General features: G+C 33.2%; 43 protein-coding genes, 1 pseudogene, 1 riboswitch and 1 other annotated feature (1 of these 46 running past the window's edge). Of the genes and pseudogenes, 1 reads left to right on the top strand and 43 read right to left on the bottom strand.

The window, feature by feature from the left end:
- The 11 genes from BLV37_RS09355 to pdxR form a co-directional block, all read right to left on the bottom strand.
- Window positions 1–779 carry the 5' portion of a hypothetical protein gene (locus tag BLV37_RS09355; RefSeq protein WP_091730434.1) on the bottom strand. It extends 358 nt beyond the left edge of the window, so the window shows 779 of its 1,137 coding nt (coding positions 1–779); it begins with the start codon at window positions 777–779; its stop codon lies off the left edge, out of view.
- Between the two features lie 671 nt (window positions 780–1,450).
- A complete protein-coding gene (locus BLV37_RS09350) occupies window positions 1,451–2,338 on the bottom strand; it encodes a hypothetical protein (protein ID WP_091730432.1) in 888 nt (295 codons plus the stop codon).
- A gap of 49 nt (window positions 2,339–2,387) precedes the next feature.
- On the bottom strand, window positions 2,388–2,573 hold the full coding sequence (locus tag BLV37_RS09345; protein ID WP_091730429.1) for a hypothetical protein: 186 nt from the start codon (window positions 2,571–2,573) through the stop codon (window positions 2,388–2,390).
- A gap of 271 nt (window positions 2,574–2,844) precedes the next feature.
- A complete protein-coding gene (ppdK, locus tag BLV37_RS09340) occupies window positions 2,845–5,472 on the bottom strand; it encodes a pyruvate, phosphate dikinase (protein WP_091730427.1) in 2,628 nt (875 codons plus the stop codon).
- A gap of 27 nt (window positions 5,473–5,499) precedes the next feature.
- Entirely contained in the window at window positions 5,500–6,324 is an 825-nt protein-coding gene (locus BLV37_RS09335; RefSeq protein WP_176967937.1) for a pyruvate, water dikinase regulatory protein, read from the bottom strand.
- A gap of 253 nt (window positions 6,325–6,577) precedes the next feature.
- On the bottom strand, window positions 6,578–7,351 hold the full coding sequence (locus tag BLV37_RS09330; protein WP_091730424.1) for an ABC transporter ATP-binding protein: 774 nt from the start codon (window positions 7,349–7,351) through the stop codon (window positions 6,578–6,580).
- Window positions 7,352–7,359: 8 nt separating this feature from the next.
- Window positions 7,360–8,373 (bottom strand): FecCD family ABC transporter permease, encoded by a 1,014-nt coding sequence (locus BLV37_RS09325; protein ID WP_091730421.1) that lies wholly within the window; start codon window positions 8,371–8,373, stop codon window positions 7,360–7,362.
- Window positions 8,373–9,425 carry an ABC transporter substrate-binding protein gene (locus BLV37_RS09320; RefSeq protein ID WP_091730419.1) on the bottom strand — a complete coding sequence of 351 codons (1,053 nt, stop codon included), beginning with the start codon at window positions 9,423–9,425 and terminating at the stop codon, window positions 8,373–8,375. The genes BLV37_RS09325 and BLV37_RS09320 overlap by 1 nt, the downstream gene beginning before the upstream one ends.
- Before the next feature lie 220 nt (window positions 9,426–9,645).
- Window positions 9,646–10,758, bottom strand: coding sequence for an ATP-NAD kinase family protein (locus BLV37_RS09315; protein ID WP_091730416.1), 1,113 nt, complete (start codon window positions 10,756–10,758; stop codon window positions 9,646–9,648).
- A 325-nt stretch (window positions 10,759–11,083) separates the two neighbouring features.
- The gene (locus BLV37_RS09310; RefSeq protein ID WP_091730413.1) at window positions 11,084–11,356 is read right to left on the bottom strand and encodes a hypothetical protein; all 273 of its coding nucleotides are present in this window, start codon (window positions 11,354–11,356) and stop codon (window positions 11,084–11,086) included.
- Window positions 11,357–11,440: 84 nt separating this feature from the next.
- Window positions 11,441–12,862 carry a MocR-like pyridoxine biosynthesis transcription factor PdxR gene (pdxR, locus tag BLV37_RS09305; RefSeq protein ID WP_091730411.1) on the bottom strand — a complete coding sequence of 474 codons (1,422 nt, stop codon included), beginning with the start codon at window positions 12,860–12,862 and terminating at the stop codon, window positions 11,441–11,443.
- A 134-nt stretch (window positions 12,863–12,996) separates the two neighbouring features.
- Between pdxR and pdxS the strand changes: the two genes are divergently transcribed.
- A complete protein-coding gene (pdxS, locus tag BLV37_RS09300) occupies window positions 12,997–13,863 on the top strand; it encodes a pyridoxal 5'-phosphate synthase lyase subunit PdxS (RefSeq protein WP_091730408.1) in 867 nt (288 codons plus the stop codon).
- A 78-nt stretch (window positions 13,864–13,941) separates the two neighbouring features.
- On the opposite strand, the gene BLV37_RS09295 is transcribed toward pdxS, so the two are convergent.
- The 32 genes and pseudogenes from BLV37_RS09295 to BLV37_RS09145 form a co-directional block, all read right to left on the bottom strand.
- Window positions 13,942–14,364, bottom strand: a complete 423-nt coding sequence (locus BLV37_RS09295) for a hypothetical protein (RefSeq protein WP_091730406.1) — start codon at window positions 14,362–14,364, stop codon at window positions 13,942–13,944.
- A gap of 231 nt (window positions 14,365–14,595) precedes the next feature.
- The gene (gene prxU / locus BLV37_RS15335) at window positions 14,596–15,315 is read right to left on the bottom strand and encodes a thioredoxin-dependent peroxiredoxin (RefSeq protein WP_244270514.1); all 720 of its coding nucleotides are present in this window, start codon (window positions 15,313–15,315) and stop codon (window positions 14,596–14,598) included.
- A gap of 304 nt (window positions 15,316–15,619) precedes the next feature.
- A complete protein-coding gene (locus BLV37_RS09280) occupies window positions 15,620–16,318 on the bottom strand; it encodes a zinc metallopeptidase (RefSeq protein ID WP_091730398.1) in 699 nt (232 codons plus the stop codon).
- 275 nt (window positions 16,319–16,593) lie between these two features.
- Complete coding sequence (locus BLV37_RS09275; RefSeq protein ID WP_091730395.1) at window positions 16,594–17,892, bottom strand: HAMP domain-containing sensor histidine kinase; 1,299 nt, start codon at window positions 17,890–17,892, stop codon at window positions 16,594–16,596.
- Window positions 17,889–18,563: a response regulator transcription factor gene (locus tag BLV37_RS09270; RefSeq protein WP_091730393.1), complete on the bottom strand. Its 675-nt coding sequence runs from the start codon at window positions 18,561–18,563 to the stop codon at window positions 17,889–17,891. The genes BLV37_RS09275 and BLV37_RS09270 overlap by 4 nt, the downstream gene beginning before the upstream one ends.
- Window positions 18,564–19,026: 463 nt before the next feature.
- Entirely contained in the window at window positions 19,027–20,178 is a 1,152-nt protein-coding gene (locus tag BLV37_RS09265) for a zinc ribbon domain-containing protein (RefSeq protein ID WP_091730385.1), read from the bottom strand.
- Window positions 20,179–20,187: 9 nt separating this feature from the next.
- Complete coding sequence (locus tag BLV37_RS09260; protein ID WP_091730382.1) at window positions 20,188–21,705, bottom strand: hypothetical protein; 1,518 nt, start codon at window positions 21,703–21,705, stop codon at window positions 20,188–20,190.
- A gap of 27 nt (window positions 21,706–21,732) precedes the next feature.
- The gene (locus tag BLV37_RS09255) at window positions 21,733–22,419 is read right to left on the bottom strand and encodes a hypothetical protein (protein WP_091730379.1); all 687 of its coding nucleotides are present in this window, start codon (window positions 22,417–22,419) and stop codon (window positions 21,733–21,735) included.
- A gap of 13 nt (window positions 22,420–22,432) precedes the next feature.
- Window positions 22,433–23,077 carry a zinc ribbon domain-containing protein gene (locus BLV37_RS09250; RefSeq protein WP_091730376.1) on the bottom strand — a complete coding sequence of 215 codons (645 nt, stop codon included), beginning with the start codon at window positions 23,075–23,077 and terminating at the stop codon, window positions 22,433–22,435.
- Window positions 23,078–23,424: 347 nt separating this feature from the next.
- Window positions 23,425–24,435, bottom strand: coding sequence for a spore photoproduct lyase (splB, locus tag BLV37_RS09245; RefSeq protein ID WP_091730374.1), 1,011 nt, complete (start codon window positions 24,433–24,435; stop codon window positions 23,425–23,427).
- A 136-nt stretch (window positions 24,436–24,571) separates the two neighbouring features.
- Complete coding sequence (locus tag BLV37_RS09240; protein WP_091730371.1) at window positions 24,572–25,234, bottom strand: FMN-dependent NADH-azoreductase; 663 nt, start codon at window positions 25,232–25,234, stop codon at window positions 24,572–24,574.
- Between the two features lie 116 nt (window positions 25,235–25,350).
- Window positions 25,351–26,565, bottom strand: coding sequence for a threonine ammonia-lyase (ilvA, locus tag BLV37_RS09235; protein WP_091730369.1), 1,215 nt, complete (start codon window positions 26,563–26,565; stop codon window positions 25,351–25,353).
- 26 nt (window positions 26,566–26,591) lie between these two features.
- Window positions 26,592–28,238, bottom strand: coding sequence for a biosynthetic-type acetolactate synthase large subunit (gene ilvB / locus BLV37_RS09230; RefSeq protein WP_091730366.1), 1,647 nt, complete (start codon window positions 28,236–28,238; stop codon window positions 26,592–26,594).
- Window positions 28,239–28,258: 20 nt separating this feature from the next.
- Window positions 28,259–29,914 carry a dihydroxy-acid dehydratase gene (gene ilvD / locus BLV37_RS09225; RefSeq protein ID WP_091730364.1) on the bottom strand — a complete coding sequence of 552 codons (1,656 nt, stop codon included), beginning with the start codon at window positions 29,912–29,914 and terminating at the stop codon, window positions 28,259–28,261.
- An 11-nt stretch (window positions 29,915–29,925) separates the two neighbouring features.
- Entirely contained in the window at window positions 29,926–30,918 is a 993-nt protein-coding gene (gene ilvC / locus BLV37_RS09220) for a ketol-acid reductoisomerase (protein ID WP_091730360.1), read from the bottom strand.
- A gap of 14 nt (window positions 30,919–30,932) precedes the next feature.
- Window positions 30,933–31,151 carry a hypothetical protein gene (locus tag BLV37_RS09215; RefSeq protein WP_091730357.1) on the bottom strand — a complete coding sequence of 73 codons (219 nt, stop codon included), beginning with the start codon at window positions 31,149–31,151 and terminating at the stop codon, window positions 30,933–30,935.
- Window positions 31,152–31,351: 200 nt separating this feature from the next.
- Window positions 31,352–31,624 (bottom strand) — a binding site (T-box leader).
- A 94-nt stretch (window positions 31,625–31,718) separates the two neighbouring features.
- Window positions 31,719–33,191, bottom strand: a complete 1,473-nt coding sequence (locus BLV37_RS09210; RefSeq protein ID WP_091730355.1) for a protein adenylyltransferase SelO — start codon at window positions 33,189–33,191, stop codon at window positions 31,719–31,721.
- 394 nt (window positions 33,192–33,585) lie between these two features.
- The gene (gene chrA / locus BLV37_RS09205) at window positions 33,586–34,785 is read right to left on the bottom strand and encodes a chromate efflux transporter (RefSeq protein WP_091730353.1); all 1,200 of its coding nucleotides are present in this window, start codon (window positions 34,783–34,785) and stop codon (window positions 33,586–33,588) included.
- A 427-nt stretch (window positions 34,786–35,212) separates the two neighbouring features.
- Window positions 35,213–35,977: an SDR family NAD(P)-dependent oxidoreductase gene (locus BLV37_RS09200; RefSeq protein ID WP_091730351.1), complete on the bottom strand. Its 765-nt coding sequence runs from the start codon at window positions 35,975–35,977 to the stop codon at window positions 35,213–35,215.
- A 63-nt stretch (window positions 35,978–36,040) separates the two neighbouring features.
- Window positions 36,041–36,283 carry an ATP-binding cassette domain-containing protein gene (locus BLV37_RS09195; RefSeq protein ID WP_091730348.1) on the bottom strand — a complete coding sequence of 81 codons (243 nt, stop codon included), beginning with the start codon at window positions 36,281–36,283 and terminating at the stop codon, window positions 36,041–36,043.
- Between the two features lie 55 nt (window positions 36,284–36,338).
- Window positions 36,339–44,597, bottom strand: a complete 8,259-nt coding sequence (locus tag BLV37_RS09190) for an S-layer homology domain-containing protein (RefSeq protein ID WP_091730345.1) — start codon at window positions 44,595–44,597, stop codon at window positions 36,339–36,341.
- 39 nt (window positions 44,598–44,636) lie between these two features.
- On the bottom strand, window positions 44,637–45,230 hold the full coding sequence (locus BLV37_RS09185; protein WP_091730343.1) for a TetR/AcrR family transcriptional regulator: 594 nt from the start codon (window positions 45,228–45,230) through the stop codon (window positions 44,637–44,639).
- 268 nt (window positions 45,231–45,498) lie between these two features.
- The gene (locus BLV37_RS09180) at window positions 45,499–46,677 is read right to left on the bottom strand and encodes a quaternary amine ABC transporter ATP-binding protein (protein ID WP_091730340.1); all 1,179 of its coding nucleotides are present in this window, start codon (window positions 46,675–46,677) and stop codon (window positions 45,499–45,501) included.
- Window positions 46,667–47,251: an ABC transporter permease gene (locus BLV37_RS15450; RefSeq protein WP_280140133.1), complete on the bottom strand. Its 585-nt coding sequence runs from the start codon at window positions 47,249–47,251 to the stop codon at window positions 46,667–46,669. Before BLV37_RS15450 ends, BLV37_RS09180 begins: the two co-directional genes overlap by 11 nt.
- Window positions 47,252–47,635: 384 nt before the next feature.
- Window positions 47,636–48,340: pseudogene (locus BLV37_RS15445) on the bottom strand (glycine betaine ABC transporter substrate-binding protein); the annotation flags it as partial.
- Between the two features lie 24 nt (window positions 48,341–48,364).
- Complete coding sequence (locus BLV37_RS15330) at window positions 48,365–48,541, bottom strand: hypothetical protein (RefSeq protein ID WP_244270512.1); 177 nt, start codon at window positions 48,539–48,541, stop codon at window positions 48,365–48,367.
- Window positions 48,542–48,740: 199 nt separating this feature from the next.
- Window positions 48,741–48,868: riboswitch (cyclic di-AMP (ydaO/yuaA leader) on the bottom strand.
- A 128-nt stretch (window positions 48,869–48,996) separates the two neighbouring features.
- Window positions 48,997–50,793: an ABC transporter ATP-binding protein gene (locus BLV37_RS09170; protein WP_091730338.1), complete on the bottom strand. Its 1,797-nt coding sequence runs from the start codon at window positions 50,791–50,793 to the stop codon at window positions 48,997–48,999.
- Window positions 50,783–52,621, bottom strand: a complete 1,839-nt coding sequence (locus BLV37_RS09165) for an ABC transporter ATP-binding protein (protein ID WP_091730335.1) — start codon at window positions 52,619–52,621, stop codon at window positions 50,783–50,785. The genes BLV37_RS09170 and BLV37_RS09165 overlap by 11 nt, the downstream gene beginning before the upstream one ends.
- A gap of 106 nt (window positions 52,622–52,727) precedes the next feature.
- On the bottom strand, window positions 52,728–54,290 hold the full coding sequence (locus BLV37_RS09160; RefSeq protein ID WP_342026605.1) for a hypothetical protein: 1,563 nt from the start codon (window positions 54,288–54,290) through the stop codon (window positions 52,728–52,730).
- Between the two features lie 282 nt (window positions 54,291–54,572).
- Window positions 54,573–54,905: a hypothetical protein gene (locus BLV37_RS09155; protein ID WP_091730332.1), complete on the bottom strand. Its 333-nt coding sequence runs from the start codon at window positions 54,903–54,905 to the stop codon at window positions 54,573–54,575.
- 203 nt (window positions 54,906–55,108) lie between these two features.
- The gene (locus BLV37_RS09150) at window positions 55,109–56,800 is read right to left on the bottom strand and encodes a DUF262 domain-containing protein (protein WP_091730329.1); all 1,692 of its coding nucleotides are present in this window, start codon (window positions 56,798–56,800) and stop codon (window positions 55,109–55,111) included.
- Window positions 56,793–57,320: a hypothetical protein gene (locus BLV37_RS09145; protein ID WP_091730326.1), complete on the bottom strand. Its 528-nt coding sequence runs from the start codon at window positions 57,318–57,320 to the stop codon at window positions 56,793–56,795. The genes BLV37_RS09150 and BLV37_RS09145 overlap by 8 nt, the downstream gene beginning before the upstream one ends.
- Window positions 57,321–57,671 lie beyond the last annotated feature (351 nt).

Raw genomic sequence — 57,671 nt, 5'->3', positions numbered from 1 at the left:
AATATATTCAAGTAATATTGATCTGTTGGTTCATAGTAACTTATTCTGCCAAATGCAATAATCATATCATCTTTATTTATACCTGCTTGATTACGTTTGGATGGGTAATTAAATGAAGTAGTGATAGTGTTACCTTCAGTTTCATAAGAATTGATGTATATCTTTCCGTTACTAACTCTGACGCTATCAACAACATAAATAACAAACCGTTCTTTGTAATGCAAATTTTTATTAAGCTCATCAACTGGGATTACAACTTCATTTATTCCCAACTCTTCATTGCCCATTTTATATTTAAATTTGATCTTTCCGAGGTCATCAATTGAATTTTTTTCAATAAGCATTTTCATTTGATATACTGTTCTAACTATATCTCTTAACACCTTTTTGTAGGTTTTGTATCTATTATATTTTTCCATATCATTATTTGTGGCATTATCTTCAGGTTCTTGAGTAATACTTATATTACTAAGACCCTTTCTCATTTTAGCTAGGCTATTTATATCAATTACTATTTCGATTTCGCCCTCATCACCCTTTACTGTTTCAATGAGCAGTCTACCTTCCCATTCAGCATTGAAATATTCAACTGCTCTACGGCCACAATTATGTCCACCTCTCTTTGGCAATGCTCTAAAAAACTTGTTTTCTACTCCAGTTACCTCTAAAGATGGGTTGCAAAATGGGCAAAATATTTCTCCGTTTTTATGTATAGTTTTATTATATTCCGTAATTTTTATATATCCATCTTTATATCTCGCAATTGTTAGAGTATTCAATTGTGTCTCCCCCCAATAAATTTGATTTCTTTCATCCATTCTAACTATAATAAATTATACTAACCGTAAATGATTTCTTACTTTGTTATATAAGAAAAGCAATTTACATAAATTATATCATGATAATCCACTTTCTGGAACGAGAACTTTAAGAAACCCGAATATCCGTTCTATAGTAGCAATTTATTTTTACCCAAGTTATATTATAAAATGCGCATCACCAAGTAAAAAGAGTATTATCCCTTATACCTATCCAGAGATAATACCCTTAGTTTATTTTTTTATTATACTTTAATATATAATGCTTTTTTCTATGACTAACCGATGTTAATCCCGATTTTGTAGTATATTTTTGTATTACACCTGAATTGGATCACACTCTGTTATCTTATACCACCGCTAGTCTAGCAATAGTTTTAGTTATACGTCTAGGTTTATGTGTATACCTCTCCAATTAAATCAGAGGACATTGTCAATTACTGAGGATGACGTAATACTGCCTGGGCGACTGCAATCAAAATAGACCAATCGTCATTTTTGCACATTATGGAACACTTCTTGTACTATAAATTATATAGCCATTCTAAGTTGCTACATAAAATATAAAAAATGTACAGCTAGTAAACTTACATAATAACTCTATATACTTTATATTACTTGATGCATTTATTTTAATAATGTTTTTGATATTCAGGTTGCCAAAGCAACTTACCATCAGGAGAATATATATGTTCATCCTCAAACCATGGTTCTCTTTGTCTATTAGAACCACCTATCCAAGTATCTATAGTATAATGATGTTCTAGCCCTATACTATCAGTTGCTATTACTATCATGGTAGATACTTCACCCTCACCTAAAGGTATCTTCTTACTTATTTCATAATCAGAATTAAATACATCATTTGGTATTATTTCTTCAGAGATTATGTCTTCATCAACTTTAATAACTAATCTAATTTTAGTAAACTTAATATATTCATTTGATTCTTTAATCTCCATACTTAGGTTTCCACTCCTAGAATAGGTGTCACCACTATAGCTTGCTTGTCCAAGGAGTCGTGGAAACATATTTGGAAAAATCTTATTTTTAATATCATGAATACCAATTTGTTCAGCATCCATAGTTTTCTTAACACCATTTTCATCAATTACAATTATAGGTAATGCATCAGAAAAAATACTTCGGTCTACCGTAGTTGTAAAACTAGTGCCCATCTTATCCATTGAGAACAACTCACCATTAAAATCAAGACTTACTGTTGTGTTTGCACTTACTTCTTTAGGAGTAAGTGTAAAAGTAATAGGCACCGTGAGATTATCGCTATTTACAGATCCTACCTCAGTAGTACTAATTTCGATAAGGCTTTCTTTTTTATTTAACATATCATCAACATTTGAGTAGATAGCATTCATATCATTTCTAATTTCATCACTTAAATTGTTCATTTGACTTTTTGTATATTCCGTTTGACTTTCCAGTCTATTAATCTTTAATAGTAAGATAAATTGAGATATTATAAGTGCCCCAATTAATACATATAATCCATTCTTCTTCAAATAAATACCTCCTCCTGATACTTAATATAAATAATGTTGAATAATTTAATTAGTTTGTATCTTTTTCAATTACAATATATGCCTGTCCTGAGATTATACTGTCCCCTACAGCACAAGCAGAAATATGTTTAACTTTCCAGCCTTCTTCCAAGTGCTTATTTACAATATCCAATCCATCATCTTCTTTTGAGCCTAACGCTTTAATGTTACTTCTAACCCATATTATCTTTTCCATTATTATACTCTCCTTTAACATTAATTAACTTCGTATAAATATACTAATGTTCATTATAACATATCTTTATATACTTTTGTTTTTTAGTATATTGCCCAAACTACTACCAACTTCCACTTGATTAACTAATAAAACAAGGGTATTACCTCTTAAACTACTAAGAGATAATACCCTTGTTTTATTTTACACCCACCGTTAGTCTAGCAATAGTTTTAGTTATACGTCTAGGTTTATGTGTATACGTCTCCAATTAAAAAATAGAACGTATTATTTAATGTGCAGAACGTAATGCCGCTTGTGCAGCGGCTAATTTTGCTATTGGTACTCTGAATGGTGAGCACGACACATAATCAAGACCAATCTCATGGCAAAATTCTACAGAATTTGGTTCTCCACCATGTTCTCCACAGATACCAAGCTTAATATGGGGTCTGGTGGCTTTTCCAAGTTCTACAGCAATCTTCATAAGTTTCCCTACTCCTGCTCTATCTATTACTTCAAAAGGACTATTTTTAAATATACCCTTTCTTTCGTAATCGTCTAAGAATTTCCCTGAATCGTCTCTTGAGAACCCAAAGCCCATTTGAGTAAGGTCATTTGTACCAAAGCTGAAAAATTCTGCTTCCTTAGCTATTTCATCAGCTGTAATAGCTGCCCTTGGTACCTCAATCATAGTACCTATCATATAGTTAACCTTATTATTTCTTTCATTGAATACTAGATTTATTTCTTCCAATATTTCATTCTTTACATATTTTAGCTCCTCGATATCACCAATTAATGGTATCATAATCTCAGGATATATGCCTTCATTTCCCTTTTCTTTAATATCAATGGCAGCCTCTATGATTGCTCTAACCTGCATTCTATAGATTTCAGGATAAGTCACTGCTAATCTACAGCCTCTATGACCTAGCATTGGGTTAAACTCTGCTAGTCCCTCCACTCTGTCCTTTAACTCTTCAAAGCCTATATTCAATACATCTGCAAGCTCTTTAATATCTTCGTCCTTGTTAGGCAAAAACTCATGAAGTGGTGGATCTAACAATCTTACAGTAACTGGTCTCTCACCCATTACCTCATATATATCAAAAAAGTCTTTTCTTTGTACAGGTAATAGTTCGTCTAAAGCAGTTTTTCTCTCCTCAAGAGTATTTGCTACTATCATTTTTCTAACAGATAAAATTCTACTTTCTTCAAAGAACATATGCTCAGTTCTACACAAGCCAATACCTTCTGCTCCAAATTTAAGAGCTTGAGCTGCATCCTTCGGAGCATCAGCATTTGTTCTAACCTTCAATGTTCTGATTTCATCTACCCAGCCCATAAATGTACCAAAGCTTCCACTTAAGGTTGGTTGAACCTTCTCTATCTCTCCAAGATATACTATTCCCGTACTTCCGTCTAATGATATATAGTCTCCCTCTTTTAATGTTAAATCCTTTATTCTAATAGTTTTACTTTCTTCATTTACTCTTATTTCACTACAGCCAGCAACACAGCATTTGCCCATGCCTCTCGCAACAACTGCCGCATGTGAAGTCATTCCTCCACGTGATGTTAGTATACCCTCTGCTGCAACCATGCCCTCGATATCTTCTGGAGATGTTTCCTGTCTAACTAATATGCTTTTTTCTCCTCTCTCTTTAGCTAAAACAACGTCTTCAGCATTAAAATATATCTTTCCAGAAGCCGCACCTGGAGATGCTGCAAGTCCTTTAGCTAAAACCTGTGTTGATTTCAAGCTTTTCGCCTCAAAAGTTGGGTGAAGCAGCTGATTAAGCTGATTTGGTTCTACCCTAAGTATAGCCTCTTCTTTAGTAATGACATTTTCATTCACAAGGTCAACAGCTATTTTTATTGCTGCTTGTGCAGTTCTTTTACCATTCCTAGTCTGGAGCATATATAGCTTCCCGTTTTCAATAGTGAATTCAATATCCTGCATATCCTTGTAATGCTTCTCTAGTATATGGGTAATTTTAACAAACTCTTCATAAACCTTTGGCATAGTATTCTTTAATTCAGATATTTCATTAGGAGTTCTAATTCCTGCAACAACATCCTCACCTTGTGCATTTATTAAGTATTCACCAAATAAATGATTTTCTCCTGTAGCAGGATTTCTAGTAAATGCAACTCCCGTTCCTGATGTCTCACCCATGTTTCCAAACACCATTGATTGAATATTTACTGCTGTTCCAAGGTCATGTGGTATATTGTTTAGTTTTCTATAAACAATAGCTCTAGGATTATTCCAGGATAGAAATACAGATTTTATAGCAAGTTCTAATTGCTTCATTGGCTCTTGTGGAAATTCTTCATTTTTCTCTTCAAAATATACAGATTTATATTTCTCTACTAACAGCTTTAAATCATCAGCATCTAGTTCAGTATCTAGTTCTACTCCTTTTTCTTCTTTCATTGCTTCAAGTAAAGATTCAAACCTTACCTTTGGGATTTCCATTGCCACATCCGAAAACATTTGAATAAATCTTCTATAGCTGTCATAAGCAAATCTTTCGTTTCCAGTAGACTTTGCTAAGCCCTTTACGGATATATCATTTAGTCCAAGATTAAGTATTGTATCCATCATGCCTGGCATGGAAAATACAGAACCCGATCGAACTGATACCAAAAGAGGGTTATTTTCATCTGAAAAGCGTTTACCAAGATTTTCTTCTAGCTCTTTTAAATGCTCATGTACCTCTGAAAGCAAATCTTCCCAAAGGTTTTTTCCCTCATCATAAAAACGAGTGCATGCAGCAGTTGTAATTGTAAATCCTGGAGGTACTGGCAGACCTATATTTGTCATCTCAGCTAAATTTGCACCCTTACCTCCTAATAAGCCCTTCATTTCTTTTGTACCTTCATTAAAACTATATACATATTTATTGTTCATCCGTATTTCCCTCCTAATATTTCACATTTATTGTTTGAATATTATTCCATTCTTCTTTAATAGTGATAAAACTATTTCTGCAGTTTCTTCAATAGCCTTATTAGCCACATTTATAACTGGACATCCTATTTTTTTCATAATTCGCTCTGCATAATCTAGCTCTTGGAGTATCCTTTCAAGGCTTGCATAATTTGAACCACTAGGTAAACCTAATGCTTTCAGTCTCTCTTCTCTAATTTCATTTAGCTTTTCAGGAGAATTTGTAAGCCCTATTATTTTTTTTGCTGGTATTTGGTATATTTCTTTTGGAGGCTCTACTTCTATAACTAATGGAATATTTGCTACCTTTATATTTTTATTTGCTAAATACATTGACAAGGGTGTTTTTGATGTTCTAGATATTCCTATCAATACAAGATCTGCATTTGCAAGACCTCTTGGATCTTTACCATCATCATATTTTACAGCAAATTCAATAGCAGCTACTCTTTTAAAGTATGCCTCATCTAGCCTTCTAATAATCCCTGGTTCTCGTGAAGGTTCGTTGTTTAATTTCATACTTAAAGCATCTATAATTGGGCTTATTAAATCATAAGCTAAAAGACCTGTTTGCATAGAATATTCTTTAATATATTCAGCTAATTCCTTATCTACCAAGGTGTAGATAAGTATTGAATTTTCTTGACTAGAAGCTTCATCAAGTATCTCTTTTAATCTTTCCTTCTCATGAATATATGGGTATCTTTTTATCTCATAATTTTCCGCCTTAAATTGCGATATTGCTGCTCTGGCAACTAATGCTCCTGTTTCTCCTAATGAATCAGATACAATATACATCTGCAATCCTTCCAAGCCTATGCCCCCTTCATTAATGTTATACTATATTTTATATAGTATGTCATACTTCTTTTCATGTCAATATAAAATTGTAATAAATACTCAAGAAAAATGTTTATTGCTTTCATTATATTATTCCAAACCTCTAAAATAGTTGTGCTATTTTGGGTTTTCTAACCACAAAAAAGCTAACAGAGATTTATATAAAAATCTAGTTAGCTTTATTAGGATACTAATCTATATTGAGGATTCCATATAGATTTATAGTTTATAGTCTCACAATTATATATTTATTCTTGTGCTTAATTACATCAATATTTCCATATATATTCATAAATACTTCACAAAGAAAGTCCTTATCTACTCCTTTTGTTTTAAATTGGGTAAAAAGCTTTCCTTGCTCCAAAATAATAATCCTATCACAATAGCTAAGTGCAAAATTAGGGTCATGCAAGGTAATTATTCCTCCTCGCTTTTCTTTTGTTACTACTTCTTTGATTTTGCTAAGAACCATATGCTTATTTTTAAAATCTAAAGCACTATCCGGTTCATCAAACAACATTATCTCTGCATTTTGCATTAAACTTCTAGATATGATTATCAATTGTTTTTGGCCTTCACTTAAATGTAAGAAATTTTCATTTAAATAATATTCCATTCCAACTAGCTTTAGCATTTCATAGGCTAGTGCTCTATGGGCTTTTGTAGGAGAATCAAATACTCCCAAGTATGGAGTTATGCCCATTAAAACCACATCTATTACTTGGGTATCGTATATAATACTATTTCTTTGAGGCATATAGCTAATATGTTTTGCTCTTTCTTTTTCCTGTAGTTCGTATATATCTCTTCCATTAACAATACATTTCCCATCTATTGGCTTTAACAGACCACTAATAACTTTTAATAATGTGGTCTTGCCTGCTCCATTTAGCCCTAAAAGAGCTGTTAATTCTCCTTCTCTCATGGAAAAGTTTATATCATTTATTATTACACTATTACCATAGCCCGCTTTTATATTCTCAACTTGTAATATATCCATATTTCCTCCTATTTTAAACGGCCCATTAAATAGGCTAAAAATGGAGCTCCAATAAATGTAGTGAGTATGCTAATTGGTAGCTCACTGCTAGCTAAGCTCCTTGCTAAACAATCAGCTATAAGCAAAATTGTAGCACCTATAATGCCACTTAAAACTGTAGTTTTAAAATCATTTCTCCTTGTCAGCATTCTTCCTATATGGGGACCTATAAGTCCAATAAAAGTAATAAGTCCAGTAACACAAACTATACTAGCCACCACTAGTGTAGCTGATATAACAACAATTACCCTTACAAGTCCTACTCTTACTCCTAAGCTTTTGCCCTCTTCGTCACTTAAAGACAGTACATTTATCTGCCATCTCATAAGTATAAGCCCCATGATTCCTATAATAAAAAAAGGAAGTATGGATATTAGCTTATGGCTGGTTATACCAGCAAAGCTGCCCATGGACCAAAAGTCTATTGCAGCTAATTGTCTCTCTGGATCAGCAAAAAACTTTAAGAGCATAATCATGCCTTGAGCCATAGAACCTATTACAATCCCAGCTAAAACAAAGGTAGTGATACCCTTGTCTTTAGAAACTCTTGTTAGGGCTAGTGCAATAAATACAGCACTAATGCCTCCTAAAAATGCAAATACTGCTATTGATAAGGTTCCTCCAGCAAAAAAAGAAATAGAAATAGCTGCTCCTAAATTTGCACCAGAAGATACCCCTATTATATCAGGAGTTGCTAAAGGGTTTTTAAATATTGTTTGGTAAACACTACCCGCTATACTTAACCCTATTCCAGCAATAAATACCATTATAGTTCTAGGAAGGCGTAGGGTAAAGAATATAGTTTTTGTCATAGAATCAACTTCTGCACCAGTTATTATATCTATGATTTCCCTTACTGAAATTGGATATCTTCCTACTCCAATAGATATGATAAAAGCAGCCCCCAATAGAATGGAGGCTACTAGGTATTGCAAGTAGTCATTATTATAAAATTTTTTTGTGTTAGTTTTTGATACGTTCATTATTTTGTTATATCATCCATATTAATTTCTACGTTGTAGAATTCTTTATAGAAATCAAAGGCCTCTTGCTTGAATTTTTCAAAAGGATAAACATCTTCGTTTAACACACTAGTCATCCACATAGCTCCAATAATTCCTGAAGGTATAGGAGAATCCCACATTTCAAAAGCATTTGGCATAAAATATACTTGCCCATTTTCTACAGCTTTTATGCTTTGTAGCTTTTCATCATTGACAACATCTTCCTTAGCATAAGATGCTCCTGGTATTCCAACGATTACATCTGGGTTATAAGCTATAAGCTGTTCATAAGAAATTTCTGCCCAATAAGTATCATCAATATCTCCTGCTACGTTATTACCACCAGCTACTTCTATTAGTGAATTTTGGTACATTTTTTTAGTTGCAGTTGAAAGAAGGTTGCTATTACCACCAAGATATACATTTTTCCTTTCTTTACCTTCGACTAATTTGCTTAGCTCTAGAACTTTATCATCATAATATTTCTTTAGCGCTTCAGCTCTATCCTCTGTGCCTGTAGCTTTACCAACCATATCTAAAGCTTCCTTTAATTCTTCCATGCTTTCAGGATTTACAGCTATTACTTTTAAGCCTAATTTTTCTAAGCTTTCCACTGCATCCTTTAAACGCACTGATAATATAATTAAATCTGGCTTTAATGCGGCAGCTCCCTCTAAATCAAATTCCTTCATAGTACCTACATTAGGTAATTCCAGAAACTGTGGTGCTGCTAATCCATAAATAGGTCTAGCATTTGCTTTAGCTTCTATTCCAACCACTTTATCCTCTAATCCTAAGGCTATAAGCATAGAAGATGTTATGTAATATCCACTTACTATTTTTTCAACTGGTTTATCAAATTTTACTTCTCTTCCTAAATGATCTGTTACAACTATCTCCCTAGCTTCCTCAGGTTGAGATTCTGCTGGTATTTGTTCTACTGGTGTTTTCCCACATGCTACTATAGAAAAAGACATTATCAATACTAGCATTAATGCTAAGACTACTTTAAAATGTTTGTTTTTTATCATTTTATATTACACCTCTGTTCGTTATGTATTGTATTGGATAACGTATTCATAATAGCATATAATAATCATATTTGCAAATATATTTTAGAAAATAAAATCTAAAAAGTAATTGAAGAGCTCTATCTTTTTACTAAAATATTATACTCCTTTCAAATGAGAGTTCTTCCCTTGCTTGAAAGGAGTACAATAGCTTTAATATTAAATTATTTAGCCCTGTTTATTATAGACCTTCTACTCTTTCTACAGTCTCCATATAAGACGAAATTAGTACCTTCATATATCCTTTAAACATACTATTTACCTCTTCGTTTCCTGTATCTACTAATAGAGGTCGCCCTTTTAAAGAGAGAAGTTTATTTTTGGTTGCAATAATTTGTATATTATCTTTGCCTACTTTTTTTATTACCTCCGCACTAATTTGCTGGTTTCCTCTGCCGAATATATAGCCCTGTCCGCCAATAACAGTAACTATTATCTTTGCCCTATTGTCTTCAATAATTTCTAGAATTTCTTTTTCATTTACATCAGATGCAACCAATGCTTTATTTTTTACTATATCTATTCCTAAAAGTGTATTAGGTAATCCCAGTCTCTCCATAATAGGTCTAGTAGATGTTCCTGAGCCTACTATGTAAAATACACCTTCTTCCATGTCATCAACTATTCTTTCTGCAATTCCTTCTAATGCATCCTCCTCAGAACCTAATCCGCCGGATTTAGTTGTTTGAATAAGCTCTGGCTCTATGGGTATTTGCATATATCCGTATAGCCTAGCTGTCACTATGCCTTCTCTAAATGATTTTTCGTCTATATCCATTACCTCTGCTTCTTTTGTGCCTATGCTCTTATCACGGAGATATTTTAAGGCTATTTCTCCTGCTGCTTTAGGATGACTTGCATATACTGCTGAATGTATTTTAACTCCTGCTGGTATCCCAATAACTGGTACTTCCGCTCCTATCGCATTATAAATATTTCTTGCAGTGCCGTCTCCTCCTGCAAAAAGTATTAAGTCAACTCCTATTTCTGCCATTCTTTTTGCTGCCTCTTCAGTGCTTTCAGGTCCAGAGCTATTATTTATATCCCCTAATATTATTGGATTGAATCCTAAGGAAACAGCTTCTTCTTCCCCCATACTTCCTCCATATGTGTATATCTGAAGCTTATCTATTAATGGTAATAATGATGTTAAAGCCTTTTTTGCTTTGTCTGGAGATTCAGGCACCGCTCCTAATTGCCGAGCTTTCTCTAGGATCTCTGGTCCATCTGTGCCCTTAAGCCCTACTCTACCTCCCATGCCTGCAATAGGGTTGACGATAAATCCAAGCTTCATAAAAAAACCTCCTATAATTCAAATTATATAAATATAATTTCAAAACCTAGAACTCTTCTTATTATTTACCCAATACAACTGTTATAAACCAAAAGACCTTGTTCCCTGTTAGATAGCATATGTTTAATAAATAGACAAGGCCCCATGTAGGAGTCCACTAAAAAAGTTCCTTTATGTCATCCTAAGCATCAGCGAAGGCTCTCTCATATATTGAAAAAATGAGATTCTTCGACTATGTTTCAGAATGACAAGCAAAAAACTAAAGTTTTTTAGTGGCCTCTATAGTATGGAAGCCTTTTTAGAGTTAAGCATATGCAAATATGTTTTAATGTCTTCTATATTCTGTATGTTCATTTCCCAGGTAATGAACATCTGCAAAAATTCTTACAATATTGTCCTTGTTATTAGGTTGAATACGTACATCTAATGCCTTACCATCGTCCCCTCTATTTTCCAAATGATTATTAACAATTTCATAAGCAATATCCTTATTAAACTCATCATATACTCTTTTATAATCATCTGCAGATATTTCAAGCATTAAGCTATGAAAACCATTGTTGACGGTTCTTTTTTCAATAATATTATCATATATCATATACCTTCTCCTTCACCTATTAATAATAATTAGCTTAAGAGTTAAAAAACTTTCTCATTTTATTTTGTCTTAAATACATGATTTTTATGTAGTTATAGTTATTTTTTTAAACCAGGCTTTGTAAAGAATTTCAATAGCTTTCACTATATCTTCTTCTGTCATGGATGCATAGCCAAGTAATATTGTTGGCTTTTCTCCAATATAGCTTTTATCAACATAGTACTTTGATAATCCATATACTTTAACTCCTACCTTTAAAGCTGTTTCTACTAATTCTTTTTCCGTCATTCCATTATTTATCCTTAATAGCAAATGCAACCCAGCATCTGCACCCATTATTTCAATATCCTTATCTAATTCTGTAATTTTTCCCACCAAAATCTCTCTTTTTTTCTTATATACATTTCTCATTTTATTTAAATGTCTTTCAAAATATCCATCATGAATAAATCTATGAAGTACCTTTTGCTCTATGGATGGGACAGGGCAAATAATAAAAGAAAGCTTTTCTAAATATTTTTTCAATAATTTTTCAGGCAATACCATATAGCTAATTCTAATAGAGGGAGAAAGGGATTTGGAAAAAGCCCCCATGTATATTACCTTTCCATTTCGGTCTAAGCCTTGTAAAGCCGGTATAGGTCTGCCATTATATTTAAATTCGCTATCATAATCATCCTCGATTATATAACGTTCATCCTTTTCATTTGCCCAATTTAGCAATTGAATCCTTCTATTAATGGGCATAATACTACCTGATGGAAATTGATGTGATGGAGTTATACACAATATATTTCCATTACTTTTTATTATTTCCTCTAGTATCATCCCCATGCTATCGATTTTTATTGCTTTAAAATTAGCACGATTACTATTAAATAACAAATTAAGCTTTTCATAGCCTGGATTCTCTATTCCATAGACACTATCTTTATCAAATAGCTGAATTAATATTTGAAATAAATATTCTGTACCGGCACTTATTATTATTTGTTCCCCTGAACAGTTGACACCCCTTGATTGTCGTAGATACTCTGCAATGCTATTGCGCAGGCTCATGCTACCCTGTGAATCTCCAAGCTTTACAAGCTCCTTATCATATTCATTGATTGCATCTCTAGTTAGCCTTCTCCATATAGAAAATGGAAAGGTTTCCATGTCCACTCCATGATAGGAAAAATCATATTTTACAGTATCTATGCTATTTTTGTTTTCATTTTTATTATTTTCCTTTGGAACCTTTATCCTTACAATATTATCTAACTTGCATACATAAAAGCCTTTTCTTTCTATAGAGGCCACATAGCCCTCTTCTATTAATTGGTCATAAGCAGCTTGTATAGTATTTTGACTAATTTTTAAATGTGCTGACAGCTTTCTCTTTGAAGGAAGCTTTGTATTATAGGTGATTTTTCCTGATTGAATCTCAGACTTTATATAATCATAAAGCTGATGATAAATAGGTATACTACTGTCTAAATCAATTGTAAATGTGAGCATATTCATAAATAGTCCACCCTCCAATAACTGATACTATTAACTTATGACAAATTGATACTTTTAGAAGTATCAGTTCAAGAATATAATAATATTAACATGTTACATAAATTTGTCAAGTTTATATTAAGGAGGTTGTTAATATGAGAAAATCTTATGAATTAGGCAAAGAATTAGCACAAAGGCTTAAGGGTGGGGTTATTATGGACGTTACCACTCCTGAGCAAGCTAAAATAGCAGAAGAGGCTGGTGCTTGTGCTGTTATGGCTCTAGAAAGAATTCCAGCTGATATTCGTGCCGCAGGTGGAGTTTCTAGAATGAGTGATCCTAAAATGATTAAAAGCATACAAGAGGCAGTATCTATTCCAGTAATGGCAAAGGTACGTATTGGGCATTTTGTTGAAGCACAAATACTACAAGCAATAGGTATCGATTTTATTGACGAAAGCGAAGTGCTTTCACCAGCAGATGACAAATATCATATTGATAAAACTCAATTTGATTCTCCTTTTGTATGTGGAGCTAAAGATCTAGGAGAAGCATTAAGAAGAATTAGCGAAGGTGCTTCAATGATAAGAACAAAGGGTGAGCCTGGTACTGGCGATATTGTTCAAGCAGTACGACATATGAGAATGATTAATCAACAAATAAGAAGTCTTCAAAGCATGAGAGAAGATGAACTATTTCATGAGGCTAAAGAATTGCAGGTACCTTATGCTCTAGTAAAATATGTACACGAAAACGGTAAGCTTCCTGTTGTTAATTTTGCTGCTGGAGGAGTTGCTACTCCTGCTGATGCGGCTTTGATGATGCAGCTTGGTGCTGAGGGCGTATTTGTAGGTTCTGGTATTTTCAAGTCTGGTAATCCTGCAAAAAGAGCACAGGCAATTGTAAAGGCTGTTGCAAACTATAAAGACTCTAAGCTTATTGCTACTCTGTCTGAGGATTTGGGCGAGGCTATGGTTGGAATTAATGAACAAGAAATTGAGCTGTTAATGTCTCAAAGGTAGAATAGTCCTTTTCGTTATAAAAAAGTGTGTAAGGTAACATTAATTTCCTTACACACTTTTTTCTTTAATATTTAACAATTAGTTTAACATATATTCAATAAACACTAGCTTCTCTGATTCTTTATATGCAAAATTTAAAGTATTTCCACTGATTGATGATAAAAATTGCATATTTCCATCATACATTACTGGCTCGTCCCAAAACTCTATATTCTTTTCTCTTAGTAGCTCTATATAGTCTTCAACGATTTCAGTTCCTTCCACTTTAATAGTAAGATAAGAGCTGTTTTCCTCCTTGAAAAAGCTTTCTATATTCCCTTTTAATTCAGGCAATCCAGGTAAATCCTCTGTAGGCCAAAGTTGTCTCTTGCTTCCAATTTCTGATTCTGTATTGCTGTTATCATTACTAATACTAGGTCCATTCTTTCCACCTCCACAGGCAGAAAGTAACAATACTAATGATGTATTTAAGAGGATAAATAAATATTTTGATTTTTTCATATTTCACATTCTCCTTCTTAATCTTAATATTTATAAGGCAATTACCATGCCTTTAGATTATCATTCATAATGTGCTGCTTGTTTTCTAAATCTGCTATAATAATTTTATAAAACTACCTTTTCCTAAACAAAATATCAAAAATTAAAAAGAGTGTAGGAGATATGAATCCCCCACACCCTGATTTATGTAAAATTACAGCTTAAAAGAAAGGTTTTATAATATTATTAACACTAATCTTCAAAAGCCTCGCTAACCTTCCAAGCCTTCCATACATTACCTACAAGATCTGGACCTGGTTTTAAAGTTGTTTTTCCTGGTTTCCAGCCTGATGGAGTAACCTCCCCACCTTTTGTTTCCCTTACTAATTGAAATGCTTTGACCTGTCTTATAGATTCTTCTACATTTCTACCTACTGGAGGTGTAAGTACTTCAAAGCCTTGCACGATTCCATCCGGATCTATAATGAATCTTCCTCTTGTTTCAACTCCGCTATCTTCATCATATATGCCATACATTTTCCCTATGCTTCCATCTTGATCTGATAGCATTGGGAATGGAATATCTTTGCCTATCATCTTTGATAATTCATGTTCATTCCACATTTTATGAACAAATACAGAATCTACGCTCACTGAAAGAACTTGTACATCTAATTTTTGTAGCTCAGAATATTTTTCAGCAACTGCTGAAACTTCCGTAGCTCAGACAAAAGTAAAGTCTCCTGGGTAAAAGCACAATAGTACCCATTTGCCTCTGTAATCTTCTAGATTAACATTTATAAACTTACCTTCGTGAAAAGCTGGTGCAGTAAATGATGGTGCTAATTTTCCTACTCTTAACATCTTTTGTCCCTCCTCCTTTTTTATAGATTTTGGCGTTTCATGAATTTCCTCTACTGGTGATTTTTTAAGCTCTGGTCTTGCACAACCAACTTTAATTTCCTCAGGCATAAACCCACCTCCTATAGATTATTTTTATTGCTATAACAAATGTTATAGATATTTTCTATAAATATACCCTAAAATATAGCATTTAACCTTATAGAACTTTATAAAAGTAGAACTTTACTATCAGAAACCTCCTACTGCTATTAAAACAGTCTAAGCATCTATCAATATAATTAGAATAAAGATAAGCGCTACTATAAAGAAAACAAAAAGACGTTTCAATATCAATTTTTCAGTGATATTGAAACATCCCTTATTAGTTTATAAGTAATATTAAATGATGTTATTCAGTTCTTATATGCTAATCTTAATCTCTACTATTTCTAATTAAAATAAGCCTTATTAGCTGTGCAACTCCACTAGCCATAGCTGCCACATAAGTTAAAGCAGCTGCTCTCAATACTTTTTGTGCTCCCTTTGATTCTTCACCCATAACAAATCCATTAGCATCAAGTAGCTTTAAGGCTCTACTGCTTGCATTAAATTCTACTGGAAGCGTCACTACTTGAAACAGTACAGCTGCTCCAAAGAGCAAAATGCCAATATTCATTAAGCCTCCAAGAGAAGGAATAAGTAGCCCTACCATTATAAAAATCCAAGCAGCCGAAGAACCAAATCTAGCCACAGGAAACACTATATTTCTAATGGACAATGGAGCATATCCATTTGCATGCTGAATAGCATGACCTACTTCATGAGCAGCTACGCTTACTGAAGCTATAGAATTACCTTGATGTACCTCTCTAGATAATCTTAGCACACGTTTAGTAGGGTCATAGTGATCGCTTAATTGCCCACTTGCAACTTCAATTGGAATCTGATGTAATCCATTTTGGTCTAATAAGTATCTTGCCACCTGTGCGCCAGTATACCCTCTTCTTGTCGGTACCCTTAAATATTTATTAAAATTTGATTTAACTTTGCTTTGAGCATATAGAGTCAAAACTATTGCTGGAATTAATATAATCATAGTCGGATCAAATCGATAAAATCCATATGGATACATTTGTACCACTCTCCTTCAACATATTTAATATTTTGTTATTAAAGTAAGATTGCTATTTACCTATACTATATAATATATCCTATAATATACCCTATTTTACTAAATCTAATTTCTATTATTAATGCTTTATAAGCTTTAATTATTAGTCTTGTTTATTCTAATTCTCATATTTACTTTATAAGTATAGTATAATAATATATCATTAATGTGAACTAAGTATGAACTAATTTATATTTTTTCATAATGCAACATAATACACCTTAATTATTTGGTTATTAGAAATATTCTAATGGTAGTTTAATAATAAATGTTGTTCCTTTATTTAGTGTGCTTTCTACTTGGATGTTACCATGGTATAAATCTATTATTCTCTTTACAAGTGGTAATCCTAATCCATTACCTTCAGAGGAATGGGCTTCATCCCCTTGATAAAACTTTTCAAAAATACGCGTTTTTGTCTTTTCATTCATGCCTATGCCTTGATCTTTAATTTTAACTATTACATTTTCTTCTCTTGTCTCAAGTCTTACATTAATTATGCTATTATTGTTAGAAAATTTAATTGCATTGCCCAAAAGATTGATCCAAACCTGTTGAAGTAACTCTTCATCTCCCAAATACTTGATTTTATCAAGCTCTATATCAAATTCAATATTCTTTTGTCTCCATTCATATTCAAGAAGCAGAATACTTCTTCTTATTTGCTCATCTAAATAAAATATAGATTTCTTATTTCCTATTTCTTGATTTTCAAGCTTTGAAAGCTTTAGCATATTAGATGAAAGATTAGATAATCTAGTCGTTTCCTCAACTATAATATTTGCATATTCTTTTTTATCTTCCTCTGATATATTGTCTTTCTGTATTAACTTTGCAAATCCATGAATAGATGCAATTGGTGTCTTAAACTCATGAGAGACATTAGTTATGAAATCTTTGCGAAGATATTCTATGTTTTTTAATTCTCTTGTCATTTTATTGAAATTTTCTGTAAGCTGGCCAATTTCATCATTACTTTTATACTCGACTTGTATATCAAAGTTTCCTTTAGCTACTTCTTGAGTAGCATCAGTTAGTCTTAATATTGGCTTGACCACACTTTTTGCAAGCAATACAATTAGCAAAGTTCCTATAACTACATAGAATAATAATGTAATCCATACACGAGATGCGACAATTTTAAATATATTGTTATGTGAATGAAGACTTATTTGAACAAAAGAGTCATTTATTATAAGTAGTATAGTAGGTCTGTATAATCTACTATGATTTAAAAAAACAATTTCTTTGTTATATATTCTATCTATTTCTTCCTCTGTAATTTCTATTAGATCAATATTTTCAACTATGTTAACATCATACATGGGAGTAGAGGTAATATTAATAATTTCTTCTATGCTTAAATCTGTTTTTTGATTTAATTCAAGTATAGAGGATGCTATTAATTCTTGGCTTAGCTTTATTTCATTTTCAATATTGTCTATAAAAAAAGTCGATATAAAAAAGGATAAAATTGAAGAAATGCATATAAGGAGAATAAAAAATAAAGCTAGTTTTACTGTTATCTTCTTCATATTTTTATCTCCGCTTTATATCCTAGACCTCTAACTGTAACAATTTCAAATTCATCACAGCTTAAGAACTTTTCTCTTAATCTTTTAATATGTACATCCACTGTTCGTTCGTCAGCTTCTGAATCCATACCCCATATTTCATCCATCAATTGCTGTCTTGTGAATATTTGCTTAGGATAACTGAGAAGTTTAAATAATAGATAAAACTCCTTTTTAGGTATAACATTAGAATCGCCTTTTATACTTACAGTCAATGTATCGTAATCAAGTTGTACATCTCCTACAACTAAGCGATGTTCAGTTGCAATACGAGATCTGCGCAATAATGCTGCTACCCTTAAAATCAACTCATCCATGTCTATAGGTTTAACCATGTAGTCATCAGTTCCTACAATAAAACCTTTCTTTTTATCCTCTAAAGTTTCTTTTGCCGTTATCATTAAAATTGGTAAATTGTAATTAGATTCTCTAAGGGACTTAGTTAATGCGTACCCATCCATATTGGGCATCATAATATCGCTAATAATTAGATCTACATGATTTCTGTCTAGTATCTTCAATGCTTGTAAACCATCTTTAGCATTTAATACATTATATCCATGTTGCTTTAATATAGCTGTAATCAATTTTTGAAGGTTTTTATCATCTTCAGCTACTAAAATAGTAACCATATTCACCACCTCTTTCTTACAACGAATAGGAAAGTTCTGCTTTTTTATTTTTTTCGTTTCATTAACTTGATTAGTGCAAGTAGCTCAAGAAAAGCTACCTTTTATGCACTAATAAAAGCTTTTCTTATATTATCTCAAATTAAATATTAAAGTCCAAGTAAGTTCATTAAAAAACTCTACTTTTATCATTCTAAACCCAAGGTGAAGAATAAGATATAATATTTATTTTATTAAAACAATATGAACTATATATGAACTAATACTGTTCTATCTAATTATTTTTATTTTCTTTAAAGAAAGGTATTGTCAATAAAAAAGCAATTATAAATGCAAATAAGCACTTAAGCTACTACCCTCTTGGAGCAGTAAAGTTAATAAATAATTAAATACAGAAGGACTGTTTTTCTATGCTATTGTGCACAAAAGAACAGTCCCCTTATGTTCCAAATAGGTTTCCTTTACTTTAAGGTATCAAAGCATCAATTTTGACTTTAGCACCACAATTGCCGCAGAACTGAGCATCTTCTCTAAGTTCAGTGCCGCAGTTCATGCAAAATTTGCTCCTTGCCTTTTGCTGACTTCCTTCTGATTTTGATTTTCCGCATACCCCACAGAAATTACTTATATTCTCTTTGCCACACTGACAAACCCACTTTCTAGAATCGGTTGTTTTAATTTCTTTATTAATTTCATGCTTATTAAGAGTATAGTTTTGCCTATCTTCCTGTGGAACATCGTCACCTGACATAAGCTCTTTTTTTATTATGTCTTTTGCTTCATCATGACCAACACTTGATAATATACTGTTTTCTCCACACTGAAAGTACCAAATCTGGTCGGATGTTCTGAGTATTACTATAGTATTTTTCAAAGGTTTATTTTCTTTAAAATAATAGCTCCCCATCCCAATGATTCCCTGTCTATCGGAAAGATCCTTCAAAAATGCCAGTCCAGATTCTGTCGGATAAACAACTCCTTCCTGCGCCTCTATTATTTTCATCTCTAAAAGAGGCATAAGACCATCATTAACATTCACTTTACGATTTAATCCATAAATATAGGAGATAAAAGGTGTCAACCACCATCTAGGGTCCATTTTTTCTTCTGAGTCTTCTATAATCTTTTGAATTTCATTTATTCTAGGTGGAAGCATCTCATAAGATGGATCCAACATGTTTTTTAGCTTTTGCTTTTTTATTATATCAGAAATAGCAGAAAGTGTCATAAGTCCATCTAATGTCATAGGTAGAGATATATCTCTAACTGTTGCTTGATTTCCTATTAGTAAGCTCAACTTATTTTCAAGCTTCGATCTTTCTTCAATCTGTATTAGAGTATCCCCTTCCTCCGTACTATTGTAGAGCAATATTTTATCTTCATTACAGGCAAGATTCATGCTTTCTAAGGTATTGTCTTTTCCTGCTGTTATCAGTCTTATAAATTTTCTAGGCACCAAAAGTGTATGAAGTGCATCTTTCCATTCTTCTTTTACAGAAACATTAATATTTTCATCTGGAAATCCAGATAACTTTGAAAGAGTATTTTGAACAATTCCCATGCTTTTACCTGCTGCTAATACCTGATTTGATGGTATTATAATTATATTCTCCCTCATATTATTCCCTCACTTTCTAATAGATTTTTCTAAATCCCATACAAGAGACTTTGCTTCATTGGTAGTAAATCCAGTTGCAGATTTTTCAGCAAAGCCAGTGACTGCTTTATTTACTTCTCTTGTGCTTTCACTTAAAAATTTCCCAGTCCCCTTATTTACTGTTGTTTTAATAGCTTTATCAGTAACTTTTCCAATACCATAATTTGTAACTGCTTTACCTATTGCTTCCACACCATCTCTGCCTTCTTCAATAATAGCATCTTTGGTTGTATAATAAGCTTCAGCTCCTCCAAACATTGCCTCTGAAGCTCCTCCTGTTAAATAATCTATTCCTGCACGTACGATTACTGCTTTGGCAGAATCTCCTCTGGCTACTTCTTCAAAAGTTTTTTCCGTACCATCCTTATTAGTTTGCTTCCAGTTTTCCCTGTTTCTCTTGAATCTTTCCATACTAGTTTCGGATTCCAATTTTCCTAGTTCATCAGGAGCTGCATTTTCTCCAATATCTCCATTCATGAATTTTGTGTACATTCTGCTGAGTCTTCTTATTCTATGTTCATCACCAAACCGAACTCCATCGTTCCATTCAATGCCTTCAATAACATCATCATAGGCTTCTGCCATCTTTCCTGCGTATTCGTTACCTTCTTTTGCTTTTTTTCTTAGCTTGTTTCTTTTATCCCTGAGCTGATCTATATTTGGCCCATTCTTTTTCCTTTTTCTAATTCTAGATGCTCCATAACCTCCACCACCAATAAGAACACCAGCAGGTATTGCCCATTTTAGTGTATCTTTTATTTTATTTCCACTATCTACTCCTTTATTATCAGTGGATTTTGGAGCTTTTCCTTCTACATGCCAAACATACACATATTCAGTTCTGCATCTTAGATTTCCCATTCCCGCTTGTGTATAGATTGATATTTTTTCTCCTTCTTCTCTTCCATAGGGTGCCTCTGCAGATGCTACAACCGATTGCTTTGGTTGATTCCCATATTCCTTAAACCTCCAATTAGTAGGACCATAAAGCCATACTGCGAAGTCAAAATTATCTCCATTTTCATCCTTTACTGTAAAGTTGATTGCACCGCCTGTAACATGACCAATTGGAACTCCTGGTTCATCAAACCTAGCACTAGCGTCTCCTCTAAAATCAAAGAAATGTTGATTGGAAGATGAAATTTCTAAGTTGATGTTTAGATTTAATTTTTCTCCACCATTAAAATATTGTGGTGGAACACTTATGGTGCTAGTAACTGTTGCACTTTCACCATTTTTAGGTCTTGGTGCATAATCATCTTCTTCATTTGGCCCTACATAAGTAGTGGTAAATTCTGAATTTCCATTGAAACCACCAAAATTCGCTGACCAATAGTTTTTATCCACTAGTTCTTCATTGAAATACTTCTTTTCATCTATGGTGTTCACTCTTTCCCAGTAGCCAGAATGAGCTTCGTCAGCATTTGCAATTGATATAGTAAAAATCAGTAGTACAGTTAAAAAAAACATTAAGCTATGTCTCTTCATAACCTTCACCCTCCTTATCTATGAACATTAAGCATTCCTACCCTTCCCACAATACATACAAAAGTTCCCATCATTCCAATGCCTGCAAGTACACTGCCATGAAGGATCACTTTTATCCCAGCCTTGCTCATAATATATTTGGATTAATTCATCATAATTATCATGATCTTCCTCAATAAGCTTGGCCATTGTAAGAGGTTTATTAGTCCTTGATTTGTTTTGAAGTATTAAGTCTTCAGTCAGCTCTTTACTTCTCTTTTTTCTCTTTCTTCCCAGAACTCCTATAACAATTAAAAATATAATTATTAAGAATATAATAGATACTATACGATAAAATAAATTGAAAGGATTTTCAAAGGATACTAGCTTTTCTAAATTGTTTATTCTAGGCCAAATCTTCAAATATCGGATATGTATAGTCCTTATTTCATCTCCTTGTCCTACAATTGTTGTCTCTCTCATTCCACTATTATAAAAAACTGTATTGTGATATTCCTTTCCATCTACAGTAAAATGATATGCTATTGAATATCTTGTAGTTAAATTTTGATATTCCTTTCTATTTTCAATACGCTGACTTGTCCCATCTATAATAGCCGTTGTCCTTTCCCCAAATATATACAGTACAATTGTGCTATTCATGTAAAATAATCCCATGAGCAGTATAATGCTTATAAATACACTAGATATGATTTTTGATTTCTTTTTCTTCATTTTATTCACCTATCTACAGTTTTAAATAAGTTCTAGTTGCCTTAAAGTACCTAATTCTTTCTCCAATTTTTAATTGAATATGATCTGCAGCAGTATTCTCGAGAGTTTTTACATCTTCTGTTCCATCATCATATTTTATTACAGTACAATATAGGGTATAAGGTATTTCAATATAAAGCTGTTTACCCATTAAGTTTTTCTTGTCTCCATCTTTTTCCCTTTTAGTTCTTTCCTCTGAATAATGCTTTACTACAGTCCCATCTATGAATTCTCCTCTTTCCCACCTAACTATAACAAGTAGCCAAATTAAAGCAGAAAAAATAGCTGCACCAATTAAGGAATACTTAAGCTGAATAGATTCTTCAACAATAGAAAGAATAATGGCAACAGCAATTGCCACAACTGTAAAAAACAGTGACCCTTTTATAATGCCTTTATTATGTTTGCCTTTATTTTCTTTAGTAGTTGGATCATATCTTCCAAACTTAAAGCCGCAATTAGGACAAAAATTAGACCATCTTGGTAGATTAGCATCACAACGCCCACATTCTTCCTCTGTGAAATAAACATCTCTTGGTGGTGATGTATCAGTACCACAGGTAATACAATACTTATTTTTTTCTGTTGGTGTACCACAACGATAACAATATTTAGCCATTTTCCCCCTCCTAATAATTAGTTAGCTAGATTAAAGCTCTTATAACCCCAGTTTTTTATAGCTCTAGTCCAGAAACAAAATTTTTAACTTTCTCTTATAAATGCTCTAACTCTTAAACTGGTTTTAATTCTTATCTTATAATTTAATATAGATTAAATAGTAGATTGTGTAATCATCATAATGGATGATTTTGGGCAAAAGTACACCTCACCCGAAAAGGGTGAGGTGTACAAATGGCATATTTAGAGGCTCTTCAGAAATATAATATAATGCTTTTCTGTATTGCCCATATTTTTAGATCGAAGGTTGGTATTGATAAATATAATATGAAAAGTAAAAACCAGCTATTATGTGAAATATTCAATTAAGGCATTATTAAAATTTTCTTTGATAATTCCTATAATATATCCTTTGATTTCATTGCTTTTTTCTTTTGGATAAACATATTTGAACTTTCCATAAGGTCCCCATTTCAGTTGTCTAGCTTCTTCATCAAGATCTAGTTTTGTTTTAGGAAACCTAGTAAGTATCAATTCTTTAGCAGTAGCAGTAAATCTATGCTGTATTAATTCAAATGTAATTTCTCTTTTGTAATCACCTAGTTGATATTTTAGCCTGTCTAGTAGTTCTTTATAGTCAACTTTCCAGTTATCATATATCATAATGGGAGCAATAATAAATCCTATAGGATAGCCAGCGTTTGCTATCTTTCTTGCTGCTTCTATTCTTTCATTAAAAGATGATGTATTGTGTTCAAATTTATCTATAATATATTTAGTATTAATACTAAATCTGAATTTTGTATGATTATTATGATTTAAATCTAAAAAAGAATCTACATTATCAAACTTAGTTATTACTCTAAGTCTCCCTTTTTCACTCTCCCCAAAGAATTCTATGCATCTTTTAAGGTTTCCTGTTAAATGCTCAAGAGCAACTGGATCTGTAATGCTTCCACATTCAAAGGTTGTAATATTAGGTAGATTAATATCTATATGCTCCTGAATTACCTTGAGTATTTCATCTATGTTTACAAATACTCTCATAAAAGGTTTTTCTCCCTGTGTTGTTTGTAAATAGCAGTATTCACAATGCCCTGGGCATGAACTAGATAATGCAAACTGATAATCTGCTGATGGGCTACAAGGTCTCAGCTTTTTTTCTCTACTTACTGTTAGATAAATTGTTTTTTTTGCTTTCGCATAATTTTCAGTCGGTGTCTTACCCTCAATTGAAACTTTTCTTGATTGTACTATAGGTACATTTAGTTTAATTAAATTTTCTTTAGCAGCTCTACCAACTTCATATTCCAAGCTCTTAGGATCAATATACGCAATGTTAGGCACAAACAAGTTCATTTTATTCACCTCAAATAATATTGTGTCCTTTATATTCAGTAGGTATATGATTAAAATTTGGTAATTTCTGTTCTGCTGAACATATTAAAGACCTAGGGCATGATTGTATCATACTCTAGGTCTTCGTAGGCTTATACTATACTAGCAATGGTTTCTTTGAAATTTTTTTTATTATAGAATCTATTTCATCGTATGCTTTCTCTATTGCTATTTCTCTCCCTATTTTAGGCATATCCACACCTTCAACTAAGAGCTTCTCAAATTTTTTAACTCCTAGGAATTTAAATATTTCCCTACAATATTCTACTCCAGGAATAATCCTGCTAAGAAATATTGGTGGATAGTCTCCGCCAGAGGATTGGATATAAACCATGCTCCTATCCTTATCATTTAATAGCCCTTCTACTTTTTTAGGAGATACCTTAATTAATTTATTGTTTAGTATAATACAATCTAAGTAGCTCTTAAGCTTTGCTGGAAAGGACAAGCTCCACATAGGTGCGGCAATAACATAAGTGTCTGCCATTAAAAATTGTTCACTTAGCTCGTTCATCCTGTCAACAGCTTTTTTATCTTCTTCAGATAAAGCTTCATAGTCTAAACCTGCTACAAGTTCTGCTCTTCCTGTAAAATACTTATAATTCATTTCTGGTATATATTCATTATAAAGGTCTAATTCTATAAGCTCATAATCCGGATTATGAATTAAAAAGCTATTTACAAATTTTCTTCCCACAGTTTTACTCGTAGACAACTCTTCAGGCTTTGAATTTACTGTAATATATAATAATTTTTTCAAGCTGTCACCTCCTCGTAAACTTATTTTTGCCTTGAATAATCTTTTTATGTATTTGTTTGCTAAGAAAAACCAAGGAGACGTTTTATTATAGCAAACAAAACGCCTCCTTGGTTTTTCTAGTAAACTTTATCAACATTATAACCTTCCCTATTCAATTCTTGGGTTATTTCATCTATGTGTTCACGACCATTTGTTTCTACGGTTATTTCCAGCACAGCATGCTTTAATCTATCTATAGCCTTGAATTGATCATGCTCCAGTCTAATAACATTTGCACCGAGTCTTGCCAGTATTTCTGATATTTTTAAGAGTTGCCCAGGAGTATCCTTCAGTTTTACTGAAAAACAGAAAATCCTTCCTCTTAAAAGAAGTCCACGATTTAACATGGATGCCATAGTAACGACATCTATATTCCCACCACTTACTAAAGATACCACCTTTTTACCCTTAAATTTTAAATTCTTTAAAGCCGCTATAGTCAGTGCTCCAGTTGCCTCAACAACAAGCTTATGCTTCTCCAACAAAATAAATACTGCTTCCATAAGTTCAAAGTCATCCACTGTTATAATTTCGTCTACATATTCCCTTATTATATCAAAGGCTATATGACCAGGTTTTTTAACTGCACCCCCATCTGCTATGGTATCAACAGCAGGTAGATTAACTAACTTGTCTTCACCAATAGATATTTTCATAGCCTTTGCTCCTTCAGGTTCAACTCCTATTACCTTTATGTTCGGATTAACAGACTTGGCCGCAACAGCAATTCCGCTTATTAATCCACCCCCGCCAATTGGGACTAAAATAGCATCTGCATCCTTAAGTTCTTCAAGTATTTCCAGGGCTATTGTGCCTTGTCCAGCCATTATTTCAATATCATCAAAAGGATGGATGAATATATAACCTTTTTCTTTTTCCAGTCTTTTTGCCTCTAAATAAGCTTCATCATAATATTCTCCTTTCAAAATCACATTTGATCCGTATTCCCTTGTGGCCTGGACTTTTATCAATGGTGTTGTTTTAGGCATAACTATAGTTGCTTTAATTCCAAGTCTATTTGCTGAATATGCAACTCCTTGAGCATGATTTCCAGCAGACGAAGCAATAAGCCCTCTTTTTCTCTGTTCCTCTGTTAATTTGCTTATCTTATTTAATGCTCCTCTAAGTTTAAAGGCTCCTGTAATCTGAAGGTTTTCTGGCTTTATATAGACCTCATTTCCACATTCCTTACTAAAATCAGAACTATATATCAGCTTTGTGTTTACACATATATCTCTGATTCTTTCCTTAGCTTCCAATATATCGTTCAAGGTTAATGCTTTTAAATTCATTAAATACAACCTCCATCTTCTGCTTTCTATCCTTCAAGTAATATTGTGTCAATCGGCTGCCCAGGTGGAACTATTGGATACACGCTTTCATCCTTTAAAATTTTACATTCAATGAAAACCGGTTTTTTGCCGAATTCAACCTTACTCAGTACATTATTTAGTCCTTCAAGTGAATTTACGCTGTGGCCTTCTATTCCATATGCATTTACTAGTCTTACATAATCAAAACAATCATCAACATCAGTTTCTGAATACCTTCCTTCACAAAACATCCTCTGCCACTGTCTGACCATTCCCAGAGCCGAATTATTCATTAATAATATAATCAAAGGAACATTGTATTTCGCCACTGTAAACAGCTCGTTACTATTCATCCTAAAACTTCCGTCACCTGTAACCAGTAGAACGGGTTTGTCAGTATTTCCAACCTTTGCGCCAATTGCAGCACCAAGACCAAATCCCATTGTTCCAAGACCCCCAGAAGTAATAAACCTATTAGTTTCATTGAACCTCCAATATTGCGCAGTCCACATTTGATGTTGACCCACATCTGTAGCTACGAAAGCTTCTTTCCCTATTTTCTCATAAAGGCTTTCCAATATATTCTTAGGGTTAAAGTCGTCTTCATTGTTTATTTCTCTTTTCCAACTAGCAATCTTTTTTTTCCAATCACCATTATCTTTCACATTTATACTTTCGGTAATAGCTTTCAGCATGTTCTTAATATCTCCGATTACTGCCAAATCTGCATTAACATTTTTATGAATTTCACTGGAGTCAATATCTAAATGAACTATCTTAGCTTTTGAAGCAAACTTAGCTGCATCCCCTATTACCCTGTCACTAAACCTTGCACCTATGGCCAAAAGTAAGTCACAGTTTACAACTGCCAGGTTGCTCTCCTTAAAGCCGTGCATTCCAACTAGGCCTAGGGACAATTCATGATTCCTTGGAGTTGTGCCTAGAGACATAAGAGTATTAACAACTGGAATATCAGCTTTTTCTGCTAATTCTAAAAGTTCATTTTCAGCATGGGAGGTCTTTACACCTCCGCCAGCATAAATAATCGGTCTTCTAGATTCATTTATTAACTGAGCTATATTATCTATATCACTATTCTTAAAGCTTAGTTCCGAATACTTTTCTTTAACAGTTTCATTTTTTTCATAATAGCACTGTTTAAGAAAGATATCCTTTGGTATATCTATTAATACTGGACCAGGTCTTCCGCTCTTAGCTATTTCAAAAGCCTTTTTCACAATAATAGGAATTTTTTCTACATCTCTTACAAGGTAATTATGTTTTGTAACCGATAATGTAATACCTACTATATCTACCTCCTGAAAGGAATCCTTGCCTAACAATGTGGTAGCCACTTGACCTGATATAACAACTAACGGAACAGAATCCATATATGCGGTTGCCAAACCTGTTACAGTGTTAGTAGCTCCCGGTCCCGAGGTTACAAAGCAAACTCCTACTTTTCCTGTGCTTCTAGCATAGCCGTCAGCTGCGTGAACAGCGCCTTGCTCATGTGCTGTTCTTATATGTTTAAAATGTTCATCTCCATATAAAGCATCATACAGAGGGATTACAGCTCCTCCCGGATAACCAAATATGGTGTCAACTCCACATTCTTTTAAAGATTCTAGCAATGCTTTTGCTCCGTTCATTATAACACCTCCTCATTTAGCTAATCACATATTGCTCCTGTTGATGCAGAAGAAACCAGCTTTGCATATTTTTTTAAATATCCTGAAAGATTTTTTTCTTTTAGTTTCAGATTTCTTCTTCTTCTCATTAGTTCCTCTTCATTTACCATCAGCTGAAGAATACCATTTATAATATCTATTTTTATTAAGTCACCATTCTGAACTAAAGCAATTGTTCCAGCTTCTGAGGCTTCTGGGGAAACATGTCCTATTGCAGCACCTCTAGTTCCACCAGAAAAACGTCCATCAGTTATAAGAGATACGCTTTTATCTAATCCCATACCAGCAAGGATTGAGGTTGGTGTAAGCATCTCTTTCATTCCAGGACCACCTTTAGGTCCCTCATAACGAATGACAACCGTATCCCCAGGGAAAATCTTTCCTCCAGCTATTGCCTCTACTGCTTCTTCTTCCGAATCAAATACTCTGGCCTTTGCGGTTACCTGCATCATATCTTTGTCTACCGCGGACTGTTTAACTACAGCTCCATCTTCTGCAAGATTTCCTTTTAAGATTTTGATTCCACCTGTGCTGCTGTGCGGATTATCAATATCTGCAATTACTTCAGCATTTATCTTTTCTGCTTTTGATATCCATTCTCCTATAGATTGAAGACTAACTGTATTTAAATCTAAATCAAGCAATTCCTTCTTTGATAGCTCTTTCATTACAGCTGGAATTCCTCCGGCTTCGTACAAATCTTCCATATGGTGATCTCCTGCAGGGCTAAGCTTGCATAAATTTGGAGTCTTATTGCTAATATGATTTATCTTATCCAAATCAAGGATAATGCCTGCTTCATGAGCAATTGCAGTTAAATGCAAAATGGTGTTTGATGAACAGCCTAGAGCCATGTCAACGGTTAGTGCGTTTTCAAAGGCTTTTTCATTCATAATATCTCTAGGAAGCACATTTTCTTTAAAAAGTTTCATGATCTGCATTCCTGTTTTTTTAGCTAATCTCTTTCTTTCAGAATAGACAGCAGGTATAGTTGCATTTCCCCATAATGCCATTCCAATTGCCTCTGTCATACAATTCATTGAATTTGCAGTGAACATGCCTGCACAAGAGCCACAGGTGGGGCAGGCACATTCTTCTAGAGAACTTAATTCCTCATTGCTCAATGTGCCGCTTAAAACCTTTCCCACTCCTTCAAAAACAGTTATCAAATCTGCCTTTTTTCTATTAAACTTGCCAGCAAGCATTGGACCACCACTTACTATGATTGCAGGTATATTTACCCTAGCCGCTGCCATCAACATTCCTGGTACAACTTTGTCACAGCTCGGTATAAGAACAATTCCATCCAAGCAATGTGCCTTTACCATTATTTCAATACTATCTGCAATTATTTCTCTGCTTACTAGAGAATACTTCATTCCTTCATGATTCATAGCTATTCCATCACATACTGCTATAGCTGGAAATTCCAATGGAGTTCCCCCTTCAATTAAAATTCCTTTTTTAACGGCTTCTGCTATTTGCCTAAGTTCAATATGCCCAGGTACTATTTCATTGAAGGAGTTGACAATACCAATCAGAGGTCTATTGATTTCATCATCTGTAAGACCTGATGCTTTTAAAAGTGCTCTATGTGGTGCTTTGTTTACACCATGTTTCATCTCGTTGCTTCTCACAATAAACCTCCTTACTTTTTAATCCAGCTCATCATTTCTCTCAATTTTTTACCAACCTCAACCAGCGGATGCTCTAACTCTTTATTCTTTAGAGCATTAAATACTGGCCTATTTATTTGGTTTTCCAATATCCATTCTCTAGCGAACTTACCGGTTTGTATTTCTTCCAAAACAACTTCCATTTCTTTTCTGGTGTCTTCATTTATAATTCTTTTCCCTACTACATAATCTCCATATTCTGCTGTATCACTAATGCTGTATCTCATATTTTCAAATCCGCCTTCATAAAACAAATCAACTATAAGCTTCATTTCATGCAGGCACTCAAAATAAGCTACTTCTTTTTGATAGCCTGCTTTCACAAGTGTGTCAAAGCCAGCTTTTATAAGTTCTGTAACACCACCACATAATACAGCCTGTTCTCCAAACAAATCCGTCTCAGTCTCTTCCCTAAAACTAGTTTCCAACACCCCTGCCCTTGTTGATCCGATTCCTTTAGCATAAGCCAGAGCCAACTCCCTAGCTTTTCCTGTAAAATCTTGATGAATAGCGAATAACGCAGGTACACCTTTTCCTTCAACAAATACTCTTCTTACAAGATGACCTGGTCCCTTTGGTGCTACCATAAACACATCTACATTGACTGGAGGCACTATTTGACCATAGTGAATATTAAAACCATGTGCAAAAGCAATTGCCTGACCTTCTCTCAAATGTGGTTTAACAGATTTATCATATACTTCCTTTTGCTTTGTATCAGGGCATAGTAACATAAGAACATCACATTCTTTTGCTACTTCTTCTACTTTTTTTACTTCAAAACCATCTCTCATAGCTTTTTCCCATGATTTACTTCCCTCATGAAGTCCCACAACTACCTCTACACCATTATCCTTTAGATTTAGTGCATGTGAATGCCCTTGACTGCCATATCCAATTATCCCAACTTTCTTCCCAACAAAAACCTCAAGATTTCCATTTTCCTCATAATACATTTTTGCCATAATAAAGTCCCTCCTTAAATTACTTCTATGTTTTCTACATCTTCAAGTTTTGATATGTTATTTATAATATACTTTGCTGAATATTCATCACTAAAAACCATATTTAAGTAAATAATTGAACCCTCTAAGGACTTCATATTTACTGATTTTATTTCAATTTCTTTTCTTCTCAGATAGTTTATTAATCTGAGAAAGCTGTCTATGCCTTCATTTAATCTAGCACGTACCTGCATATTAACCTCCTCCTTTTAGACTTTATGGGCATTTAAAACAATAGCTGTTTTAAATGCTAATATCTGAACATTGGGAATGTTCAGTATTTTAGTTGTCTGGAATTCCATTGTGTCATTTTTAACTTCCACTAAGAAATATCCTGCGCATGATATTTCAAAAATAAAAAAAGTCTTTCATCCTTACAAATATCAAATATATTTATAAGGACGAAAGACTACACTCCCGTGGTACCACCTTAATTGCAATCAAATAACTGATTGCCTCTCATCAGGTCGAGAAAAAATTCGTAAAACAAATATTATCTGTAACCCTAACCATTTATCGCTGGTATACGCCCTTGTTTACTTGGAAGACCTTTCAACTTGGGAAGCTCTGGAGTGATCATTATACTCACATTAACACCAACTCTCACCAAACGTTGGTTCTCTGTAGTTAATTAAACGAATATTTTTGTCTCCGTCATAGCATTTAATTTATTAAATTATTTTTTAAATCTTGTTAATAAGTATATTACCTACCAAGTTATTTGTCAATATAATTTTTGTTTCTTTTTTCACATTTATTTATCAAGTACCACAAAAGGTTCGATAGGGATGAGCTGATAACTGTGGAAATGTAGAGTACCCCTCTTGTTCAGGACTGTAGGCAAAAGGATTTGAAAGAACATCAAGAAGTCTCTTCATCACACTATAGTCACCTTGCTTCACTGCTGCATCTATTGCCTCTTCTACTCTGTGATTACGAGGAATCACAGCAGGATTACTTTTTTGCATTAGTTGGTATGACGAGTTTTCTCCCTGTTGCCTGTTTAATCTCTCTTGCCATATTTTATACCATTGCTTAAATTCTTCAGTATCAAACAAAACCATATCAGATAGTTTATTTAAGGTTAATGCTCGGAAGGTATTTGTATAGTCAGCGCTATATTTTTGCATGAGATTAAGAAGATTTTCAATAAGTGATTCATCCTCTGATTCTTCGTTATATATTCCTAGTTTTGCTCTCATTCCTGCAAGCCAATTACACTGGTATACTTCATAAAAACTAGAAATCGCATCCTGAGCAAGCTTGACAGCCTCCTCCTGATTTGGATGCAGCAATGGTAGCATAGTCTCAGCAAATCTTGCCAAATTCCAAGCAGCCATATCAGGCTGGTTATCATAAGCATAACGACCATAAACATCAATGGAACTAAATACAGTTGCTGGATTATATATATCTATAAATGCACAAGGTCCATAGTCGATAGTTTCTCCGCTGATAGTCATATTGTCTGTATTCATTACTCCGTGAATAAATCCAACAAGCTGCCATTGTGCAACAAGTGAAGCTTGGCTTTTAATAACTTCTTGAAGTAATGAAAGATATTGATTATAATTAGCTTCAACTTCTGGATAATGACGTTTTATCGTATAATCAGCTAGTATCTTTAATTCTTCTACCGAACCTCTTTCTGCAATGTATTCAAAAGTACCTACACGTATGTGACTAGCAGCTACACGTGTTAAAATTGCTCCTGGTAGTGCTGTCTCACGCATGACCAATTCACCCGTTTCCACTACAGCCAAGCTACGAGTAGTTGGGATTCCAAATGAATTCATTGCTTCACTTATGATATATTCACGTAACATGGGTCCTAGTGCTGCTCTTCCATCTCCTCCCCTAGAATAGGGTGTTCTGCCTGGACCCTTAAGTTGAATATCAAATCTTTCACCATAATGAGTTATTTGCTCGCCAATGAGTATTGCTCTTCCATCTCCTAATATTGTAAAATGACCAAACTGGTGCCCTGCATAAGCTTGAGCTATAGGAAAAGCTCCTTCAGGAATCTCATTCCCAGCAAGCATTGCTGCACCCTCGTTACTTTGCAATTTTTGTGGATTCAGCCCCAGTAATGATGCTAATGAATGATTAAGAACTGCTAATTTTGGTGCGCTCACAGGGATTGGATTTATCCTAGTATAAAATTTTTCTGGTAAACGAGCATAGCTATTATCAAAATTCCATCCAATTTTATTTATTGTTTTGTTCTCTATCATCTATATCTCATTCCCTTTTATCATTTTAAATTTTTTAAAACCTCTATACCAATACAGCTCTATAATTTTTATTTTCTGTTTATATTAATTATTGTACCCTTTCTTGCAAGAATGACTCTTACTTGAACTTTTACCTATAATTCAAAATTTACCCTCTTTAACTCTCATATCTTTTAATTTTTACTATAATGCTTTATAGAATTAAAAATTAAGAAAGCTTTTCTTGAACCACTGCATAAGCGACTTGGTGGTTTTTAAAGATAGCCTATCTTGATATAAAAAAGGTTGCTGTTTGAACCTTTTTAAAAACTATTCCGGCAGATAAATTGTTATTTTTTCATCTAAATACTCCTATGAAGGGTTTTGAATACATCTACATAAATTATTCGGCATATTACAAAATAAACCCTATAATTAAAACAATTAATACAATAACTGGTGCTGGGATTTTTTTTGTTAACAATAGGGCTACCGTGAGAAGCATGACGATTATATTATCAAATACAAACCCACTATTTTGCATCAGGATTATTGCAGCAACTGTAATTAGTCCACCGGCAACAGCAGTAATACCCTTTAGAGAAACCTTTATTCCTTTTATCTTCTTTAAGTTTTCCCACATTGGATAGATGAAGTAAATTAAAAGAAGTCCAGGCAAAAATATACCAATTCCACCCACAAGGGCACCTAAGACTTGAGTTAAAACACTCCCTCCTCTAGCCGCCATGCCTCCCGCATATGCGCTAAAGCTAAACATTGGTCCTGGTAATCCTTGTACAAGTCCAAATCCAGTCAAAAACTCTTGGTTGGTCATGTACTGATTCACTTCTACTAACTCACTATACATAAGTGGTACTACTACCTGTCCACCACCAATAACCAAATAACCATAGCGGTAAAAGCTTTCAAATAGATGGAGAATTCTGTTATCCCATATAAGAGTAAGAAGGAGGCTTCCTATTGCAAAGATTCCAAATGCAATCAGGTATTTCCAAGGAGGACTTATTTTTACACGGTTCCAAAGATTCTTCTCTTTTGAAGTAGCAATACTCACAGCTCCGCCTAAAATAAGAACTAATGGATATATCCAGGGCTCTCGAATAAAGTAAGTAGTTATGCCTCCTAGTAGTAATAGCAATAAAGTAATCTTGTCAGTTACTACTTTGCGCCCTATGCGATATGCAGCTACAATAATAAATCCTACAGCCATTGGACCAATATAGCGAAGTCCCTCCTGGGATATATTAATACTACCTAAAAATTGACTCAAAAATGAAAGTAAAGTCATTAATATGAGTACCGGTAAAGCCCATACTAGCATAGTCAGAAATGCCAGCAGCGGCCCTCCAATTTTATGCCCAATGGCTACGATTGTTTGTGTACTACTTGGACCAGGTAAGATGCCTGTTAAAGCGATAAGTTCAACTAGTTCTTCTTCTGTTAAATAGTTTTTCTTTACAACCATTTGGTCTGTAAAAACACCATAATGAGCTTCGGGACCTCCATAAGAACCCAAAGAACAAATAAATACATCTTTTAAAAAGGTTCTCCAGTGTACCCTTTTTGAATTTCCTAAGTTTTTTTCTGTTTTCAAAATTAAATCATCCTTTTACTTTTTAGTTAACATATTATAAAGTATTACCATTTGGATTATACTTGTGCTTTTGCTCATTCAATATCCTTGAACGATTCTAGGTTTGCCATAAATATCCTCCTAGTTTTTGACCTAATTTGCCTTAAAATTGCTTAAGTATAATATTATAAATTATTTATACCCATAACTAGAGAAATCTTTGCATGAAAATATATCTACCTACGTTATAAGTAGTTTTACAGCCTCTGTATATCTTGGGTGTACAATAATGATTTCCTAAGTATATAGTGTTTAAATTTACGCAAAAAAACAAATAACTGTACCGTATTTATTAGTTTTAAATAATAATCTTTAGAACATAATTTAAGGGATAGCTTATATGCCATCCCTTAAATATTATCAATTCTCTCTCTATTAAATTTACAAGCTAAAATGCTGTCCATCCACTGTCTGCCACTATACATTGACCATTAACAAAGCTTGAATCCTCTGAAGCTAGGAATAATGCTATAGTAGCAATCTCCATTCCTGTTCCATTTCTAGGATTCCCGCCTACATTTGCCATAATAATTCCTATGCCTTCTTGATTTACATTCTTCATAAAATCTCCAGTTCCTATTTCAGTCTCTACACCACCAGGGCAAATTGCGTTGCATCTAATGTTCTTTTTAGCATACATATAGCCAGTGTTTTTAGTTAATCCTATTAAAGCATGTTTTGAAGCAGTATAAGCAGCACCAGCTCTAGCACCATATAGGCCCCCTATAGATGATACATTTATTATATTACCTTCTCCTGCCTCTAAGAATATTTTGATTGCTTTTCTCATACTATAAAAAGGTGCATATACATTTAAATTAAATACTTTTTCTAGCATATCATCTTGTACATCTCCGATTGGACTAAAATCATCCATTATGCCTGCATTATTCACTAATATGTCTAGTCTACCAGAATTTTCATAGGCAAAGTCAATAATTTTTTCTGCTTCTTCTTTGTTCATTAAATCTGCCCCAAAAGGAATAACCTTCCCTTCAAAACCTGCAACACTTTTTGCTAATTCCTCAAGTCTTTCTACTCTACGTGCAATTGCATAAACAGTGGCTCCCTCTTTAGCAAAAAGATATGCAATATCTCTACCCATTCCAGCACTTGCTCCAGTAACTATAGCAACTTTATCCTTTAACTTCATTTTTTCTCCCCCTTATTTGTTAATTAATTAACATGTACTTTGTAGTATATATTTTAAACTATTTTATGAATATAAACAAGACCTAGCAAGAGTAACCCTTCTTTTTTCTCCTCCCGAAAGATTAGTACCTCCCTCAAGAATTAACATGTCTAAACTATCATGATTAGCATAGCTATCTAGGCCTACTTTAGATAATATACTAATTACCTTTTCATCAGGAACATCTTGATACATTGTAATATTATTCCTAAGTGTATCTTCAAATAATATTGCATCTTGTCTCATTACAACTGTGATATTACTCACAGTTGATAATTGTTTTTATTAATTGCTTCACTCTATAGAGCATGAATCATATTATCTATTCTTCCAAAAAAAGGTGATTATAAGCTAGTATAAATCTTTGTAGTATCATTGCCATTTCTGCTCTACTAGTGCTTTTAAGTGGAGCAAGTGTTGATCCTCCCACGCCTCTTATTAACCCATTCTGAACAGCCCACCTCATTGCAGGAACAGCATATTCGGAAATAGAGACCATATCTACATATTCAGATAATTCTATAGGAGAGCTTACATCATAACCTTTAAAAGAAGCATATCTATAAAGTATAGTAACAAATTGCTCTCGAGTTATTTCCTTATTTGCTCCAAAGAAGGATTCACTTATTCCATATACTATGCCCTTCTCTTTTGCCCATGCCACAGCATTATAATAATACTCATCCGGTAGTACATCTTCAAAACTATTCAACCCAGCAGCTGGCTCCCCTTCTAATCTGTGAAGTATAGTAACCAGCATTCCTCTAGTAGTTGCAAGCTGAGGTGCGAACCTATCTTCTCCAATACCAATCATTAATCCATTTTCAAATACAAATTTTACAGCTTCATAAAACCAATCTGTTTCTTTAACATCTTTAAATGGATTCACGTATTCTGCAGGAGTTACTTCTTTTCCACTATCTTTGTCTCCAGAATTATCCCCAATACCTCCATTACCATTATCATCTTCGTCATTTGGTTCATCTCCTTCATTAGGGTCTGTTATAATATCCCTGTAGATAACCTCAAATGAATCTCCAGAATATGCAAAGTTAAATACAACAGTATTGGATTCTTCTCCTCCTATACTTAATGGAGTTTTAATACTTTGAGCCTCATTATAATATTCTTTAGTTTGTATAATATTTCCTTTTTCGTCCTTAAGATGAACTACAATATTGCCATTTGTTATTTCATTCATAGAATTGTTAAATGCCTCTACCTTAATAAGGGTCTTATTTGAATCAGAATTCATAGAACTCCCTAGAGATAATTTTTTCCCGTTCTTTACAATTAAACTTTCAATTTTGATATAATCATAATCATTGGATATATCTGCATCCTGAATTTCTATATTGTTTTCCAGCAATTTAACCTTAAAGAATATTCTTACACCCTCTTCAGGAATTTCTCCATTTTCATTTAATATCCTTTGTAAATCATCTTCACCAAGTATCATATTCTTTTTCAAAATTCCCTGATTCATCAGTTCTAAGCTATCTAAATCTGATATAGTCTCAGATAGGATTGGTGGATTGTCAAAATTAGAAGTATGGTAAACTTCTAATAATACCTTGTGAACTCCTGATCTTAGCTTGGCATACATGCTATTATATAATTCTATATCAAATATACGCTGACGATTAGATTCTCTTACTAAACTAATCCCATGTATACCTACATCTGGAATATTCATATCTAATTCCCCAGTAAGTACATCTAGACTATCCGTATATTCTGCCCTTATGGTATATATAGGATTTTCTATAACATCTGGGACCCTATAAAGTAGAACAAATTCTTTATACTGACCAGGTTCAATGAGATTATTTTCTTCAAAAGTACGAGAAGATTCTCCAATCTCTATGTTTATCTTTTTAACTGTATCTACACCTTCATTGTATATTCTAAACATCACAGGTACATCTAGTCCTGATATCAATTCATCCCTAGAATAATATGTTTCATCAAGGATAAGATTATTTTTATAGCTTGCTTTGGCAGTGATTAGTTGACTAATTTTTCCCATTCCATATTCTGTAGTCTGCATTACAAAATTAATTCCCTTCGTATCTTTATCTATATAGGAATCAAAGAAATCCACAACTGTATTATAATTCAGCTCTAATAGCCTTACTTCAGGAGATGCCTTAAATTCATCATTGTTCCTAGAAATAAATTTTCTGCCCCATACTGAATAAACTCCATCCTCCTTAAAGTCTGGTTGGTACCATACTATAGACAAATCATCTATGCTTTCAGCACCCTTAGTGAACTTAAAGCTAGTATAATCTAAAAGCTCTCCACTTTCTATATCTTGTTCAAATTCCGTAAATACATTTCCTACTCTATCCACAGCAGAGACTCTAATTAAGTTAACATTTTCAACATCATAGGTCATTTTTGAATTCCATCCAATAACAAAGCGCTCAGTCTTATCTGGAAAAACAACTGATGTAATCCTAGGATTTTTATCTGTTACTTCATTATTTGTCAAACGGATATTCCTTATAATATGACCATGGATGTCTACTATAGCACAGTATATTTCTGTATTTTCTGTAGCATCCATTTGAACTTCATAGGTAATTGCTGATGTACCATCTGAAAGCATTTCTGCATTAACGGAAATTACTTGATCCACGCTGCCATCGAATAAGCATTTTTCATCGCTCCAACTACCTTCATTATATACTTTATACATAATATTGTTTCTACCATCAAAAGTAAGAGGCTTTTCTATGTCTCCAGCATAAAGACTTCTCCAAGCAACTATTGCTTTTCCTTCCCTAGAAGCAACAACAGGAGACATATCTGGTGTATAATTATTTGTCAGTCTTGTTGCAACGAACTCTTCTCCATCATATATACTTGCCATAATTTCAGTAGAATTCATCATTCTTTGAATATCCCAAAGCTCAGCTTCTTCACCTTCGCTAGACTCTATATCCTCTATTAGACGTATCCAAGCAGCTACAGCCCATTCAGATGTGCCATCTACTACAGCATCTGTATCTGCATAGTTCGATTCATCTACTTCTGTGCCTTCAGAAAAATATCCCTCCTCTTTTGTAGAGAAGTTTACTGCTGTATCATTTATGTCATAGCTATCCATATCTGATATATAAAGCATTATTTCTCCATCCTCAGTTACTACAGGATTTGAATAAGGGTATGCATTAGTTTGAATAACACTCAAAGCTTCCGTACTAGCTCCATGGAAAAATCCTCTAGACATTATAGGTGGATACCATTCCCTATGATTCTCTAAATATTCTCTTCCTTCATAGGTAACCGTAATATCCGTAGGTATCAGCACTTCATCCTCTAAATACATATGGTTTTTTATCCTTATTAAATCAGCTTTATCTATTTGATATACAGAATCATATTTTTCCTTTATATTGTTGTAGTCATTATATGTCCAAGACTTACTAGCTTCCCCTATGGTATAGCTTCCCTCTAATCCAAGAAAAAGCAGTTTTATTTTATATTCAATTCCTGTTTGGCCTGATAAAGTTAGCCTTTGTCCATTGCTATCTTCAAATTTATTATTCAGCCACAAATATCTCTGTTCAAAATTTATCCTTCCGTATGGGCCTGCTTTAAGGCTCACTACATCATAATCTAGACCAATCCCACCAAATCCTCTAATAAAGAAATATGGATACAATTCGGTGATATAGGTTCTATAAAACTCATACTCTTCTTTACTGATTTCTTTCTTTTCTAACAATGTCTTTAAGCTTATTTGAGCCGTACCGCCTATCATAAATTCTGCCGTAACTGGTATGAAAGATACCCATGTATTATATGTTTTTTTATAATTATATCCTCCAGCTACATAAACATCCGAATTTATTACAGAAATTCTCCACTCCTCACTATTTGCATCATAAAAGATTTCACAATCGATATATATGCCACCACCATATTGCTTTGTCTTCTTTGAAACAGATCCTGTCTTATACTGCTCCATAGTTTTTATACTTTTACTTATATAATCACCTTTCTTCATCTCTTTGGCTTCACCAATTTTAGGTAAAAAATTAAATTTAGTACTGGAATCTAAATCTGAAGCATAGACTCCTGCAGGATTACTTTCGCTTAAATCCCCTATGGAAATCTTCATAATCCCTCTAAAAACCATTGGATCATCAGTAGGTGAAACCACTAATCTTATAGCTTCTTTATCAATTTTAAACTGACTTAAAGTATTTAAAACATCTCTTACATAATCCGGCTTATCTCCCCAAGGAACTGTATTAGAACCTAAAACAGAATCAAGGATATTCTCACTAATATCTTCCATATCACCTTTCACCAGCGTGCCCATTGAAGGAATATCCTGTATATTTATAACCTTAAAGGTAGTAGGCATATTGATTATTTTTAGATTAGAATTATTCTTAATCACAATCTGTCTAGATAATCTACTTTCTTCTCCAGGTTTAAAATAAAATATATATTTTTTTAGGTCAAATGTATTGTTTAGAATAACATAATCAGAAAACTCATAGGATTCTACACTAGTACTAGAGAACAGACTCCAATCCCTACCCCTTTCATCTGAATATTTAACCTCATAAGCATCTGTAAACTTTCCATCTAGAACAATCTGTGTGTTTAATAAACTTTCTTTTTCAGTATCTTCAATAATAATGAGATCTAAAAATTGATAGTCAACACCATCAATACTTAAACTATTCCAGAACACCTTGGCATCATTTTGAAGATTTGAGCTGTCAACCATACTTAATATAGGTGCTTCAACATAGGTAATCCCATTCTTAATTCGTTTATATAATCCTATAGTTTCATTGTCTACCTTTATGAATTCATGGTAATGTGTATTTCCTGGAATACTTACTTCTATAATATATTCAATTTTATCCTCTGGTTTAAGATAAAAACCCTCTTCTCCTTTAGGAAAATTGAAATTCAACTCATAAAAATCGTATGCTTTAGGATTTATGCTTTGATATTCTTTGCCACTTAATCCATTGATTAATATTTCAGGTCTATATACACCATTAATATATACCCCACCCTTTACTTCTATGGCCCCCTTATATGAGGTAATTCCTTTCTCATACTCTGCAAATACAGCAAAATTAAGCCCGTAGTTAGATTGATTAAATATAATATTTTTCTGTGGATAAAGTCCTGTATAATCTATAGATACCTGATTTACGCTTCGTTCATTTTCACTTAATATGTAAGGTTCGTATAGAGCATCATTTGGTATACTAAATTTCATATCTCCAGTTATACCAGATTTCTCGTAAATGGCTAGACTCCCTTTTTCATCTGTATAGACTTCTTTTGAGATTCCATCACCATTAATATATTGGACAAGACTTTTCTTACCAGGATAACACTGAAAAATAAACAGCTTGTCTTTCACACTATCTACTGTAATCTCTAGAGATTCCTCCATTCCTGTTAGAACATGAATAGCTGAAATTGATGTTTCTCCACTGGATACACCCTTCAGCATTAAATCACCATTAGGTAAAATAAGCTCCTCTTCATCAATATCACGATATATCCCATTGTCATTATACTTTAAAGATACCTTACTACCATCCTCAACAGTCCACAATATTTTATCGTAGATTTTACTCCAATTATATTCATCCTTATTGATAGTTAGCCTTTCTTCTAAATTAATCTCTCTTTTTAGATCTAATATATCTTTACTAGTCATACCAGACATATGGTCTAAGCTCAATGTATAATTTTCACCAGAATTTATATTATTGATTAGTATTTTTAATGCCTCAGAGTTATACACGTAAAAGATATATGAATCATATGAATATGCTTCGTCATATTGATTTTTTGCTTTTAAAGTAACTGTATATGCGTCATATAGTCTACTCCTATCAACTTCCCTAATATTAATTCTTGTCTCAAATTTTTCTACTGCATCATCAATATGGATTGGCTCTCCGTTTCTAAATAGCTGTAAAGACACTGCTGTAGCCTCATTTTTATTTTCAATATTAAAGCTTACTGTAAATCCTTCAACCTGATCAGTCATATAATAGCTATCAGGCTTAATCAAAACTGCCTTTGCGGGACGGCTCTTCACTCGAATATTAGCCCTTGCAGAAAATAATTCCCCAGTTAAAATATCTTTTGTAGATATTTCTAAAATATAACTATATCTTCCTAGGGGGGCTGTATTAACTAAATATTCGGAATTCAAGATATAAGATGTAATTAGGTTATCTATTGTTGCATCTACATAGTCCTTGTATATCAGTCCTCCCTTTTCAGGCTCAGAGGATCCATCATGCACTGCTTCGTACAGTTCAAAGGTGTAAGTAGTAGGTGTTTCAGGTCCACCATTAGAAGCATTGATTTCAGTAATATTAGTTGAATAGTATATCCTTGCACTATTTCCTTCGACTAGCTCTATATTTTTAACTCCATTTGGCACCAGTAAAAAACCTTCTGAGCTGTTGATTACCGTCAAAGGCTTACTATGGATTTGATATGATTTTCCTTCAACACCACCGTTCAATGCAGTAAGTGTAAACCTTACCTCACCAAGCTTACCAGTTAGGATAATAGTGCCATCTCCTTTTATTGATGCAACGGTTTCATCACTACTTGACCAGGAAAAATCCTTTGAGTCCTGCCATGTAGCATTAGTATCCACCCTATATCCTAATACAAGGGACATTTCACTGTTTGCTGTAATTTTTCCACTGGAAGGCCATTCTTCATAAATTATTTCAAAATCCCCATCATCATCAATATAAACCAAAGAAGCCACAGTGTATTTTTTGGCTAAAGAATATATTAACTCATCTGAGAAATACACTTCAGCTATACAATATTTATCCATATCCGTAGTGTTTATAGGAGATTGAAAGGTCCCTTTTAATTCAGTAATAATATGACCTTCATTAGCATAAAGAGATACATCTACAGGTTCACCCAGATTTCCAATTACCTTAACCCCTATATTCTCCACTACTCCGTCTGCTCCTATATAACTTTCAAGATACTGAGTAAGGATGTGACTTTCCTCCAGTGATATTACTACTTCACCGTTTATTGCTGTGTTCCCATCTCGAGTAAGGCTAATTACTGTATCTGCAGCATATGAAAATATAGACTTTATGTCATCATATTCTTCAATACTCTTATCTACCATATCTCTAGAATAGGTTATTGAATAATCATTGTCCTGAGATTGTTTTGATAGATCTACTGCTCCAATTATATTGCTTACCTCTATTTTTGCTTTTACTCTATTGGATTCCAGAAAAAAATCATCTAAACTAAGGTCATACAAAAAGCTTACAGTTTCACTTATAGTTTCATTAGACTCCATTGGATAAAGAATCTCATCATTTACTGTTATACTGATACTATCTATATACACTGGTTCATTATATGTAACTATAATAGGCACACTATGACCAACAGAAAAACAACCCTCTTGAACTTCTATTTCCGTAGGATAAGGTTTTATCTTATCAACAAAATTTATCTGATTTTCAAACCCCTCTCCTTCTAGACTTTCAAAAATAGTATAAATATTCTCATCTACAGAATATCTATAGCTAACATTTAGCGATTGAATAATGCCGTTGCCTTCCATATTAGGACCTAGACCTATTTCAGAAAGTTGTATTTCTCCAATATTAAAATCAATTTCATCACTGCCATCAATTGGTATAGTTCTTTCAAAATAATTAATCCCCCAAGTATGGTTGCTTTCTATATTAAAGTATACTGCTCCTGTAACCGTGCTTTCATTTAAAAAATATCCTCTTGGGGAGGTTAAATGAGTAAACACATTATTATCAATCATTGTCCTTACATCTTTTGAAATAGTTGATTCTATTGCTAAGCCCACAGTCTCTAATAAATTACGATATTTCCCTGGAGTATCCTGGAAAACTTCTACTGAGCCTAAATCTAACTGTGTCAAGTCTACTATATATGTGTTTTTTGCGCGTTCATAGGACTTTTCAAAATCAAATTCATTTTTTATTACTACAGGAATTGTTGTACTATTTTTCTCATTTTCAAACAAAGCATTTTCTAGACTAAAGCAATTTATATAAAAAATCCTATCTTTAGTCCAAAACTCACCGACTTTTGAAGGTAAACTAGGTGTATGTACTAATTTAGGTATTTCTATTTCTATAGATTTTTCTGTACTACCTGGTTCAAAAATTATTGTTCCACTTAATTCTCCATTGAAATGATCTATCAAAAATGCACTACCAGGGTAGATTTCATATTCAAATGAGACAGGGATTTCCTTTAGGGTATTTAAATAAAATGTAATAAAAGCAGTTTGATCATTATCATAATTAGAGTATATAGGATTTATTTCATAACTTACCCTGGTACTAAAATCATCTCCAGATGGTGATATTGTATCTCCATCTTTCCAAAGCTCAGTATATGCCGTAGCACCTACTTCTTCAGTGAAGGCTCCATAATTATTGTGATTTGCATCTGAATAAATAGGAAATGGGATAATTAAAATATAAAAAGTAATGATACTACTAATGATTCTTTTAAGCAAGCACTTGTGATGTTGTTTCATTTGAACACCTCCTGCAAATACTTCATAACAAAAATATACCTACAATTTAAATTGATTTAATACAATACCGATTACCTTCATTCCATATGACCTAAGCTGAAAGGCGCCTTCCTGCAAACACCAATCATAAATAACCCCACGAGCACAAGTGGTTAAAATAGCCACCATTTCACTGGAAGGTAATTCAGTACTTAATTCTCCATTTTTTTGCCCTTCCTTCGTTAGCATTTCAAGTCTCCGATAATATTCTCTTTCCGGTGAAATTAAAAATCTATTAGTCGTTTGGGCTTTGATTTGAGAGGAATATATTACAGACATAAAATCTAATCCTATCTCTTTTTCCATAAACTCAAATACATATTCCATCAATAAGTATATTTTTTCTATAGTATTTTTGTACCTCCTTTCACTCTCTGAAAATTTCAAATATGCTTCATCTACTAATCCAACCATACTGAAAATTAATTGTTCCTTTGTTTTAAAATGAGTATAAAATCCGCCCTTAGATGATCCTGCTTCACGTATTATTTCATCAACGCTTACATTGCTATATCCTTTTTCAAGAAATAACTTCCTTGCACAATCAATTATTCTTTTTTTAGTTTTATTGGCCTGCTGTGTTCTCTTATTCATAATTTTTTCCCTTCACATTTAAAATATTATATTTCACAGACTGCGGTCTGTAAATTTAGATTACTATTTGTGTGGATATATGTCAAGAAAAATATGGCTAAGTGGGAAAATATGTGACTTCGATTCTAGGCAAAAAAAAGTGCAAATACTCAACATCATTTATTAGATGTTTTGCATTTACACTTTATTACCTTCATACTGACAAAGGGACGTTTCACTCGTCTCTTTTTGCTTTAATCAGCAGAAGTGTCTCCTTGTATCTTACTTATTACAACATGGATGACAATACATCCGCCTTGGATAAAATGCCCTTTAGACTTCCATCACTATCTATTACAGCTATAGGATATCTAGTTTCTGCAGCCATTGGGATTATATCGTGTAATAATGTATCTGGAGCTGTGGTCATTATGTTTTCTATAACTATATCTGATAATGATAATTTTTCATTTCTAGCTCGTACAGCATCATCAATTGTAGCTATTCCTAGTAATTTCATCTTATCTCCAACAACATATGCACTAGAAACCCTATTGCTTCTCATGATTTTTATAGCATAACTTGGGCTATCTGTTCTGCGAACAATACTATTTGGAGTAGCCATTACGCTTCTAACGCTAATTACCTGAGTTTTATCTGCATCATTTATAAATTGTTTTACATAATCATTTGCTGGATGCTCAAATATCATCTCTGGAGTATCCAATTGAATCAATTCCCCATCACGCATTATAGCTACCCTATTCCCTAATTTAAAGGCTTCATTTATATCATGAGTTATAAATATTATGGTCTTATCTAATTTTTTTTGAATGGATAGAAGTTCAAATTGCATGTCCTTTCTAACTAAAGGGTCTAATGCAGAAAATGGTTCATCCATTAAAAGTATGTCCGGATCATTAGCTAGAGCTCTTGCTAATCCTACTCTTTGCTTCATACCTCCAGAAAGACTTGATATAGGTTCATTCTCTAAGCCTTCTAAACCTACCATAGAAATCATTTCCCTTGCCTTAGCTTGACGTTCCTCTTTGGATACTCCCTTGACTTCAAGACCATATTCCACATTACCTAATACATCTCTGTGAGACATAAGCCCAAAATTTTGAAACACCATGGCGATATTATTTCTTCTATATTCTTTTAATTCCTTTTTATTAAACTTACTTATATTCTTATCATTAAATAGAATTTCTCCGGAACTAGGTTTATTAAGCATATTAAAACATCTAACCAATGTTGATTTACCAGAGCCTGATAAACCTATTATAACAAAGATCTCTCCTTTTTTTATATCCAAGGTTACATCCCAAAGTGCCACAGTTGTTCCAGTTTTTTTATAAACTTCATCCTTAGATGCTCCTAAGCTTTTCATTTTAAACGCTCTACTTTTTTCTACACCATATAACTTGCTTAAGTTTTTTATGCTTAAAATAATGTTATTCTTCATCTAAGATTACCTCCCTACCATTGACAAAGCCTTGGGTTATTCTATCTAATAAGACTGCAATAATTACAACTGCAGTACCAGATACTAATCCTCTGCCTATTTCTACTCGGTTTACACTTATTAGGACTTCCATCCCTAAACCAGTAGCTCCAATCATGGAGGTTGTAACCACCATGGACATTGCCATCATAAGAGTTTGATTTACTCCAGTCATTATTGTAGGCAAGGCCTGTGGTATTTGTACTTTTATTAAGGATTGTAATCTAGTGGAACCAAAGGATAAGGATGCTTCTACTACTTCTTTGTCAATTTGTCTAATTCCGTGACTTGTAAGCCTAATAATTGGTACTATAGCATAAATTGTTGTTGCTATTACTGCAGGTGGTTTACCTAAGCCAAAGAATAATAGAGCTGGAATTAGATATACAAATACTGGCATTGTCTGCATTGTGTCTAATACTGGTCGAATTATTCGATTTGCCCTTTCACTGGTTGAGATGATTATTCCCAATGGAAAGCCCAGTGCTAATGAAATTATAACTGATGCTATGACTATAGATAATGTTTCATTCATAGAATCCCATAGTCCTAAAGCTCCTATAAGGGACAGTAACCCCGCATATAGTATCCCTTTCCCAATCTTTCTGCTTATTTTCCAACTCACTAAGAATACTAATATTAAGCTTATAAACCAAGGTATGAAATCTAATACCTTATAGATTGCATTTACTAAACTACCTAAAAAGAATCTTATATTACTAAAAAACGAATCATATTTTACACTAAGATTTCTAACTGAAGTATCTATATCATTAACATTTAAAGGAATCTTAAATGGAAAATCCTTTAGCCAATTTGATTTTTTAGTCTTTTCATCTGTACCTAAATAAGCTTTAATTTTTTGTGCATTGTCCGGATTTAGCCACTGATCTAATAATTCATCATGTTCCTTTAGGAACCATTTTGCTGTTTCTATATAATTAGACTCAGTTTCTTGCATGTATGCTAAAGCCTCAGAGGTTAAAGCACTTGAAGTCTTATATTTGGTAAGGAATTCAACCATTTCAGGATTTTGCTCGTAGAATTTATTACTTACTCCTATATTAACTTTTACAGAAGGTAGCTCAGTTTTCCCTTCTAGATATGTTTTAGCATCAAAAGGTTGATCTTTCAACAATACAAAGTCATATTTACCCATGAGCCAAGTTGGCTCCCAATAATATGCAACTATTGGTTCACCCTTTTCATATGCTGAAGTTAAAGCTGATGATAGAGCCGCATCTGATCCTGGTCTAAAATATACAAAGTTTTCGTCTAGATTATAGTGTAGATACTTATTATACATGATCTCATCAACTTCCCAGCCAGGGATTGCACCATAAACTCTACTCATACCCTTTGTTTCTGCATCAGGAAATACATCTGGATATTTCTTTAAATCCCATACATATTTTAAATCAGAAGCCATTGCCTTAATTCCTCTTTCATCATCCCCTTCAATTACATATCTCGGAACATAAAACCCTTGATTATTATCATCAAAATTTACTCCTAAATCTTTAAATTTACCTTCATTTAAATCCTTCTCGTAAGTAGCTAGATTATCTGTCCACTCTTCCATATGAACATCAATTTCACCTTTAAGCAAGCCTTCGTGTAATACAGTAGTTGATCCGGGAACTTCTCTTCATTTATACCCAAAAATTTGTTCTGCTATTAATCCTGCTACTGCATTGTGGAACTTCACACTATCCCAACCGGCATCTGCAAAGGCTATTTCTTTTGTTTTTACTTCTTCTGAATAAACAGAAGTAGATGTAATTACTAATATTAATATTAAAATTACGCTAAAAAACTTTTTCATAATTAACATCCTCCCTTTTTTATAATTGAAAAAAATCCAGTAAGGGAATTATTAAGCCTACAAATATTGTGAAACAACAAAATTCCAGAACCCCTTAGCAATCATTGGTTTTATCTAATGGGTAGGGCTCTTGTTATGTAAACTTAATTTTGGGTACAAAAAAGAACCATGGAGTTCCATAGTTCTAATATGCAGAACATTACTCCCCTTTATACGCTTACGAGGTTAGCTGTCGGGTTAGGGCTAAAGGGTTCTGCCCCTCCAAAATGGATACACCCCCGAAGATTGGGTCCCCCGCTTCATTTAAGAATTCAGCGATATGGTTTGCTTTTTCAATTGTAAATATCAGCCTTTATTATAGCACATGCTAATAATTTATGCAAATCACGTTAGGATAAAGTGACGTTTCGAGACCACTGAAAAAGTAGTATCGAAGCGCCCCTCGTCTTTTTCGATTAAACATAATACTGCGATTGAGACTTAAACATTTTAGCATACTGCATATTATCATCCTTAATCAACTCATCGTGATTTCCATATTGGATTATCTCCCCTCTATGAAACACTGCAATTTTGTCACAGATTTTACAGCTTGACATCCTATGTGAAATATATATAGCAATTTTATTTCCAACTAAGTCATTAAATTTGTTGTATATCTCATACTCTGCTATGGGATCAAGGGCCGCAGTAGGTTCATCCAACACAACTATTGGAGCATCTTTATATAAGGCTCTACCAATAGCAAGCTTTTGAGATTGACCTCCTGAAAATTCTATTCCTTTCTTGTCAAACCTTTTATATATAGAAGTATTAACCCCTTTTTCTAATTTAGAAATCTCTTTTTCTAGACCTACTTCTCTCATCACCTCAAATATAGATTCATCTGATGCAGTGTTATGATCATCAAGAGATATATTCTCCTTGATTGTAAAGGCTAATAGTTTAAAATCTTGAAATACTACAGAGAATATTTTCATATATTCATCATATTTGTATTCACTAATGTTAATTCCATTTAAAAGTATTTCACCTTCTGTAGGTTCATATAATCTTGTCAAAAGCTTAATAAAAGTTGTTTTACCAGCACCATTTAGACCTACTAAGGATAATTTTTCACCATGCTTGATAGTTATGGATATGTTTTTTAGTGTATAATCTTTATTCTTTGGATACTTAAAAGAGACATTACAAAACTCAATAACATACTGATCTTGTTCTTCCAGACTCCTATCACCAGCTTGATTTTTAGATTCTAATTGCTCAAATTGAATAAATAGATCTAAATATCTACATAGCTGGTTTATCTCAATAAAAGTATTAATAAATGAGGAAACAGAAGTACTAAAGCTACTGATAGCACTGGCATACATTGTAAAGCTACCTATAGATAGAGCTTCTATGAAAACTCTATAAGTCAAATAAGCATATACTAATACCATTTGAAACTGTAGATTTATATTGGTTAATCCATTATACTTCCCTTCTGTTCTACAATGCCTTGTATTAATAGCTACAATATCGGTGTGAAACCTACTGGACTTTGACAGAATAATAGGTGCGATATTATATAATCTAATATCCTTACCAAGAGAAAAATCTGATGTCAATGTACCAAAGTAAGCAAATGCTCTGTTAGCAGGTACTGCTTTCTGACCTTCTTCAAAGCTCAGTTTCTGTAACTTATCAAATATCTTTGAATTTAATGCTATAATTGCTAATATTACAAGTACTATAAACCCATTCAAAGTAAATATTATTGCAATAAGTCCAATCATAGTAATAATCTCAGAGACTGCTTTTGCAATGTTTTCTATTAACCTTTCAATAGTACCATGATTATAAATTGCAAATAAAGCTCTCTCCTTTAAATCAAGTATTTCCGGGTTTTCTATGTTCTCAAAATCCATGTCAACAATCTTTTCACTTATTAATGTATCAAAGCTATACATCATTTTTTCATTTGCTATTTTAACTCTCTTATCAAACCAACGATTAGTGATATTCAATACAAAATTACCAAGGATTAGAATTGCAATAAATTGAACAAATATCTCCGTTCTTTGCTGTCCAATTAATTCATCAATAATGAACTTAGGAACAATTATGTTTAGAAAAGGGATGGCTGATTTTAAAAACGAGGATAGTAATAAAGTTGGTATGTGGGACTTGGATATGCTATGGGTTAATTTTAAAAAGTACTTTAGAATTCTGATATTTTCACCTAGTCCTTGCCTTTGTTTATATTCCATAGCCTGCAGCCTCCTTGCTCATGTTCTCCTCTTTGTAATATTGTGATTGGATGTTGAACATGCTAGCGTATTTTCCATCCTTCTCCATAAGCTCATCATGGGTTCCATACTCCTTTATCTCACCCTCCTCCATAAAGGCTATGACATCACAGAATCTGGTGCTCGAAAGTCTATGAGAAATATAGATTGCTGTCCTATTTTCAATCAATTCATTAAAGCTCAAATAAATATTGTGTTCTGCAATTGGATCAAGGGCTGCAGTAGGTTCATCTAAAACAACTATTTCTCCACTTTTATATAATGCCCTTGCTAGAGCTAATTTTTGATTTTCTCCACCTGAAAGTTCAATGCCATGTTCATCAATAACCTTTAGTATACTTGTAGAGAAGCCTTTCTCTAAGCTATCGACCTTCTCCTTAATACCAGCTTTTCTTGCTGATTCTTTAACTCTTTCGTGATTAATATTTTTATCTTTCAAAGCAATGTTTTCCGTTACATTAAAAGCAAACATTTTTATTTCCTGAAACACAATTGAGAATAGCCTATAATATTCTTTTTGATCAAACTGATTTATATTTATTCCATTAAGGTAAATTTCGCCTTCTATTGGAGAGTAAAGCCTAGTCAATAGCTTTACAAGTGACGTTTTTCCTGCTCCATTCACTCCGACTATAGCAAGCTTTTGTCCTGGTTTTATTTTTAACGAAAGGTTTTTGAAAATATAATTATCACTGTTAGGATATTTAAAGGATACATTCTTAAATTCAATTTCATATGGCTTCTGAATAGGCACTTTTAGTGGTTCCTTAACTTTTTCTTCATCTTTTATATCTAAAAAATCTCTTAAATCCCCTACATATTTACAGTTAGTCTTAACAAAGGCAATATCTTTCATAAGATTTCCCATCCATAAAGCAAAACCACCAATTGTAGCTACGTACATTGTGAAATTTCCTATAGTCAAGCTGCCTGTTACAACTCTATGTATCAAATATCCATAAACAATGCCTTCCCTAAGTAATAATAAAACTGCATCAATAACATCTGACCTATATCTTTTACTCTCTATATCTTCTGAAATATCTGTTCTTATCTTATCAAAATACTCTTTTTTTCTTAATAGCAAATCCTTCATACTATAAACTCTAATATCCTTACCATATTGAAAATCAGACATTGTCGAAGATACATATACTGACTTTCTGAAATACTCCGTTCTCTTACCCTCTTGACTTTTCTCATATTCATTAACCTTTAAGTTAATAAAGTAAATTATAATAACATTTACAACTAAATATAATAGTATAAGTGGATTTAATGTTAGTATTATTGCTATATATCCCAAAAATCCTGCTAAGCTACCTAATATTGTAAATATCTTCTGAAGAATTCCCCCAATTCCTCTATGGGGATTACTTACTGTTCTCCATGCAATTCGAATGGCATTTAATACGTCAGGATCTTCTGTATGCTTATAATCCATTTCCATAGCCTTCTCATGGATTACATCAATAAACTTAAATCTAATGTTACTCATTTTCATTCTATAAGCTCCTGCTAGATAGGCTATAAAATATTTAGTAACTGCTGATATCAATAGTGTGACCAAAAGTATCTTAATCAGTATATCTACACGCTTTATCCCCATTAGTTCATCTATTAAAAATTTAGGAGCTAAAATCCATATAAAAGGAGCAACGGCAATAAATATCGAATTGAATCCACAGATATATAATAATGACTTGTCCCATTTCCAAATGTACCTAAATACAAATTTTAAATTATCTAATGTACTCCTTTTAATTTTTGTATGGTTATCGTTTTCCATTTCTCACCCTCCTATTGGCTATTAAATTATTCTAAAAGCTGTAAAACTATCAAAATTACACTTTTTATATAACGTAAAGATAATGGGGAGAACTAATTTCACCTTTTCAGTTTGGTAGATAAGGATTTCTCCTTTTTGATTTGTATCTATGGTAGTCACCTTCTGTACATTTACGGATAATGTGCTTTGTTTTATTAACTGGTAGTGGAGCATCTTCTTCAGAAAAATACTCAATATTAATAACCTCAACAACAGCAGTGTGATTATCATTTCCTACGGTAACTAAAACAAAATCACCAACCTCAATACTATCATCATCGGTAATATAATAATAGCTCTTGTATCCCTCATCAAAGATTACGCTACAGAAAATATATTCACCTTTGCGACGTTTTACTTTTTCATAAACGGATGGATTAAGTATTTCCCCTAAGCCATAAAAACACATGAAATTGAATACTGTTTCCGCAAACTCTGCCCAGTCATCTGGTAATCCTTTTTTATCAAAGGTTCCTTTTATAACACGTTGTGGACTTTCCTTAAAATCAATGGTTATCGTATAATCCTTGGTTTCATTCGGCGTTTCAACAATATCAGATGGATTGCCCACTATATTGTCAAATAGGTATTCTGCATCCAAACCATCTAGTAATCCCTCAACACCACCTTCAACTTTATATTTACGAGAAACAATACAGCCAGTTCCAATGTTTTGAATGTGTTCAATACTTTCTGATTCTCTATCTACTACCAACTGTTCTGTATAATCCCAAGTAACATATTCAGTTTCCTCACCTATAGGCTGCTTGGGGTTAATTTTGGTAATTCGGTGGTATTCAATAGAAATTTTATTTACCTTATCTGGTTTGCAATTACCATCAAATACATATAAGTCATTCATTTCAAGTGACTCCCTAATAAAATCTGAAAGGTCAATTCCATCAACTTCAAAATCAGAGCACAGTGAACCCCTGAATTTATATGTTTCATCCTCTGTATTGGTTAGTTCCATTTGCCAATCACCGATATCCGTTGCAAAGACTTCATCATACTCCTTGCTGAAATAATTGGCAACAGTATTTAAAATTTTTTCTGATACTATTTTTTCTATTTTATAATTCTTAGTTCTGGATTTTTTATATTGACCTAATCCATCTCCAAATACATATGCAGAAAACCATACCCTTCCTTCTGCATTGATTGTTATACGTTGTTCTACCTCATCTGTAGGTTCTGGGCAAGGTCCATAGCATACATTGTTAGATATAATACGGATTTTTTTAGGTGTGCCTTCAAATATAAACATATTTTTTCCAGTAAGTATAGCTAGCCTACTAAGTGCCAAAATAAACCACAAACGATTTTTAAACTCCAAAATTTCTTCTCCCATATATGCCCAATGGTTAAAATATCTCCACCTAGAATAAATAGCCGAACCCAATAGTTTTATATCCTTTACATCATCTATAATCTTATCTAGTTCCTCATAATCATTAACTGCTTTACCATATTTTTCAGCAAAAGCATTCCCACAGTCCATCTCAAATCCAAGGGCTACACAATCATCTGCCATATAGCGGTCTACCAATTCTATATAATTAATTTTTTGATCTCGAAATTTATCGCACCATTTTACTGCAAAATTATGAACTTGTTCCATATCTATCACTATGGTCACCTCCGTTCAAGCACAACAGCTAAATTTCTGTGGTTTGTCCCATGTCACTCCCTGGTAAATAATAAAGTTTTCCTTCTTTAGCAATTATTCTAACATCTTCGTGGAATAAATCGACCAATTCCGTTTTACATGGATTTTCATATGTACTAACTTGAGCTGTGATTATATTTGTCGTTCTTTCTGATATAGGACAGAAGTTATACTCTTGATTGATTAATCCAGGTAGCTTATGAATGAAACCATCAAAACCTCCTCGTTTTCTAAGATTTAAATCTATATTGATACTATGTTTTTTTGCTTGAGATTGATGCCATATGTTAAGCTGTTAATCGCATCTTTCACTTGTTTTGAATATGTAGGAAGTAATGCACCACATTGCTCTCTTGATACAGAGCCAAGATGTAATGTGTGTTTCAAATCAGCAATTCGATACAGAACCTCTAAAAGAATCTTCTGATAAATATACCAATTTTGAACTTCTGGCAACTCTTCTTCATATTCATCAAAACCAAGATTGCTTTTTTTAGAATAACCTACAATCGTTAAATTAGCTTGCCCTCTGATTCCCTCTGTACTATGATATATGCCACGAACTGCTCTTGTCATATCTTGAGATTGCGTAAGCTTTGCCCCTACGGGAATGATAGCTTGGTATAATACTTGTGCATTGCCTTGAATTGCGTTTCTCGCTGCTGTTCCAGCTTGAAAAATTCTTGGTACAAGATTATTAACACGTGCTAAAACCTTGCTATCTTTAATTTCTACGAGTTTGGTTTCGTCAATTTGCTGTGTTACAGGTTGAATACCCCCTATCCCAACAACTCACGTATTTTTCCCGTGAGTATCGCTTTTCTAGCTTCATAAAACTCTTCAAATTTTTCTAGTTCTAGGGATATTCCTTCTGGAATAAAAGATTGTCTATGAAAATCTGCCCTTTGTTCAACATTCATATCATTATAATAATCAACAAGCCTCATATCACTTTTACTAGCATTACTTCTACCTTCCAATAGATGCAAATTAGCCAGTCTGTTGCGGTTACCTCTCCATTTTCTCCAATCTTCCATAGAAACTGATATCGGCTTATTACCGTCAAATCTTTCAAATGGATGAAGATGATCCTGCTCATATTTGAAGTGAGTATTTCTCCAGTCTAAACTAAGGAAATATAAGGCTTCACCAGCAACTCTACTGCCTTTTTCTTCGTTTAAAATATCCTCAATTTTGCCCTCTGTTACTCTAAGGTCATTCATCTGATTGAGCATATCTACAGTTATCTCATAATCATTTTCGTTAATTCTACTCTTCATTTGCTGCAACTTTCCAGTTGTCCCTGATTGAAAATAGGTAAATAAAACCGCCCTAATCAAATATGCACGAATCCCATCAAGGTTATTTCTGTATTCAGGATTATAGTAAATAAAGTAGATAATCGGTAATAGCACGTTCCAACTACTTGCAAATCTACTTACTCCGATTTTAATTTCTTTTAATGTGCTTTCTAAATTTTTTAAAGCCTTTTTAAACTCGCTCCAGTTATTTTTTAATTCTTCTGCTATATTTTTACTAATATTTGATTTAACTACATCTCCATAAATCATAAGTGCAGAACGAATTATAAAATCTGAACCAAAGCCTTCATAAGAGTCAACAAGTAGTTTCCCAAATTCAGTCTTTGCACTTGGCCAGTATGCCTCAAGTATAGACATAGTTATTTCAGATTTACGCAGGGCTTTTCCACCACTGTTAAATCTTACAAACATTTCTAGAGCATCATCTTGTTTCATGTCATGAATTTCCGTATATCGAATTAACTTTTCTACAAAAATCTTATTATAAAGTTTATTTAAGATATTTCTAGCATAATCCTTGCTATCTGCAGGAACATTAAAAATTGCCTCTTCAATAGCTTTATCTCTAGTGCTATCGTCTTGGAATTTTTGTTCTAATATATTTTTGATCTCAAATTGTGTCGGACTTAACTTTCCAACTTTTTCACTGAATTTGATATCATATTTTTTGCTATTATATTCTTCCTCATCAACAGTTATTTTGTTTTTATTTAACTCAATCAAAAGTTTCGTAACAATGCCACCACTATTTTTTCTCCTTGCATATTTTTGCCTGATAAAAGCATTCCCGAATAAAGAGAGAAATAATGAGGTTAATCTCTGTTGTCCGTCAAGCACTGCTGTGTCAGTCTGATTAACATTTATATTGCTTAATTCATAATTTACCGTATCTGCTTGCTTACGATTATCGAATGTAACCTCATATAAAAAATTACAAAAGTATGTATCCCAAGTTACATTATCATCATCCACATGCCAAAATAAAAAAGTAGCTATGGGATAATCTAAAAGGATAGAGTCCCACAATTTTTCGACTTGTTCCATGCTCCAAACATACTGCCTTTGAAATGCTGGCATAACATATTTACCATTTTTTATATTCTGTAAAGCTTCATAAATACTTATACTGCTATCAACTAATCTACTCACGCTTGTCCTCCTCGCTATAAAAACTTGATTTATACTTCAGTAAAGTATCCTTTATTTCACTCCAAAGCCAAACATTCTCTCCATCATCTTCAAATACTTTACCATGACTTTTTGCTCCGTCTATTTTCATCTGTGAATAATTATTTTTGAAAGTAGGTACATATAGCTCTGGATTCTCCTTTTCACTACATAGATGCTCCATCATTGTAACAGTAGCTTCACCTGCTATATCAACTGCAGCAAAATATGCCTTTATAATTTTATGATTATACTGTTCTGTCTTTAATGCCCATATAGGAATACGCTGAATAGCCTTTCCATAATAATCATTATTTACTTCAGTAGGTTTAGATATTGTTTTAGGATTATATTCGTAGGAAGCCTTTTCAAAAGTCTTAGCAATGTACCATCTCATACACATTTCAATAGCTTCTTCTTCAGAATCTTTAGAGATGCTCATAGCAAGACAAAATTTTTCATATACATCTTCATCTATTAAAAAACTTACCGCTTTACTCATATTTTCACCTCTTTTACTAAAAATCTTAGCGTTTGTCATAACTTGCAACGCTTGAAATCACTGTGTTCTATACAGTGATTTTTTCTTATCACTCAAAAATATTTCTATTTTCAAAAAGGGTTTTCGCCTCTTTATGTCAAATAATATAAGTACCACCAAATATTATATTAAGGAGGCGAAGCCCTTGTTTGAACGTCAATTAATCTTTAATAACATTGATTTATTTACATCTAATAGCAAAACAAAATTTTATGAAAAAATCTTCGATATCATTGATTTGTCTAGTTTCCCAAAATATCATTCGTCTAAAGTTGGACCTACTGGTTATTGTCTTCATGCTCTTTTAAGATC

The sequence above is a fragment of the Proteiniborus ethanoligenes genome, from assembly GCF_900107485.1.
Classification (GTDB): domain Bacteria; phylum Bacillota; class Clostridia; order Tissierellales; family Proteiniboraceae; genus Proteiniborus; species Proteiniborus ethanoligenes.
Note: the sequence above shows the minus strand (reverse complement) of the source record. Positions and strands in the feature narration are given on the sequence as shown.

Coding starts and splice junctions, on each gene's coding strand:
- BLV37_RS09345 (WP_091730429.1), bottom strand. CDS start 2,573: ATGGAAAAGATAATATGGGTTAGAAGTAACATTAAAGCGTTAGGCTCA.
- ppdK (WP_091730427.1), bottom strand. CDS start 5,472: ATGAACAATAAATATGTATATAGTTTTAATGAAGGTACAAAAGAAATG.
- BLV37_RS09330 (WP_091730424.1), bottom strand. CDS start 7,351: ATGGATATATTACAAGTTGAGAATATAAAAGCGGGCTATGGTAATAGT.
- BLV37_RS09325 (WP_091730421.1), bottom strand. CDS start 8,373: ATGAACGTATCAAAAACTAACACAAAAAAATTTTATAATAATGACTAC.
- BLV37_RS09320 (WP_091730419.1), bottom strand. CDS start 9,425: ATGATAAAAAACAAACATTTTAAAGTAGTCTTAGCATTAATGCTAGTA.
- BLV37_RS09315 (WP_091730416.1), bottom strand. CDS start 10,758: ATGAAGCTTGGATTTATCGTCAACCCTATTGCAGGCATGGGAGGTAGA.
- BLV37_RS09310 (WP_091730413.1), bottom strand. CDS start 11,356: ATGATATATGATAATATTATTGAAAAAAGAACCGTCAACAATGGTTTT.
- pdxR (WP_091730411.1), bottom strand. CDS start 12,862: ATGAATATGCTCACATTTACAATTGATTTAGACAGTAGTATACCTATT.
- pdxS (WP_091730408.1), top strand. CDS start 12,997: ATGAGAAAATCTTATGAATTAGGCAAAGAATTAGCACAAAGGCTTAAG.
- BLV37_RS09295 (WP_091730406.1), bottom strand. CDS start 14,364: ATGAAAAAATCAAAATATTTATTTATCCTCTTAAATACATCATTAGTA.
- BLV37_RS09280 (WP_091730398.1), bottom strand. CDS start 16,318: ATGTATCCATATGGATTTTATCGATTTGATCCGACTATGATTATATTA.
- BLV37_RS09275 (WP_091730395.1), bottom strand. CDS start 17,892: ATGAAGAAGATAACAGTAAAACTAGCTTTATTTTTTATTCTCCTTATA.
- BLV37_RS09270 (WP_091730393.1), bottom strand. CDS start 18,563: ATGGTTACTATTTTAGTAGCTGAAGATGATAAAAACCTTCAAAAATTG.
- BLV37_RS09265 (WP_091730385.1), bottom strand. CDS start 20,178: ATGAGGGAGAATATAATTATAATACCATCAAATCAGGTATTAGCAGCA.
- BLV37_RS09260 (WP_091730382.1), bottom strand. CDS start 21,705: ATGAAGAGACATAGCTTAATGTTTTTTTTAACTGTACTACTGATTTTT.
- BLV37_RS09255 (WP_091730379.1), bottom strand. CDS start 22,419: ATGAAGAAAAAGAAATCAAAAATCATATCTAGTGTATTTATAAGCATT.
- BLV37_RS09250 (WP_091730376.1), bottom strand. CDS start 23,077: ATGGCTAAATATTGTTATCGTTGTGGTACACCAACAGAAAAAAATAAG.
- splB (WP_091730374.1), bottom strand. CDS start 24,435: ATGAACTTGTTTGTGCCTAACATTGCGTATATTGATCCTAAGAGCTTG.
- ilvA (WP_091730369.1), bottom strand. CDS start 26,565: ATGAATTTAAAAGCATTAACCTTGAACGATATATTGGAAGCTAAGGAA.
- ilvB (WP_091730366.1), bottom strand. CDS start 28,238: ATGAACGGAGCAAAAGCATTGCTAGAATCTTTAAAAGAATGTGGAGTT.
- ilvC (WP_091730360.1), bottom strand. CDS start 30,918: ATGGCAAAAATGTATTATGAGGAAAATGGAAATCTTGAGGTTTTTGTT.
- BLV37_RS09215 (WP_091730357.1), bottom strand. CDS start 31,151: ATGCAGGTACGTGCTAGATTAAATGAAGGCATAGACAGCTTTCTCAGA.
- BLV37_RS09210 (WP_091730355.1), bottom strand. CDS start 33,191: ATGATAGAGAACAAAACAATAAATAAAATTGGATGGAATTTTGATAAT.
- BLV37_RS09200 (WP_091730351.1), bottom strand. CDS start 35,977: ATGAAGTTAAAGGATAAAGTTGCTATAGTTACTGGAGCAAGTGCTGGA.
- BLV37_RS09190 (WP_091730345.1), bottom strand. CDS start 44,597: ATGAAACAACATCACAAGTGCTTGCTTAAAAGAATCATTAGTAGTATC.
- BLV37_RS09185 (WP_091730343.1), bottom strand. CDS start 45,230: ATGAATAAGAGAACACAGCAGGCCAATAAAACTAAAAAAAGAATAATT.
- BLV37_RS09180 (WP_091730340.1), bottom strand. CDS start 46,677: ATGAAGAATAACATTATTTTAAGCATAAAAAACTTAAGCAAGTTATAT.
- BLV37_RS15450 (WP_280140133.1), bottom strand. CDS start 47,251: ATGAATGAAACATTATCTATAGTCATAGCATCAGTTATAATTTCATTA.
- BLV37_RS15330 (WP_244270512.1), bottom strand. CDS start 48,541: ATGAAAAAGTTTTTTAGCGTAATTTTAATATTAATATTAGTAATTACA.
- BLV37_RS09170 (WP_091730338.1), bottom strand. CDS start 50,793: ATGGAATATAAACAAAGGCAAGGACTAGGTGAAAATATCAGAATTCTA.
- BLV37_RS09165 (WP_091730335.1), bottom strand. CDS start 52,621: ATGGAAAACGATAACCATACAAAAATTAAAAGGAGTACATTAGATAAT.
- BLV37_RS09155 (WP_091730332.1), bottom strand. CDS start 54,905: ATGACAAGAGCAGTTCGTGGCATATATCATAGTACAGAGGGAATCAGA.
- BLV37_RS09145 (WP_091730326.1), bottom strand. CDS start 57,320: ATGAGTAAAGCGGTAAGTTTTTTAATAGATGAAGATGTATATGAAAAA.